The following is a 57,671-nucleotide window of genomic DNA, read 5'->3' as shown; positions in this document are numbered from 1 at the left end:
GCCCACTTGATAGCCGTGATAGTCTTCGCCGTCGTAGAGAACCCCGTGGAACGACGCCTGTGATCCGATGGCCTCGAACTTTCCGGAGGCCAGACGGGAACTCGCTTTCTCCTCCTGGTTTGCCTCCTCGATCAGGTGGTCGTCGAGGCCTTCGTCGGCGGCGATGATTTGTTCTTCGTCCGGAGTATCCTTCAGGTCCAGCGCGTGGTCCCTTTCCGCCTCCATCTCTTGGGCCAGGTACATCAGGACCGGGACCGACGGCAAGAAGACGGACGCGGTCTCGCCACGTTTGCGGGCACGCACAAAACGTCCGATCGCCTGCGCAAAAAAGAGCGGGGTCGAGGTCGACGTCGCGTACACGCCCACGGCCAGACGAGGCACGTCCACTCCCTCCGAGACCATGCGCACGGCGACCATCCATCGATCCTCGGATTCCGAGAATCGATCGATCTGGTCCGAGGCGGTCTTGTCGTCCGAGAGCACCACAGTTGGTCTGGACCCGGTGATCTTCTCGAGTCTCGAGGCGTATGCGCGTGCGTCTTCGTGATTGGACGCTATGACCAGGCCCCCGGCGTCGGGAACGGTTCGGCGGACTTCGGTCAATCGGCTGTCCGCTGCCGCCAGGACTGAAGGAATCCATTCGCCTCGGGGGTCCAGCGCAGTGCGCCAGGCCTGAGCCGTGATGTCCTTGGTGAAGCCTTCGCCCAGATCGGCAGCCATTTCCTCACCCGAACTGGTCCGCCAATGCATCTTGCCGGAATAGGCCATGAAGATCACGGGCCTGACCACGTGGTCCGCCAAGGCCGGGCCGTATCCGTAGGAATAGTCCGATTGCGAGCGCAGCAGCCCGTCCTGGTCTCTCTCGTACGTGACGAACGGGATCTGGGACGAATCCGAACGGAACGGGGTACCGGTCAGCGCGAGCCGACGGTGCGCGGGGTCGAAGGCTTCTTTTAATCCATCACCCCAGGACAAGGAGTCACCGGCGTGGTGGATTTCGTCCAGGATGACCAAGGTCCGCGCGTTCTCGGTGCGCGCCCTGTGGAGAAGCGGTTTGTTGGCCACCTGAGCATATGTCAACGCAACACCCAAATAGCCTTGGGCGTGGTGCCCGTCGGAGTTCTTGAAGTTGGGGTCGATCGCGATACCGACTCGGGCCGCGGCATCGGCCCACTGGGACTTCAGATGGTCGGTGGGGGCGACGACGGTGATCCTCGAAATCGTCCCTCGGTCGAGAAGTTGTTTGGCCACGCGCAACGCAAAAGTGGTCTTGCCCGCACCGGGAGTCGCGACGGTCATGAAATCGCGCGGCTCGGTTTCAAAGTATTTTTCCAGCGCCTCGGCCTGCCACGCACGCAGTTTCGGAGCCGTGCCCCAGGCGGCGCGATCAGGATAAGCCGGGGGAAGGTCGGCGGCTGCACCACCGAACAATGAAGGCTGGGAGAGGTCTTCGGGCACTGGTGTCTGGTCACTCCTGAAGATGATCGAGGAACTCTGGCCGTGATGTTCGCACCACGGCAAAGACGCCGCGCACTGCGACGGCGTCTTGCTCATGTTGCCGCTCCGCGCGGCCCGGGGAACGGTCAGAGAAGCGGCTGCCGCTTCTTCTGCCCCTATTCGTCGTTGTTTTTGTCGTCGTCCTTGCCGCCGCGCATGGATTCATAGATCTCTTTGCACTCAGGGCACACGGGGAATTTCTCGGGGTCGCGTCCGGGTGTCCAGACTTTACCGCACAAGGCGATGACCGGGTCGCCCGAAAGAGCTGACTCCATGATCTTTTCTTTGCGTACGTAGTGGGCAAAGCGCTCGTGATCTCCGGGCTCGGCGAACTGCCGAGTTTCTTCACGCTCGATGGTCGCGGTGCCGCCACCAGGGGTGGTGCCGTAACCGGTGTCATCGAGAGGTTCGGACGAGTCGAATACGTCGAGTGGTCGGTCAAACATCATGGGGACATTCTACGCCTGTGCCGCAGACGTTCTGAATCGATGAGGTCGTTCATCACGTCCGGGGCACTTTAGCGTCAACCGCGCTGGGCTATTGGAAACGCACCAGGTCCTGGTACAGCTCGGGAGCGCGACGCTCATACCAGCGTCCACCGATTCCGACGCCCAGCCAGAGCACCAAGGATCCGTAGATCGGTCCGACGATAAGGATGATCCAGTCAATGACTGCGTTTCCGGTAACGACCGAGACAATCAGGAGGATCCACACCGGCAGAGCCATCGCCACGATCAAGAGGCTTCCGACCATCTGAACCAGGGCGTTGGCAAGGCCCGCATTGTTCTTCCGAGACTTCCAGGGGCTCTCCCCCGGTGCTGCGACCGGGAGCGCATACCGTACCGATACGCATGCGCCCACGCCGAGACCGGCCAGAAGCAGACACAACCCCAAACCGAGGTTGGCCGGGATCCCTCCCGGATTGCCTTGGAGCAGCATGGCGATGACCGAGACCAGGACCACGACCGGCACGAAGATGACGGACATTCCGATGGATCGGCCCCACCGATCTTGAAAGCCGGTGATCGGTGACGTGAGGTGGAGAGCAAATGCGGTGTTGTCGTACGAGACCGAATAGGTGCTCTGCCACGCCAGCATCCAGCCGACCAAAGGGGCGACGATAGTCAACGAGGCGCCACCGTTGGACATCCCCGTAAACCAGAACACCACCAGAAAACCGGGTGCAACCAGCAGGTTCAGATTGAGGCGCGGGTCCTTGAGGTAATACGTGGCCGTTCTCGCGGCGATCCCACCCGCCTGCGTCGTGGGGAATCGCGAGAAGAGCCCCAGCCATTGGCCGGCTTTGGTTTTCCCGCCGGATGCGCCCGATGCGTTGCCCACGTGGCTGGTTTGGTAGGCGATGACCTTGTGCCAAAGCAACAATCCGCCGGCCGTATAGACAGCCGTGACCACCAATCGCAGGACCAGAACCAACCAGGCGCGCTGGGCGACGTCGCCCGGAATCGCCCACGCTGCACCGAAGGGCGTCCACCCGACGACCGAGGAGACAGCGCTGATCCAGGTGGGTGAGAACAGTCCTTCGGTCAGCGTTCCGACCAAGGGTCCGGCGCACAAGAGCGCCAGGAAGAAGACGGCACCGATCCCTTCGGCCAGGAAACGTTTCTGGCGTATGGCCATCCCGAGCGCGCTCATGAGCCGTGAGCAGATCATGAGGAGCATAAAACCAATGGCACCCGAGACGAGGGCCGCTGCCACCGTAAGCGGTGACGTCCAGCTGACCGCAGGAAAGAATGCCCCCACCAGCGTCATCATTCCGAAGATGCTGATGAATGAACCGAGTAGTTGCCCACCCAATATCTCTTGCGGTTTGAGCGGATAGGGCGCCAAGAGATCAGGGTCGAGCGTCGAGTCCTGGCCGGTGGCGACGACGGGCACGATGCACCACAGCAATGTCACCACGGTGCCGAGGATCACCGCGCTACCTTGAGCGGTCGAGGCCTCGCCACCACGTTGGACCATGAAGATCGCGAAGACCATGAAGAGTCCGAACAGCGCGTAAATGCCGCCGATGACTGTTCCCGCGAGCGCCCAGCCACTTCGTTTCAGGGACGCAACGAAGTAGGCCCATTTGAGGCTTAGGAGGTTCCCAACCATGAGATCCCCTCCGATTCGACGCGGCCGCCGACCAACTCGACGAACTTGTCTTCCAGGCTCGAGCTTCCACGGACCTCGTCGACCGTGCCTGAGGCGAGAATATGGCCTTCGTCCATGATCGCCACGTGATCGCACATGCGTTGGACGAGGTCCATGACGTGACTCGAGACAACGACCGTACCGCCGTGACGCACGAATCCGGCGAGTATGTCTCGAATATTCGACGCGGACACCGGGTCCACGGATTCGAAAGGTTCGTCGAGCACCAGGACCTCGGGCGCGTGAACCATTGCCGAAGCGAGGGCGACCTTCTTGCGCATGCCCGCGGAATAGTCGGTCACCGTCTTGTTGGAGGCGTCGGTCAGATCCATCGCGCGCAGCAGGTCGTCCGTCCGTTCGAGGACGGTCTCCTTGTCGAGTCCGTGCAGGAGACCCGCATAGGTGATGAGTTGGCGGCCGGTCAGGCGGTCGAAGAGGTGAACCCCGTCCGGCAGAACGCCCACGAGCTTCTTCGCATCACGAGGCCTTTCCCAAACGTCCACCCCACGGATGGACACGGCACCCCCTGTGGGCCGCAGCAGACCCGTCGCCATGGACAGCGTGGTCGTCTTCCCTGCACCGTTGCGGCCGACGAGTCCGTACATCGTGCCGGAAGGAATGTCCAGGTCGATACCGTGGACGACTTCCCGGTTCCCGAACACCCTGGTCAAGTTCCCGATCGATATCGCTTGTCGGACGGTGCCAGGCTGGGCCTGCGCGATACCGGGATCGGTATTGGTCGGGACCTGCCGGTCTTGGGCTGAGGGAGCATCGTCTCCGAAACGAGGAGGTTCGCCCGGTCCGGCGGAAGACCCTGGTTGAGGGTTTTCTGGGTAGTTCTCATCGCTTTTCATAGCTAAATCACATCACACTCCCATGGCGGCGTCATCAACCCTGGGGCGGACTCCGTTCGAGGAGGGCACCGAGCCGGCAATGCCCGGAGGGCCATCAGCCAGGTGCTGGTGGCCCTCCGGGCGTGGCGGAGAGAATCCGGAGTGGCATTTGCCTAGAACAAGGCCCTCATGAGGGCCCCACGAGCCTTGACCACGCGCTCGTCCTCGGCCCCGACCACCTCGAAAAGGTCAAGCAGACGCTCCCGCACGGTGTCCTTCGTCTGTGCATCGGAACGCTGGATCAGCCGAATCAAACGGTTGAAAGCATCCTCGACATGACCGCCCGTGACGTCGAGATCCGCAACGGTCAGTTGCGCTTCGATGTCCTCCGGGTTGGAGGCCGCGGCTTCCCGGGCCTGTGCCAGATCCTGGTTTTCGACGCGTGCGAGGAGCTCGACGCGCGCCAATCCGATTTTTGCGTCGTGATCCGCAGGCTTGTCGCGAAGCGCTTCCCGGTATGCGTCGGCTGCGGTCGCGTAGTCCCCCTGCTCCATCGCGTCCTGGGCCTTCTGATGAAGTGGAGGAAGAGGAGCAGGCTCGGTGCTCTCAGGCACAGCGGCCACCGGCTCGAAGGTACCGGTGAGCTGGGCCTGTTGGGCCAGTTGAAGAACCTGACCCAAAAGCGCCTGAACCTGGTCGGCGGGAACCGGCGAATCGTACATCGGTGCCGGACGCCCGCCCAGCATGGCGACGACGGTCAGCGAACTCTGGGCTTGGAAAGCCTGCGCGATTTCGGGAGCCTGATCGATGTCGACCGCAGCCAGCAGGAGACGGCCACCGGCCTGGTTGATGAATTGTTCGAGTTGACGAACGGAATCCACCGCCTGCTGGTCCGCACCGCGATAGAGGGCGAAGATGACCGGTCCCTGACCGGAGAGTTGGGCTACTTCCTGGAACTGCTCCGTCGTGGTGACGTCTCGGCGGTAGGTCTGGGCCCCGCCCGCGGTGGGCTGACCGGTCGCCCGCTGCGTATCCGCGCCGCTCATCTGCGACAGATCCGGTGCGGAACGGACCGATGCCGGAATGTTTTCTTCGGGCTGCGGCTCTTGAGGTTCGGCGTTACCGAATGTTCCTGAGGTCATGGCGTCATTCCTTTCCCGCTCGGGGGTCCCGAGGTGAAGCAACTTATTTCCTTTATCATCTCAAACACGCGGGAAGGGCCCCAACCGCGTCCGCCCTCCGGGTAATCTCGACTGGGGAGGACCTTCATCGCAGAGAGGAAACGCATGCCAGGTAACAAGCGCCGGGTGAGGACCCCGGTTGATCGTGCCGTGGGCCGTTTGCGTTCCTTGATCGGCAAGAAAGGGTCGTCTACTCCCTTCCCCGGAGCCAAACCGCGTCCGAAGTTCGAATTGCCCGACGTCGTAGATCTTCCGGAAGACGGCCTTCAAGGGGACTCCTGCAAGCTCTCTCCGGCTGTGAGCGAAGTGAACCAGAGCGGCCTCGGGCCGTCGGGATCGGCGGTTGCCAACGGCGATTCCCGGCCATCACCCGGCGAGTATTCATCTGCCGATGCAGATACCTCACCCAACCGGCTCGATCCGCGCCCTGACTACGCATCGGCCGCACGGACTCCGGTTCAGTTCGGGTTCCTGGTGACCGTGGGGGTCGGACTCGCCCTGCTGGTCTATTACCTGGCTGTCAATGTCGGCGCCCTCGGAGGATGGATCACCGGGGCGATGTTCATCGCCCTCGGCCTCGACCCGATTGTGCGCTGGTTCGAGTCGAAGGGTCTGCCGCGCATCCTTGGCGTGGCCATAGTACTCTTGGCCTTCGCAGGGATCATCGTGCTGATGGCGACCGTGGTCATTCCGAGCATCGCCCGCCAGGCCCTGGGATTCATCAATGGGTTTCCGCAGACTTTCGACGACTTCCTGTCATCGCGATTCATGGAAGAACTCGACGAACAATTCGGGATTCGCGACAAGGTCGAGAACGAGGCGGGCCACTTTTTCCAAACGGCCTTCAGCGACTCGAGCCTCGTCGGCAACTTCCTCAATAATCTGATTAATGCAGGGTCGACGATTGCCCAGGTGGTCACTGGCACGCTGATCGTGATGTTCTTGGCCCTCTACTTCGTGACGTCCCTGCCCTCGATCAAGGCTTGGGGCATTCGCCTTGCACCGCGTTCAAAGCGTGCACGAGTGGCCGAATTGACCGAGAAAGTCACTCAATCCGTGGGCAACTACGTCATGGGACAGGCCGTGGTCGCACTTCTCAATGCCATCTTCGCGCTGATCCTCATGTCACTCGTCGGGGTCCCGTTCCCGTTGTTGTGCGCCTTCGTCGTACTGCTCTTGGCGTTTATACCGTTAGTCGGGGGCGTGGCCGCCGGGATCCTGGTTACCTTCATAGCTCTTCTTCAAGGATGGCAATCCGCGGCCGTGTATGCGATCTGCTATTTCGCGTACTTGCAGATCGAGGCGTATTTCATCTCTCCGCGCATCATGAAGAAAGCCGTTGCGGTTCCCGGGTCCGTGGCCGTGATCGCCGTTGCAGGCGGTGGCGCGCTCTGGGGCGTCCTGGGAGCCATCATTGCCATCCCGGTCGCCGCGTCGGCGCTCCTGCTGGTCAGAGAGATTTTCATTCCGCGCCAAGACCGGCGGTGACTCGCTCGTCGATCACTTTTGGGGTTCGGTACCGATGGCGCCTTCCCATACGGTTTTGAGATGCACTCGTTGCCCCGCGATCTTCGAAACGATCTCGTCGTGGGCCCGACGCACGTACTTTTCCCCTACCCACAGGTGCTTGGCCCCGTCGATACCGATCACGTCGGCCTGCGGAATGACGGAAAATCTTTCCCGTGCCTCCGCTGGTTGCAGATAGTCGTCCTTTTCTGGGACCAACACGGTCAGCGGAAGACCGCTCCGGGCCCAGGACCTCAGGTCTTCTACCGTTGCGCGGTGCAGTGGAGGCGACAACAGGATCGCCCCGCTCACGGAGGAACTCACGGGCTCGTGGGAACCGTATTTGAGGGCGAGTTCGGTTCCGAAGGACCAGCCGATGATCCAAACATTCGGCAGTCCACGGTCTTTGAGGAAATTGAGGGCCGCAAGCACGTCGGCTTTCTCGCCCACCCCTTCCTCGAATTCGCCGTCACTGGTGCCGCGAGGCGAGGAAGTCCCCCGTGTGTTGAATCGTAGGACTCCCATATGGGCCAGGGCGGGAAGCCGATAGGAGGCTTTTTTGTACACGTGAGAATCCATGTATCCGCCGTGGGTGGGCAGTGGGTGCAGACACAGCAGTGTCGCAGCCGGGTCGGCCCCCTCGGGCAGTGCCAGCTCCCCTACCAGCGTTTTTCCGTCCTCGGTTCTGATTTCGATGTTCTCCCGGCGCGCGGGAAGAACCGTTGCCGAGCCGATCTCGGTGGGGCCATTGGTCGTAGAATCCGTTTGCGCAGGTTGTGAAGTCGCCATGGCCACAATTCTAGGGGCGAGTACTCTTCGGGGGCGCCTTCGCGGCCCCCGAAGGAGGTATTCGGGCCTTCATGTATTCAGTGGATGTCCCAGCATCTGCTGTGCCAGTGCCGACGCTCCTCGATGGCCCGTTGCTCACCGAAGATATGGTCGTTTCTCCACACCACGTAATGAGCCGAACCCACCGCGATACGTCGGCCACACCCCGGGCACGTGTACGTCTTCCTCGCTCCCGACGCCGGGACGTAGCGCACGTACCATTCCCCTCCGGAGTCCCGTTCGATACGAGGCTGGGGCTCAAGGGCTCGCGATATATCTCCTCCGGTCAGGTCCGAGAACTTCTGCCACTTGCTGGGACCCGCTTTGCCGTGGCCCGATTGGGCCCTTCGTGGTGTTCGCCGAGATCCTGCCATGCCATTTATTCTGGCACAGGCGCGACTGCGCCTCACGCGTATGCCCGGTAGAGTGATGCGAGTGCGTCTAGTGATAGCTGATTGTTCCGTAGATTATGAAGGCCGACTCAAGGCTCATCTTCCGCTGGCTACCCGCCTGCTCATGGTCAAGGCCGACGGTTCCGTTCTCGTTCATTCGGACGGAGGGTCGTACAAGCCGTTGAACTGGATGTCTCCCCCAGCAACCATTCGTATCGAATCCGCCGAGGACCACGGATTCGAGGACGACGCCATCGAGAGGTGGATCGTCCAGGCGGCCAAATCCGATGATCGCCTCATCGTTCGCATCTTCGCGAAGCACCACGAGTCGGATCACCAGTTGGGCGTGGACCCCGGTCTCATCAAGGACGGGGTCGAGGCGGATCTGCAGCGCCTGCTCGCGGAACAGATCGAAACGCTCGGCGAGGGATACAGCCTAATCCGCCGTGAGTTCCCGACGGCCATCGGGCCGGTTGATATTTTGGCCCGGGACGCGACGGGGCACACTGTAGCGATTGAGCTCAAGCGTCGAGGCGACATCGACGGCGTCGAGCAGTTGACGCGGTACCTCGAGCAGCTCAATCGCGACCCGGTTCTCGCCCCCGTCCGTGGTATCTTCGCCGCACAGTTGATCAAGCCGCAGGCCAAGACCCTCGCGGCCGATCGCGGAATCTCGTGCGTGACCCTGGACTACGATGCCATGCGCGGCGTCGACGACGCGGACGGCCGCCTCTTCTAGAACCCGGATTTTCCCGCACCACGGTGAGGCGCTGTCCTTTTCCGAGAAGAGACAGCGGCCCATGCCCGAGTCGGAAGTCCGTGGGGTATTTCTCGACGGCCGCCGTCCGAAGGGACGGAAGAGTGCCCTATCCATCCCACATTGGGAAGGCCCGGCACTGAATCAGTGCCGGGCCTTCCCTTCGATCGCTGAGGATCGATCGTTCACACGATGTTAGAACTCAGAGCTACTCGTGGCCGCTATCACGACGGTGTCGTTGGATACCGTGAGGAATCCTTCTTGCAACCGAGCCGTTTTGCGCTCTCCGTCCACCGGGTCGATGACCAATTCCCCGTCATCCGCGAGGAGGGCGAGGGTGGGCGCGTGGCCGGCCAGCACACCGATATCACCGGCGGCCGTCCGGGCGCGCACGTACTTGGCCTCGCCCTGCCACACGACGGCTTCGCGAGAAACCACTTCTACCTTCAGGACGGATGCCATGATCAGTTACCGCCCTGTTCCTTCAGCTCGGCCCACTTGCGCTCGACGTCGTCCAGGCCGCCAACGTTGTAGAAGGCCTGCTCGGGCACGTGGTCCAGATCGCCGTCGCAAATCGCGGTGAAGCCCTCGATCGTTTCCTTGATGTTGACGGTCGAACCCTCGACACCGGTGAACTGCTTCGCGGTGTAGGTGTTCTGGGAAAGGAATTGCTCGATACGGCGGGCACGCGAGACAACGACCTTCTGTTCCTCGGAGAGCTCGTCGACGCCGAGGATCGCGATGATGTCCTGAAGCTCCTTGTTCTCCTGGAGAATCGACTTCACGCGAATCGCGGTGTCGTAATGAGCCTGGCCGATGTACTGCGGATCCAGGATTCGCGACGTCGAGGACAGCGGATCCACGGCCGGGTACAGACCGCGCGAAGCGATATCGCGGGAAAGCTCGGTCGTAGCGTCCAAGTGAGCGAACGTGGTGGCAGGGGCCGGGTCGGTGTAGTCGTCGGCGGGCACGTAAATGGCCTGCATGGACGTAATCGAGTGACCACGGGTCGAGGTAATGCGCTCCTGCAGAACACCCATCTCGTCGGCCAAGGTGGGCTGGTAGCCCACGGCCGAGGGCATACGGCCCAGCAGGGTCGAAACCTCGGAACCAGCCTGCGTGAAGCGGAAGATGTTGTCGATGAACAGCAGAACGTCTTGGTTCTGGACGTCACGGAAGTACTCGGCCATGGTCAGGCCGGACAGCGCGACGCGCAGACGCGTTCCCGGGGGCTCATCCATCTGGCCGAACACGAGTGCGGTGTCTTTGAGAACCCCGGCTTCTTCCATCTCGACCCAGAGGTCATTACCCTCACGAGTACGCTCGCCGACACCCGCGAACACCGAGGTGCCGCCGAAGTTGCGGGCGACACGGGTGATCATTTCCTGGATCAGAACGGTCTTGCCGACGCCGGCGCCACCGAACAGACCGATCTTGCCGCCCCGAATGTAAGGGGTCAGAAGATCGATGACCTTGATGCCGGTCTCCAGCATCTGGGTCGAACCTTCGAGCTGCGCGAAATTCGGAGCTTTGCGGTGGATGGGCCAGTATTCGCTGGCCTCGATCTGGTCGTCGTCGACGTCGAGGGAGTTACCCAAAACGTTGAAGATGTGGCCTTTGACGCCGTCGCCCACGGGGACCGAGATGGCATCGCCGGTGTCCTGGACCGGCGTGCCGCGGACGAGTCCATCGGTCTGCTGCAGGGAGATGGCACGGACCAAGCTGTCGCCCAGATGCTGAGCAACCTCGAAGGTGATCTTCTTGGTCTGTCCGCCGATGGTCAGTTCGGTGGTCAGAGCGTTGTAAATATCCGGGATCTGGTTGGCCGGGAACTCGACGTCGACCACAGGGCCGATCACGCGAGCTACGCGTCCAACGCCGCCCTGGACCGACGCGGAGGTCGATTCGTTCATGGTGGCAGTCATTCTTTCACTTACCTCTTCGCAGAGAATCTCTGTACGTAGTGTCTGTACGTGGGGGTGGTTAGGAGGCGGCGAGGGAATCGGCGCCAGCGACGATCTCGCTGAGCTCCTGGGTGATCTCGGCCTGGCGTGCGTTGTTCATCAAGCGGGTGTACTTCTTGACAAGGTCGTCAGCGTTGTCGCCGGCGGACTTCATCGCCCGTTGGCGCGCGGCCAGTTCGCTCGCTGCCGCCTGGAGGAGGCAGGAGAAGATACGTGTCTCGATGTACCGCGGCAACAATTCATCGAGCACCTCTTCGGCGCTCGGCTCGAATTCGAAGGATGCGGCATTGTCGAACTCGTCATCCCGGAACTCCTCACCGGGCAGAATTTCCTCGCCCAATTCCTTGGAGTCCACCACGGTCAGTGGCAACAGCCTTAGGATCTTGGCCTCCTGAGAGACCATCGATTGGAATTCGGTGTACACGATGTGAAGGTCGTCGACCCCGCCCTCTTCGAACGCCGTGGAGTAACGATCGAGCAGAACCTCACCGATTTCGCGTGCGGTCTCGACATCGGGGTTGTCGGTATTGCCCGACCACACCTTTTCGAAGGACCGTTCACGAAAATCGAAGTACTGCTTGGCCTTGCGACCCACGAGGTACAGCTCGACTTCGCGGCCGTCGCGGCGCAACCGTTCGATCAGACTCTCGGCCTTCTTCAGCACATTCGCCGAATACGACCCGGCGAGTCCTCGGTCGCTCGTCAAGATCAACACGGCGGAGCGTCGGGATTCCGATCCGTCACTGATGAGCGGATGCGAGATCGACGTCTGCGTGGCCACCGCACTCACGGCCCTGGTCAGGGCGTTCGCGTAGGGACCCGTTTCATTGGAGCGCTTGCGGGCACGATTGATTCGGGAGGTCGCGATCATCTCCATCGCCTTGAAGATCTTCTTCATGGACGACGTCGAAGCAATCTTCTGGCGGTAAACCCTAATTTGGGCTCCCATAGAGCTTCCTTTCAGCCCGGACGATGCACGGCCCTCGCGAGCCGCGCATCCTCAGGTCTTATCGCTTGACGATCTGTTCCTGATCGACTTCCGAATCGTTCACGGGGGTGTGCTCCTCGTGACCGGCGCGGACCGCACCGGCACCATCGTTCTGACCGGCCATGAAGTCGCGCTTGACGTTGTCGATCGCGGTCTTCAGCTCGGCCAGGGTATCGTCCTCGAGCTTGCCGCTGTCGCGGATCGCCCCCAGGACGTTGGTCTGGCGACGAAGATGGTCGATGAAACGCTTCTCGAACTCGAGCACGTCGGAGACCTCGACCTCGTCCATGTAGCCATTGGTACCGGCCCAGATCGAAACGACCTGCTCTTCGACCGGATACGGGGTGTACTGCGGCTGACGGAGCAATTCCATGAGTCGCGCACCGCGCACCAGCTGGCGACGAGAAGTCTCGTCCAGGTCGGAGGCGAACATTGCGAAGGCCTGCATCGAGCGGTACTGAGCAAGGTCCAGCTTGAGTGTGCCGGAAACCTTCTTCATGGCCTTGATCTGTGCCGAACCGCCCACACGCGAAACCGAAACACCGACGTCGACAGCCGGGCGCTGGTTGGAGTTGAAGAGATCCGACTGCAGGAAGATCTGGCCGTCCGTAATCGAGATGACGTTGGTCGGAATGAACGCAGAGACGTCATTCGCCTTGGTCTCGATGATCGGCAACCCGGTCATCGAGCCTGCACCGAGCTCGTCGGAGAGCTTGGCACAACGCTCCAACAGACGGGAGTGCAGGTAGAAGACGTCACCCGGGTAGGCTTCGCGTCCCGGCGGGCGGCGCAGCAAGAGCGACACCGCACGGTAAGCCTCGGCCTGCTTGGACAGGTCATCAAAGACGATGAGGACGTGCTTGCCCCCGTACATCCAGTGCTGGCCGATTGCGGAGCCCGCGTAGGGGGCCAGGTACTTGAAGCCGGCAGCATCCGATGCGGGCGAGGCCACGATGGTCGTGTACTCGAGGGCACCGTTCTCTTCGAGCGTCTGGCGGACCGAGGCGATGGTCGAGGCCTTCTGCCCCACGGCAACGTAGATGCAGCGAACCTGCTTGTTGACGTCGCCCGACTCCCAGTTGTCCTTCTGGTTCAGGATCGCGTCGACACCGATCGCGGTCTTGCCGGTCTGGCGGTCGCCGATGATGAGCTGACGCTGCCCACGGCCGATCGGGATCATGGCGTCGATCGCCTTGAGACCGGTCTGGAGAGGCTCGTGGACCGACTTGCGCTGAGTCACGCCCGGGGCCTGAAGCTCCAGAGCGCGGCGTCCCTCGGACTCAACCGGTCCGAGATCGTCGATCGGCTGGCCCAAGGGGTCGACCACGCGACCCAAGAAAGCGTCGCCCACGGGCACGGAAAGTACTTCCCCGGTCCGGTGAACTTCTTGTCCTTCTTCAATGCCGGCGAATTCGCCCAGTACGATCGCGCCGATGTCACGGGTGTCAAGGCTCTGGGCCAGGCCCAGAGTGCCATCTTCGAAACGAAGAAGTTCGTTCGCCATGACCGAGGGCAGACCCTCGATACGAGCGATACCGTCACCTGCACTGCTGACGCGTCCGACTTCGACACGCTGTGCGTCGCCGGGTTCGTACGATGCCGCGAACTCGTCGAGCGCGCTGCGGACATCATCGGCATTGATGGTCAAATCGGCCATCTTGTGTCCCTGCTCTCCTAGATTGGTGGTCCCATTGCTTCTGGAACCGAGTGTACGTGTATGGGTGGGTCGCACCGTGAATTCTTCGATCCCTCACGGGCGACCCAGCTGTGTATCAGACTGAATCGCCGTGGAAGGCCCTCACGAGGAAGACACCGAGCGGTCGAGATTCGAGATCCGGGACGAGACGGTTCCGTCGATGACTTCGTCGCCGACCTGAACCTTGAGACCGCCCATCACCTCGGGATCGACCGTGACGTCGAGTGTCATGTCCCGTTCGTAGACCGCGGAAATGGCTTTCTCGAGCCGCGCGAGCCGTTGCTCGTCCAACGGGGCGCTCGTCGTGACTTTGGCGATGAAACGCTGCGAGAGCGCAACCAGGGTCTCGGCGAACTTCTCGGCCAAATCGGCGGGCTGAACACCGCGGGGATGCTCCACGACCTGGTTGATCAGGAGGCGGCCTTCCTCCGTCCGCGCTGCACTGATTCGAGCTGCAAGTTGCTTCTTCGCGGCGTTGTCAGCCCGTTGATCAGTCAACGCAGTCTGGACCTTGGGGTCAGCCTGCACCGTCTTCGAAAATCTCAACAAGTCCTCGATGACGGTCGACAAGGTGTCCTGGCCGGCGCGATTTTCCGCCGCAAATGCGGCAGCCAGTACCCCGAGGTGCTCAAGAGCATCTGCGAGATCCCGTTCTGCCGACCAGCGAGAGGCCGCCGCACGAGCCACGGTTTCGCGTACGGCCGGGTAAACCTTGCCTTCCAATACGCTCGAAGCCACCTTGCCGCGCTGTTCGGGTTCGCGGGAAGGATCCGTCAGGCCACGGCGCAGAGCACCGTTGTGATCGATCAATTCCGCAACCGAAAACAGCTCTTCGCTCATCGAGGCGTTGGCCTCGCTGGAAAAGCGCTGTTCGAACAGCTGGCTCAGCTTCTTGAGTGATTCAGTCGATACTCCTGCCATTACTTGGTTGCACCTGCACTTCGCTGCTGGGATGCTTCAAGGTCGGCGAGGAAGCGGTCCACCACGCGGTTGGAGCGATCGTCGTCATTCAGCGACTCCCCAACGATCTTGCTGGCGAGCTCGGTGGCCAGAGTGCCCACCTCGGTACGCAAGGAAACCAGTGCGGCCGAACGCTCGGCCTGAATGGTTTTCTGTGCATTCTCGGTGATCCTGGCAGCCTCGGCTGCGGCACGCTCTTTGTGCTCGGCGACGATTTGTTCGCCTTCCACGCGAGCGTCCTCGCGGATCTTCTGCGCTTCGAGTCGAGCAGACTCCAGCTGCTGGTTGTACTCTTCACGAGCAGCAGCAGCCTCGGCCTGAGCCTTTTCGGCTTTGGCCAATCCGCCCTCGATAGCCTCCTTGCGATCCTGGTAGATCTTCTCGAAGGTCGGGGCGATGAACTTGACGACGATGTACAGAAGGATCAGGAACCCGAGGCCGGTGATGAGGACTTCCCACCAGTCAGGGCGAAGGGGGCTTGCACCCTCTTCCGCTGCCATCAAAAGTGACATAAAGGAGATTCCTGTTCTCTAGTTCTGTCTAGGGGTTGAGCAGCCTGCGGGGCTACTGGATGAATGCCAGAACCAGACCCAGAATCGCGAGAGCCTCAACCACGGCGAAGCCCAGGAACAGCATGGGCTGCAGAACGCGCTGGGACTCGGGCTGACGGGCAACGGAGGTCATGTAAGCCGCGAAGATGAGGCCGACGCCGATGCCGCCGCCGATGGCTGCGAGACCGTAACCGATGGCGCTGAGCGAACCTGTAATTTCCATTGGCTATTTCCTTTCGTGATGCCCGAGTTCGGGCTTAATGTGCCGCGAGGGCATGTCTATGGCGGTGGATTCGACCGATGGGCAGGTCAAACCCCGATCCAGGTTTCCCCGGAATTCTAGTGTGCTTCCGCCACGGCGCCCTGAAGGTAGACCGCGAAGAGAAGCGTGAAAACGTATGCCTGGATGGCCTGAATCAACAGTTCCAGGAAGAAGAGGAAGATTCCGAAAACGCCGGAGAAGAGCGAAGCCACGATTCCGAGCCCTCCGACCTGGGTAATCAGGAATGCGGTCAGACTTGCCGCAACCATGATGGCCATGTGGCCGGCGAACATGGTTGCGAACAAACGCAGGGAGTGCGTGATCGGACGAATAATCAGGTTCGACAAGAACTCGATCGGAATCAGGATGATGTAGAAAACCGGAGGAACACCGGAAGGCATGGTCATGGCTTTGAAGAAGCCGCCAACGCCCTTGTTCTTGATCCCCGCGCCGACCCAGCACAGATACGCGAAACCGGCCATGAAGTAGGCGCTGCCGGCGTGTGAGAAGGTCGGAAGCTGGAAGAAAGGGATCGAACCCCAGAGGTTGTTGACCAGGATGAAGAAGAAGGAAGTGAACAACAGAGGCACGAACGGCTTGAAGTGGTGAACGCCGATGATGTCCTTGGCCAGAGAATTTCGGACGAATCCGTAACCCATTTCGCCCGCGAACTGGAGTTTTCCAGGAACCATGGCGCGACGACGGCCGGCGACCATGAAGAATACGGCCACAACGGCGACCGCCAGCAGCATCAGGAGCATCTGCTTGCCGAAGCCGAAGCTACCGACGTTGAACAGATCAGGCAGATGCATGTCCTCGATCGTGGGGGCCTGATATGCCGCGACGACGTGCCCGGTTTCCAGCAAGGCGTGTCCTTTCTCAGGAAGGTTTGCGTCCTCGAAGCCAGAGATTGCTCAAGGCCTCGATCAAGTATTCGGTCAGTTGCTTGAGGAGGTCTGAAGCGACTAGTCGTCGCCGTCCCGCGGCCGCATATGGAGGTACACCAAGTAGAAACCGGCGAAGGCCCCTATGCCAGCGCCGAGCCACACGATCCATCGTGTCCCCAGCAAGCGATCCAGCCCAAAGCCTACCAAACTCCAGAAGGCCGTACCGATCACTACGTAGAGAAGGACCATGATCGACCCGGACAGTCCGCCCTGGTTAACGAGGTCCCCGGCGTTGCGAAGGTCTTGCTTTTCCGGTTGATCCCGGAACGCTCTGGACCTGGGATTGCCTCCCTGGCGATCCGAAGTCATGAGTCTTTTCCGCCCTCACAGTGGTTGGTCTTCCCCGAGTGCCGAGTTGGCACCGAATCGGCTGATGAGAAATATGGTATCCGGAGGCGCCCGATTACCCATAGTTGAGTTCCCAGGATCGTCACCACTGCCCAGATTGCCGCGGCAAGCGCCCATGCGGCGGACCACGACTGCGGGAACGGCACCACGAGCAGCAAAGCGGCGCCGACCATGATCTTGATGACGTAACCGACGAGCAGGAACAGCGCAGGGTCCTGCCCCAGGCGGGTCACGAGTAACGTCACGAGCCACGTTGCAAGCGTGGAAATCACAATGATTCCCAACCCGAAGACGGCGGCGGGGGCAGCGTGCCTCACGTCATAAATTGCCGCGATGATGACGAAAATCACAAAGGACACGCCAAGGTTGCCCAAGGAAGCCTCGCTCATAAAAAGCGCGGGTCGGTCGGTTTGCCGGTCTCGTCTCAGCCACGGAGGCAGCTTCATGATGCGCCGCTCCGCATTTTCCCAAGGATTGTCGGCAGTGCCAGATAGAGAATCACGATGCAGACCACGAGGAGGCCCATCCACATCAGCCCGTCCACCTCAAAGGGCAGGGCTACTACGGTAATGACTGTGACCGCGACGGTCGCGAAAGTCACCACGAGCGACGAAGCCACGTGGCTGAACCCCAGGTCGGTCAGTTGCTGATAGACGTGCTGACGATGCGGTTGATACCAGGCTTCGCCCCGGTAGATCCTCTTGACGAGGGTGAAGCCCGTGTCCGCGAGATAAATGACCAGCGGGGAAAGAATGTACTCGACGTAAATATTCGAAAGAAATGCGGCCACCGCGCAGCAGGCGATGGCCCCGCCGAGAAAATACGAGCCCGTATCGCCGAGGAATACACGTTTTCCGGCCAGATTCCAGGGTAGGAACGCCAAGAAGGCACCGGCGATCGCGGCACCACAGACCACAAGCCATGTCAGGTGAGTGGCCCATCCCGCATAGGCATAAGCCGCTCCCACGACCAGACCCTGCAAGCCCGAAATCCCGTTGAGCCCGTCCATGAAATTGGCAACGTTGATATATCCGGCGATGGCGAGCATGCCCACGGGGATCCACCACGCCGGGGTGCCCAGAATGTAAGTGAGCGCCGAAGTCACCGCCAAGCCGATCAGGAGTTGAAAGCCGGCCCGCCATCTGACGGGAAGTCCCCGGTAATCTTCGGCCCAACCGAGAGCGGCCGAAGCGATCATTCCAACGACAACCGCTACCATGACCGACCGGTCGACGTCGACGAGCGCCATCAGAGTGCTCATCCCCAACGCGAGCAACGCCGCGATAGCCGTTGCCAGGCCCATTCCCCGGACGGTAGGAACCGTATGGGAGGACCGGTGGCCCGGGATGTCCACGATTCCCAGCCACCTCAGGAAGGGCAGAACCGCGAAGGGCAGGACCAAGCCCAGCACCAGGGCTGTCAAGGCCGGGATCAGAAATTGCGAGGGTCCGGGAGAGGCTGTCTCTATCATGCTGACTCTTCACGGCCGTCGTCGTCGGCGCTCGAGGCAGTTCCGTCGGTGGACGCACGCTCCGCCCAGGTGGTCGACGACTGACCGATCACGGGCATCTCTTGCGTCGTCGGGATGTTTCCCCTAACTTTCCATTCGTGGCGATCCAACCGGGCGGGATCAAGCTGGGTCGATTGCGTGTGAGAGATCTGCGGATGGCCACGATGGGTCCCCAGCTCCCCTGCTCCGACCAGGTCCTCGTGCAGTTTCTCACCCTGCCGCAGGCCCGTGAAAACGATCTCGATGTCGTTGCGACCGCTCATCTGGATGAGATGACGCGCGACGTCGTAAATGCGGACCGGTTGTCCCATGTCCAGAATGAGCACCTCGCCCGGAGCGCCGATGGCACCGGCTTGAATGACCAGCTGACAGGCTTCCGGAATCGTCATGAAGTAGCGAGTGGCCTCTTTGTCCGTCACCGTGATCGGGCCGCCGCGACGAATCTGCTCCGTGAAAAGAGGCAACATCGATCCCCTGGACCCGAAGACATTGCCGAAACGCACCGAGGCGTAACGCCCGTTCGTGTGATGTCCCATCCAAGCGGTCATTTTCTCGGCCATCCGTTTCGAGTGGCCGAGCACCGTGGTCGGGTCAGCAGCTTTGTCGGTCGAAACATTGACGAAGACCTCGACGTCGACGGAGGCTGAGGCCTGAAGGACGTTGCGGGAGCCTTCGACGTTGGTCTGCCAGGCTTCGTTGGGGTACTGCTCCAACAAGGAAACATGTTTGAGGGCCGCAGCATGGAAGACGACCTGCGGACGGCGCATGGCGAAGATGGAGTTGAGCGCTTCCCGATCCCGAATGTCCGCGAGTACGGTGTCCTGCCCGTCGAGAAGGCCACGCCCCGTCATCGAAATCTGGGTGGCCTGGAGAGCCGATTCGTCACGGTCCAGCATGATGAGCTCGGAAGGCGAGAAATGACCGATCTGTCGACACAGTTCTGAACCTATGGAGCCCCCAGCGCCGGTGACCAGGACACGCTTGCCCGTCAGATACTTGGCGATGCCCTCCACGTTGATGTCCACGGCCCGCTGCCCCACGATGTCCTCGAGGCGGATGTCTCGCAGATCCAAGGTGTTTCCCGCCGTATTGCCGAACATGTCTCGCAGCGGAGGGGCCGTCAGAATCCGAACGTCCATGCCTTCGAGCTCTTCGTTGATCTGCGTCATGAGCGACGATTTGACGTTGGCCATCGCGATGATCAGGACACGGGCATTCGCGCGCCTCATGACCTGACGCAAATGCGTGATATTGCCGGAGACCGGAACCGAATTGATGCGCAGGTGCTTTTTGGCCGGGTCGTCGTCGATCAACGCAACGGGCAGATACGGCGAATCCTTGTCCTGCACCATTTGGGTGATCAGGGTGTTGGCCAAGAAACCTGCGCCATAGACGACCGCGTGCGGAGCATGGGCACTGGGTTTCGATTTCGATTCCACGTACATGCGCTTGAGATAGCGCACCGCGGCCATGAACAGCAGGGCGAAGGGGAAAGCGATCAGGGGAATGGACCGCGGCATGTGCAACGAGACTCCGAAGAACAGGAGCACGATCTGCACCAGGGCGGTCACGATGACCGTGACCAACATCAGGGCCTTGGCCTCATCAAAGCTGCCAAAACTGTATCTGCCGCGGTACAACGCGAACACGCTGCCGACGACGAGCTGCGCGACGACGGCCAGTACGCAAACGAGTACAAGACCAGGGGTGTGCACGAGCTTGTAGTCCATCTCGTAGCGCAGGAAGAGGCTCAGAAGAACCGCCACGACCCAGGCGACAGAATCCAAGAAGACCTGGGTCCACAGCCAAAGACGCGGTCGTTCGTATCCGGTACTCGACCGCTCGCCGGATAGTGCGGAGCCGCTCATAGGGGCTGGTTTCCTTCCTGTGACGCCTCATTATGTCTCATGCCGGATCGCACCGCCGGGGTTCGTCCGTCCTGAACACGAGAAGCGCTCGATCCTCGTCTACCGATCAACGCACGGTAGGTTCCGACCCTCCACTGCCGCGGTATGAGCCGGTATCCACCGCGCAACACCACATTACGCGCCCACCGGACGGGGCCGATGAACCCGGAGGCCCGGAGGTGTCGTTGCAGGTCCAACTCCCGAATCGCGGCAGGGACTCCACCGCGCCGGTCCCACGATGCCGCCCCCGCGCGGTATTTCACGAGCGGTTCGGCAAAATTTCCCAAAGCATACCCGGCGTCGAGCATTCGGGCCCAGAGACCGTAGTCCTCTGCGCCAGGAATCGTCTCGTAACCGCCCACGTCACGAACCGCCCGGGCGTCCAGGACTACCGTCGGATGACACAGGGGGTTGCGCATGGTCGCGACCCGTCGAATCGCGCGCTCATCGGTTTCAACTTTACGTATAGATTGAACTTGGCCAAATTCTTCGTCCATCTCATACATGGCGGACCCGACGGCCTGGTGGCGGCCTTCGAGCACGGACGGAATCATCAGCTCGAATCGTTCCGGAACGGACTCGTCGTCGGCATCGGCGCGGGCGACGACGCGGAAGCTGCACGCGGCCAGTCCGACGTTCAAGGCATTGGCCAGGCCGCCGTTGCGCAGAAGCCTTTTCACCTGGACCGGTATTCCGTGGTTTTCGACTTCTCGAACCGATCTCAAGATTTCTTCGTCGAGTTCGGAGCCGACCGGACCATCGACCACCACCACAACTTCATGCGGAGCCACGGTCTGTTCCCAGACATTCGATGCAAAAGCTCGGCGCAACGCCCCCGGCGTATCACGGTGATACACGGGCATCAGGAGAGAGAACCCCTCTTCCTCAGGTTCATGTTGAATCTTTGGGGCCGATTCTTGCTCCGGAGTCGAATGGGAATCGAGGTCATATACCCCAGAGAGAGCCTGGCGGTTGCTCCTGGGGGCACGCACTGCGTCCCAGAAGCCGCGCGCCAAATACTTGGCCAAAGCCTGGCGGTTCGAGCTGTTTCGGAAAGTCCTGATCCACAGCCGACCCGTCGCACCCCCGTAGAGAATCTTCTCCCACGGGGCCAGGGACTGACTTCGGCTGAAAACCCAGAGTTTGTTGCGCACGTCGTTGTAGAACCGCGGGCCCGGGTCCACGTCCGTTGTGCCAAAAGTCTTGGTGTGGTGAGCTACGACTGAGGACGGCAGGGATATGGCATCCCGGAACCGCGCGAGGCGAGTCGAATATTCGAAATCGTCGTTCCAAATGAAGTAATCGACAATCGGAAGACCCACTCTCCTCATGGCCGCGGCATCCATGAGAAGGGACACGAACGATCCGGAACGGATCGTTTTGCCTCCGACTTTGTTCGCTCGTTCTTTCTGCTCTCGTGTCGCCCCGATGCGCTCGATCATCGAATTCATGGGATGTTCCCTGCCATCGGTCCACACGACATTACTGGCGATGAATGCCGGACGCTCCTCGGGGGCATCGGAATAGTCGACCCAGGCTTCCACGGATTCCGCGAGTGTCTCGGCCAGCGGTTCGGTGTCATCGTCCATGACCCAGACCAGGTCAGCGTCGTGAACGGCCAGTGCACGATCGATGCCGACCGCAAAGCCCCCGGCGCCACCGAGGTTCCGGTTGAGGCGGACCCTGTCGATCGGCAAACCGTAGTCGAGGTTCTCCAGGAATTGAGGGGTCTCATCCGTGGACGCATTGTCCACGAGGACCACGTGATCCGGGACACGACGTCCGTTGGCTACGCCCGAGAGAGTCTTGCGGAGGAGGTTAAGGCGGTTGAAAGTCACGATGACGGCCACCACCCGCGGGTTCGGGGTCTCCCCTCGCCCTGCGACGGATTTCGGCTGCACTCTGTCCTTTCCCCTCGCACACGTCGGCCCGACGGTACGAGCTGATCTTTTCTCCGAGGGGCGGTTCGTGCCCGCATGGTGAAGTTAGCGCGATTTGGTCAGTAAAGTGGTCTCAAGAAGGTGCGATGATCGCACCGATGAACGGCAACTGACAGTTTACCGCGGCATGTAGCTCAAATCGGGGCTATCAACGCGATCAGTTGCGTCGACGAAAGCGAGGAAGTATGAGTCAGAGTACCTGGCGAGTTCTCGGGGCCACAGGTTTCGCGGGGTCGGCCATCATGACCAGACTCCAGCAGGAGGGGATCAGCGCCTCCCCCGTATCCGCGCCGCGGCTGGCGACGTCGTCAGAGTCAGCCGGCCAAGTGATTTCCGAGGCCAGGCGACTTGAATCCGTGATCGACTACTTGGCGGACTCTTTCGCGGGCGCGGACGTTGTGGTCAACGCCGCCGGCTTGTCAGCCCCGGATCAGAATGACTTGCCATCTCTGGTCGGAGCCAACGCACTGTTACCGACCGTGGTCGTGGTTGCCGCGCAACGCACCGGCGTGCGGCGCGTGATCCATTTGAGTTCGGCGGCAGTACAGGGAGCGCGTCCCGTACTGGACGCGTCCGAAGCCACTGCCCCATTCTCCGCGTATTCCTTTTCCAAAGCCTTGGGGGAGGACTGCGTCCTCAGACTTCGCGATTTCATCAATGCCACGGCCCATGCCGGCGCCGCTCCCGGCTCGGCCGCCTCGGACTTTCCTCCTGCTCCCAGCAACTCTCCGGCCCAGGTGGGGCCGAACCATGCGGCGGAATTGTGCATCCTCCGCGCCACTTCCGTGCAAGGTTCCGGGCGCAAAACTACGTCGAATCTCGCGCGTGTCGCCTCCTCTCCGCTGGCTGTCGTCGCCGGAAACGGCGACCGAGCCACACCCGTTACGTCGGTCCATGCCCTGGCCGAATACGTCGTAGCGGTCGGCAAGTTCGAGGGAGAACTGCCGTCGATTGTTCTCCAGCCTTGGGAAGGCGCCACCACGGCGTCCGTCATCCGAGATGCCGGACGACGCAATCCCCGTAGGGTTCCGGCCTTCATTCTGCGTCTTGGCGTCAAATTTGGCCATGTTCTCTCCTCGGCGATGAACGAGCGGCTCCAAGGCGCCGTCCGACGGGCCGAGCTGATGTGGTTCGGCCAGGGTCAGGACGATACCTGGGCTACCGAGAACGATCTCCTCCCGGAGCGGCGCATCGGCGCGGTCCTGAGAGAAGCGCATACCGCGACCGGCTCCAAGCGCTAGTCGCCGACTTCGCCTGCGCCAGCCGAGGAAGGGGGCCCGTTGATCGTTGTCGATCGGCGGGCCCCCTTCCTCGGCTTGGGGTGACTCGGCCTACTCCTGCTCGTCCTGATTCTGTGGAAAAAGAAGGGCTCGAGCTTCGTCCACGCCGAGTGGCCGAGCGTCCTTGACGCGTTCCGTCCTCGTCGATGAGCGGCCATCTGTGACTTTGCTCCGCAACTGGTCGACGGGCTGGTCGCCGGCGGCCCGGCTCGATGCGGCATCCGCCGTGAGCAATCCCGCCTCGATCGAGCCTTCGGGCGCCGACGCGGCCCGGGGCCCGTCTCCAGGACCGCGCACAGCTTCGTCGCTCGCACCGGAGGTCCCTTCATCGGCCGACGACTCCTGGTAATTCTCAGCCTTCGCAGAAGATACGGAACTCTTCTCTTGCTCCAGCTGTTCCAAGGTGATCGCGGTACGAGCCACGCTCTTGATCTGCTCCAGGCTGATCGCCCCCAGGCGGACCACAACGGGTCGCTCTCCCGTGACATCGACGATCGTCGAGGGTGCAACGTCCGCGCTGGACGTCTCCGGATCGCGACCGACCGGACGGACTCCGGCGTCAACGATGGCTTCAACTCTCTCTCCGAGTTGCTCGAACGCCTCTTCCCCGTTGGTTGCAGCGGTCAGCCCCGTGCGGTTGGCGCTCGAAACGGCCAACGGGCCGGTGCGCCTGAGGATCTCCCGGGTGAGTTCGTCATCGGGAACGCGCAGGGCAACGGTTCCCTCGGTCTCGCCGAGATCCCAGTTGAGTGAAGGCTGCGAAAAAACAATAAGCGTCATTGCCCCTGGCCAAAAAGCTTCGGCGAGCGCCTGTGCGTCCGAGCTGAGTTCGTCTGCGAGCCCAGGAAGCACGCTCGAGTCGGCAATCAGCACGGGTGGCGGCATTCGGCGCGATCTGCCCTTGGCGTTGAGAAGCTGTTGCACCCCTCCGCGAGAAAAAGCATCCGCGGCGATTCCGTACACCGTGTCCGTGGGAATCACTGCGGTGCGGCCATCCAGCATGGCTTTTTCAATGGCGGAAAGCGCGGACTCGCGCTCTTCCTCGGTGGTGACGGGGTATACGGTTGCGGTCACGATCGATGCGTCTTTCGTTGCTTCGGTTGATGGTCCCGTAATCCACGGGATATCTCAGACACCAGAGTAACCCTTGGTTGCCCGTGGGCGTCCGGTCAAGTCTGTAATGGTCTCAATAGTGTGGAACCCCATAGCCGAAAAGATTTCGGCGGCACCTTCGGCCTGGACCTCCGCGTGCTCCATAATGAGCATTCCACCCGGCAGAAGCAGCTGCGCCGCACGCCGGACTATCCCGCGCGGGATCGCGAATCCGTCCTCAGATCCACCGTACAAGGCCATGTCCGGGTCGTGCTCGGCGACCTCAGGGTCCTTGGGGATTGCGGCGCTGGGTATGTACGGAGGATTGCTGACCACGGCGGTCACGCTCGATTCCCAACCGACGAGCGCATGCGCAGCGTCATCGACGATGATCTCCACCGGCAGTCCCGTGGAGACGACGTTTCGCCGCGCCCACGCGGCTGCGCTCGGCGACAGCTCGACGCCGTAAACCTCACATTCTGGGTTCTCCTGCGCCGCCGCCAGCGCGAGGGCACCGGATCCCGTGGCCAGGTCGACCACCACCGGCCGCTCTCCCTGAGAGGATTGCTGCAAGAAAGTATTCAACTCTTCGATCAGCACTTCGGTCTCCGGACGAGGAATGAACACCCCGGGTCCGACGTCGAGGCACAGATGACGAAAATATGCGCGGCCGGTCAGGTGCTGAAGCGGGATGCGCGAGGAGCGGGCCATGACGAGTTCGTCGAATCCCGCGGGGGTTCCGACGTTTCCTGCCACCGCCCACGCAACGACTTGTCCCCGCGAAACTTCTTCTCCTTGCTCGGCTCGGAGCAGGTGCGCAGCCAACAACTCGACATCGGCGCGAGGGGATTCGATGCCTGCCCTACGCAGTCGGTTCTCCGCCTCGCGGAGGGCAAGCCCCAGAGGCATCTCCTCGAGCGCTCGGCCAGGATCGGAGCTGGGAAATCCGCCTGCGGACATCTGAGGCGACACTTGCTACTCGGAGTCCTGACCAAGCGCCGCGAGGCGGTGTTCCTCATCCATCTGGATCGCGGATTGCACCACCGGTTCGAGGTCTCCACCCATCACGGTGTCAAGGTTATAGGCCTTGTACCCGGTCCGGTGGTCCGCAATTCTGTTCTCCGGGAAGTTATAGGTACGGATACGTTCGGAACGGTCCATCGTCTTGACCTGTGACTTCCGGTGCTCAGCCGCCTCGGCGTCGAGCTGCTCCTGCTGATGGGCCAGCAAACGAGCACGGAGAACGCGCATCGCGGCCTCACGGTTCTGCAACTGTGATTTCTCGTTCTGCATTGCCACCACGATTCCGGTAGGCAAGTGAGTAATACGCACCGCGGAGTCCGTCGTGTTGACTGACTGTCCGCCAGGGCCCGAAGACCGATAGACATCGATTTTGAGATCGTTCTGGCTGATATCGATCTCTTCCGGCTCATCGACTTCGGGGAAAACCAGTACGCCGGCGGCGGATGTATGGATTCTGCCCTGCGATTCCGTGACCGGAACGCGCTGCACGCGGTGCACACCGCCCTCGTACTTGAGGTGAGCCCAGACGCCTTCAGCAGGGTCGGTCGAAGTGGACTTGACGGCCATTTGGACGTCCTTGTAACCGCCCAAATCCGATTCGGTCGAGGAAAGGATCTCAGTTTTCCATCCCTTGCGCTCGGCATACCGAGCATACATGCGCAGAAGATCACCCGCGAAGAGAGCAGATTCGTCACCGCCCTCGCCGGCCTTGACCTCGAGAATGGCGTTACGGCCGTCGTCCGGGTCGCGGGGAATCAACAGTCGGTGCAACCGTGCCTGGGCCTCGCTGAGGGACTCTTCCAGGGAGGGCACTTCCGCAGCGAATTCTGGATCTTCTCCGGCCATCTCACGCGCCGCTTCGAGGTCGCCTTCAAGCATTTCGACCTTCCGGTACGCCTCGACGATGCCGTTGAGCTCGGAATACCGGCGTCCTAGCTTGCGGGCCTTGCCTTGGTCGGCGTGCACGGCGGGGTCGGCCAGCTGCTGTTGCAGTTCCTGGTGCTCATCGAAGAGGGATTGGATGGAATCGAGCATAGGGTCCTCGGTAATTGAGATTGTGGTGTGGCCTCCATTATCTCACTCGCTCCCGTGGCCACAGGCGGGGAACGCGAAAAAAACCGACGCCCGGCCCCACGTAGAGTGGATCCGGGCGTCGGTTCAGGAACGCTAGTCGTCGGACTTGGAGCCCAACGTGGTCTTCTGCACCTGAAGAAGGAACTGCACGTTCGTCGGGGTGTCACGCAGTTTGCTGGTGAGGACCTCGAGCGCCTGCTGTTGGTCCAATCCGGCCAGCACACGACGCAACCGCCACATGATCTTGATCTCGTCCGGCGACAAGAGGTTCTCCTCGCGGCGAGTTCCGGATTCGTTGACGTCCACGGCCGGGAAGATGCGCTTGTCAGCAAGCTGACGCGAGAGGCGCAATTCCATGTTGCCGGTGCCCTTGAATTCCTCGAAGATTACCTCGTCCATCTTGGACCCGGTCTCGACCAGAGCGGTTGCCAGGATCGTCAGCGAGCCGCCTTCCTCGATGTTGCGTGCGGCGCCGAAGAAACGCTTGGGCGGGTACAGCGCCGCGGAGTCCACGCCGCCACTCAGGATACGGCCGGAAGCCGGCGCGGCGAGGTTGTAGGCGCGTCCAAGGCGAGTCATCGAATCGAGGAGGACGACGACGTCGTGCCCCATCTCCACGAGCCGCTTGGCACGCTCGATGGCCAGTTCCGCAACCGTCGTGTGGTCGTCGGCAGGTCGGTCGAAGGTCGAGGCAATGACTTCACCCTTGACCGTGCGCTGCATGTCCGTGACTTCCTCAGGACGTTCGTCAACCAGCACCATCATGAGGTGGACCTCGGGATTATTGGTGGTGATCGCGTTCGCAATCGACTGCAGCATGAGCGTCTTGCCCGCCTTGGGCGGCGAGACGATCAGGCCGCGCTGGCCTTTGCCGATCGGGGCAACGAGGTCGACCACGCGCGGGCCGATCTTCTTCTGCTCGGTCTCGAGGCGAAGACGCTCGTTGGGGTACAACGGGGTCAGTTTGTTGAATTCCACACGCTCGCTGAGTTCTTCCGGCTTCTTGCCGTTGACGCTGGTCAGCTGAACCAAAGCGTTGAACTTCTGGCGGGAATTATTCTGGTTTTCACCCTCACGCGGTGCGCGGATCGCACCGACAACGGCGTCGCCCTTGCGCAAGTGGTTCTTCTTGACCTGGGCGAGCGAGACATAGACGTCGTTGGGACCGGGCAGGTAACCGGAGGTGCGGACAAAAGCGTAATTGTCCAGTACGTCGAGGATACCGGCGACGGGCAGCAAGACGTCGTCCTCAGTCACCTCGGTGTCGTCGACCTCGGGGCCGTTGTTCCGACCACGTCGGCGGTCACGACGGTCGTTGCGATTCCGGTTGCGGCGGTTCCGACCCTTGCGGTCGTCGTCCTCGGGGCCGTTGTTATTGCCCTTGTTCCGGTTGTTCCGACGGTCGTTGTTGTTCTTGCCGTCGTTCCGGTTGTTGTCCTCGGAGTTGTTCTCCTTGGGGCCATTGTCCCTGGAGCCGTTGTCCTTCGGCCCGTTGTCCCTGGAATTGTCCTTGGATTTGTTGTTGTTCTTGTTGCGACGATTCCGGTCGTTATTGCCCTTGTCGTCATTCTTCGAATCCGAACGGCGCTCGTTCTGCCCGTCCTGATCCTGCGAGCCGCCCTGGTTGTTGCCGCGCTGATCATTGCGCTTGGTGCGCTCCTGATCCTGCTCACGGCCGTTGTGGCGTTCCGCGCTACGATCCTCGCCGCGTTCGCGCTGGGAAGACTCGGCTGGGCGCTCCTGGGAGCCCTCGTTCTTCTGCCCCTCCTCGTCGGACTGCGGGACGTCATTCTTGACATTCCCACCCGACGTGGCCCGACGTGAGCGACCTCGCTGGGGACGCTCGGACTGGCCTTGAGCTGCGGGCTTTTGGCTTTCCTCGGAACCGTTCTGATCGGATCCTTCGGATTGCCCCTGATTCTGATCCGAGCCCTTGTCGGCCTTGGACTTGTTCTGAGTAGCCTTCTCGTCGCGGTCAGCGACGGCCGAGCCGCGCTGGTGGGCCGAAATGGCCTCGACCAGTGCAGACTTCCGCATGCGGCGAGCGCCGACGATGCCGAGTTGGGACGCCAGCGACTGTAACTGCGCCAATTTCAAGGCGCTCAATCCGCCACTGCTTTTTCCCTGCTCTGCGGCCTGGGACGCGGCTGTGTTTTGCGTGTTTTGAGATTCTGGAGACTCGTTGTTCTGGCGAGTCTGTTCAGCCGAACCGTTGGTTGGCTGTTCCGCACCCGATAGGTCGGTCGATACGGTCACGAAGGATCCTTCCCCCTCGACATGGCCCTCGTATATTGAAACGAGGCCCGAATATATTAATGGTCAGCACGCACCACCAGAAAAAACGCGATACGCACGAAATCCCCGCACCAGATAGTGCAGAGATCAATGACGCGCTCCTTGCCCTCGCCGCTTCGAAGAATGTCGATTCGACGACGCGCAGGGATTTTCTTGAAATGACTTGAGCGTACTCGACCCGTGGGCCGGGTAAACCCTCATCCCCAGAAAACCAAAGCTCAGGGACGATCAGCTGACGCGTCGATCCACCAGATTGGTGAACCATCATGATCCGGTCCCACTCAAACGCCAATCATTCCAATTGACCGTGCGACCGGCGAGAACCGAAAGCCTATAGAAGCTTATCGGACTCGACGTGTTCAACTATAACACCGTTGCGATCAATGGTCAGCCTTTCGACATCCCAATTTACGCGGCGATCTCCGAAGTAATTGGACGGCGCCTGCGCAAATTCCTCGATGAACCCCGCCGCGCGGTCCGCCGAGTCGGCATTCTCCGCCAGGATGAGAACCGTCGGCCCCGCGCCGGAAACGATGGCGGCAAGACCTCTCCCCCGCAGATGCGATACCAATCCAGCGGTCGGTCCCATGGCACTCGCGCGGTACTGCTGGTGCAGAAAGTCCTCCGTGGCCGCGAAGAGCTCGGAAGGATCGTCTTTCATCGCGTGAACCAGCAAAGCAGCGCGTCCCGAATTGTATGCGGCCTCGCGGTGCGGAACAGACTCGGGAATCAGACCACGGGCGATCCGCGTGGGTACTTCGTAGTCCGGGATCGCAACGACCGGGACGACGTCGCTATGAACCTGGGCCGGCACCGAATGGAAGCCGTCCGGGCCGGAATAAGAGATGACCAGCCCGCCGAACAGGGACGGCGCGACGTTGTCCGGGTGCCCTTCCATCTGGGAGCAGATCTGCAGAATAGCGTTCGATGTCAATCGCACGTCCTCAGGCACCATGGCATTGGCCGCGACCACGCCGGCCACGATCGCCGACGCCGAAGATCCCATACCTCTCGAGTGAGGAATGTTGTTCCGGGCCGTGATCCGCAGCCCTGGCAACTCGTGTATTCCGATCGCCCGCCATGCGGTGCGCATGGCACGCACGACCAAGTGGTCTTCTGTCTGAGGAACGGTCTGGCTGCCCTCGCCGCTCACGTCGAAAGCGAGGCGACCGGAAATTCTCTCCACAGTCACCTCGTCGTAACGCCCCAGAGCCAGTCCGAGGGAATCGTAGCCGGGACCCACGTTCCCCGTCGACCCGGGAACCGTGACGCGCACCCTGGTGCCCACCGGGATGATGTCTGGCCCGAAGGACGCCGCAGATTCGCCGTCGACAAGGGATGTCGGCCTGGTGTCCATGCCCATGGTTGTTACTCCAAGCCCAAGGCATCGGCGACCGAGACGACGTCGAAGTCCACCGTAGTGGGCTCTACGTCGTCGCCGTCCGCTCCCCGCAGGGCCCACTGGGGATCCTTCAGACCATGCCCGGTCACCGTGATAACGATCGTCGCCCCCCTCGGGGCTTCCCCGGCCCGATGCTTCTTCAAAAGTCCCGCAACGCCCGCGGCCGAGGCCGGTTCGACGAAAACGCCTTCCCGAGAGGACAGCCAACGGTGGGCTTCGAGGATCTCGTCATCGGTCACCGAGTCGATGAGGCCCTCGGACTCGTCCCGAGCCATTTCGGCTTTGTCCCAGGAAGCAGGATTGCCAATCCGAATCGCAGTTGCGATAGTCTCCGGCTCGCTGATCGGGTGTCCCAGAACTATAGGTGCGGCACCTGCCGCTTGGAACCCCCACATCTTGGGTCGCTTCGACGCGACGGGCTCAATGGTTTCTCCCGCGTCGTTGACGTAGGGCTGCGAATACTCTTTGTATCCCTTCCAGTACGCGGTGATGTTTCCGGCGTTTCCGACCGGGAGCAAATGATAATCAGGGGCATCTCCCAAGACGTCGACCACCTCGAAGGATGCTGTCTTCTGGCCCTCGATGCGTGCGGGATTGACCGAGTTGACGAGGAACACCGGGTAGTTCTCGGCGAGTTTCCGAGCGACCTCAAGGCAATTGTCGAAGTTGCCGTTGACCTGCAGCAGTTCGGCCCCGTGTGCGATCGCTTGCGAGAGCTTGCCCATTGCGATCTTTCCGTCCGGAACCAGCACTGCGCACTTCAGGCCCGCCTGCGTCGCGTAGGCCGCAGCCGAGGCTGACGTATTACCCGTCGAAGCACACACCACGGCTTCCGCTCCCTGTTCCTTGGCCGCCGTGATGGCCATGGTCATCCCGCGGTCTTTGAACGACCCGGTCGGGTTCATGCCCTCGAACTTGATGTACACCTCGTTGCCGGTGTGTTCGGAGAGCTTGGGGGCACGGATCAGAGGAGTCCCGCCCTCGCCGAGGGTGACGACTTCGGTCTTTTCGGTGACCGGAAGGCGGTCGCGGTACTCGTTGATGACTCCTCGCCAAACGTGTGCCATGGGGTTCCTTACGTTAGTTATCTCTGGCCCGGGTCGTTCCCGGTCGGACGGATGAGGAATGAGAGGTGACGCTAGCCCTCGACCTGTATCACGGAAGCTACGCTGTACACCGTGGACAGCGATGACAATTCGTCGATCGTGGACTGCAGATTCTCGTCACTGGTCTTGTGAGTCACGATGCGAATCGTGGCGTGGTTGCCTTCGATGTCCTCGTGATCACGATGTTTGGTCTGGTGCATAGTCTGGATCGAAACACCGTGCTCGGCGAAGACGTTGGCGATCGCGGCAAGGACCCCGAGCTGATCCCGAACGCGCAGACCGACCGTGTAGCGCGAGACCACGTTGGACAACGATGTGGCTTGGAGCTTCGCATACGCGTAATCCGGGACCCCCGGCCCCCCGAGCATGCTGCGACGGGCCAGAGACACGAAGTCGCCCAAGACGGCCGACGCCGTCGGCGCCCCGCCCGCGCCGGGACCGTAGAACATGAGTTCTCCGGCGTCCCGGGATTCGACGAAGACAGCGTTATAGGCGTCCCGCACGCTCGCAAGCGGATGAGAGCGAGGAATCAGGGTCGGATTCACACGAATGTTCACGCCATCCCCGTCGAGCTCGCAGACGGACAAGAGCTTGATCACGTATCCGTCACTCGCCGCGGCGGCGACGTCGTCGGCGGTAATGTCGGTGATGCCTTGGCAGTGAACATCGTCGATCGTGAATTCGGAATGAAACGCCAACGAGGCGACGATTGCGGCTTTCGCTGCGGCGTCCTGCCCCTCAATGTCCGCGGTCGGGTCGGCCTCCGCGTAGCCCAATTGTTGGGCTTCGGCCAGGGCATCGTCGAACTGCGCCCCTGTCGAATCCATCGCGTCCAGGATGAAGTTGGTCGTTCCGTTCATGATGCCCAGTACTCGGGTGACGTGGTCGCCCGCGAGGGAATCGCGCAATGGACGCAGAATCGGGATAGCACCTGCGACAGCTGCTTCATAGGAGAGCTGCGCGCTATTCTCACGAGCCGCGCGCTGAAGTTCCGCTCCGTGGGCGGCCAGAAGAGCCTTATTTCCCGAGACCACGTGCTTACCCGCATTCAGCGCCCTGAGGATCCGTGACCGCGCAGGTTCCATGCCGCCGGTCAGCTCGATCACGACGTCGGCTTGGTCGATCAGGCTCTCCGCGTCCGTGGTGTAGAGAGACGCGTCGGCTGGGTAATCGCGATCGGCGTCGAGGCTGCGCACGGCGATCCCGACCAGCTGAGGAGTCGCGCCAATACGTTGCGCCAACTCCGCAGAATCTTCCGTGAGTACCCGTGCGACCTGCGATCCCACGGTTCCGGCGCCGAGGAGCGCCACCTTGATCGTCGGTTCGGTCATAGTTTCTCCTAGCAAGTCGGTATGTCGGCTCAGAGGCCGGCGTCCCTGGCGAAAAGGTCTTCCTCGGTTTCACCGCGCACGATCACGCGCGGGGGACGTGCCGAGGAAGTCGCGACCACGCCGGGTCGCGGAAGGTAGTTGTAGTTGCTCGAGAGTGCCCAGCAGTACGCCCCTGTGGCCGCTACGGCAAGAACGTCGCCACTCGTGAGGTCGGCGGGCAAGTAACAATAACGAACCACGACATCGCCGGATTCGCAGTGTTTGCCCACCACACGGGAAAGAACTTGTTCTCCGCTGGGAGCCCGGTTGGCCACAACAACGGAGTAATCTGCGTCGTACAGAACCGGACGCGCGTTATCCGACATGCCACCGTCTACCGAGACGTAGCGGCGCACCTGAGTCCGGCCGGATCCGGAATCGATCGCAACGTCCTTGATGGTTCCCACGGTGTACAGAGTGGTGCCCGCGGGGCCGGTCAATGCGCGGCCTGGCTCGATCGAAATGTGCGGTATGTCCAGCCCCAATGACGAGCAGGTATCCGCGACGCTGCGTGCAAGTTCGCGGGCTATGACGTCGGCGCTTCGAGGAGTATCCCCCTCGATGTAGCCGATACCGTAGCCGCCGCCCAGGTCAAGCTCGGGGATGTTCGTGTCAATTCGGTTCGATACGTCTGAAATGAATGTCAGCAGCCGCTCGGCCGCGAGGCCGAAGCCATGGGCCTCGAAGATCTGGGAACCGATGTGGCAGTGGAATCCGCGCAGGTCGGTACCGTCCAACGCGTCCGCGGTCAGGGCAGCGAGCATCGCCACAGAGTCCGATGAGGCAACGGCCGTTTCGGACCACAGAGATGCCTCGACGTCGGATTCGGCCAACGCAGCCGTCCCCTCGGCCAGGGACAACCCGAACTTCTGGTCCTCGTGGGCCGTGGCGATGAAATCATGCGTCTCGGCATGCACACCGGGCGTGATGCGAATCATGACTGGGGCCGTGACACCCATGTTGCGTGCGATGCGGTCGATCATGAAAAGTTCGGGAACGGAATCGGCTACGATCCGTCCGAGACCGTTCTCGAGTGCCCTGCGAATCTCGTTTTCCGATTTGTTGTTGCCGTGCAGGGCAATTCGCTCCCCCGGCATGCCGGCGGCAAGCCCCAGGGCGAGTTCTCCCCCAGACGCCGTATCCAAGTTGAGCCCTTCTTCCCGGGCCCACCGGACGATGGCCGAGCAGAGGAACGCTTTTCCGGCGTAATAGACCGAGACCTCGGCGCCGTATTCGCCAAAGGCCTTTTCGAATGCGATGCGGTACTCGCGAGCGCGGCTGCGGAATGTGTCTTCGGAATAGACGTATTGAGGTGTTCCGAACTGCTCGACAAGGCTGGAGGCCGTCTGCCCGTCGATGGTCAGCTCGCCCGAGCCGTCACGACCGTAAGAGGGGGTCCAGATGTGCCGATCCAGCTCCGCCGGGTCGGAGGGAAGGCTGAGCCATTCCGGGACCACGGTCGACTGTGCCTGGCCCATTTACATCCTCTCCGGTGCGGTGACGCCCAAGAGGTGCAAACCATTGGCCAGCACCTGGGTCGTGGCATCGTTCAAGGCCAGGCGAGTCCGATGGATATCGGTGATTTCTTCGTCGCCCTTGGGAGTTACGCGGCACGCGTCGTACCAACGATGATATGCACCCGCCAGACGCTCCAGATAGCGAGCCACACGATGCGGTTCGCGGAACTCCGCGGCTTCGACGAGCACACCGGGGAACTGCCCCAAGGCGGCGAGAAGTTCCTCATCCGACGGAGTGCTTAACAGCGAGGCGTCGAAGCTCTCCACCGAACGCACCACTCCGGCATCGGCCGCGTTACGGGCTACCGCGCACGTGCGAGCGTGGGCGTACTGGACGTAGAACACGGGGTTCTCGTTGGACCGCCTGGTGAGCAGGTCCAGGTCGATGTCGATGTTGGAATCGACCGAGTATCTGGTCAGCGAATAGCGCGCGGCATCGGTTCCCACGGCGTCGACCAGATCTTCCATGGTCACGACGGTGCCGGCCCGCTTGGACATCCGGACGGCCTTGCCGTCACGAACCAGATTGACCATCTGGCCGATCATGACTTCGACGGCGTCCGGATCGTCGCCGATCGCCGCTGCGGCGGCCTTCAGCCTGGCAATGTAACCGTGATGATCGGCACCCAGCATGTAGATCGCCAGGTTCGCACCCCGAGCCCGCTTGTCGGCGATGTAAGCAATGTCGCCGGCGATGTATGCAGCGTTTCCGTCGGATTTGATGACGACACGGTCCTTGTCGTCGCCGTAGTCGGTCGATCGCAGCCACCACGCGCCGTCTGCGAAGTAGAGCTTGTCGCTGCCCTTGAGCTGTTCGAGGACACGGTCGACCTCGCCGGATTCGAAGAGCGAGTTCTCATGGAAATAGACGTCGAAGTCCACCCCGAAATCGTGCAATGACTGCTTGATGTCCTCGAACATCATCGCCACGCCGTATTTGCGGAATACCTCCTGCGGATCATTTGATTCCAAGGCGTCGGGCACTTCGCGGAGCACACGCTGTGCGATGTCGTCGATGTACTGACCGCCGTAGCCGTTCTCCGGGGCAGCCTCGCGGCGAGCTTTGGCCAGCAACGAACCGGAGAATCGATCAATCTGCGTCCCGTGGTCATTGAAGTAGTACTCGCGGGTGACCTGGGCGCCGTTGGCCGTCAGGATGCGTGCCAGTGAGTCGCCCACCGCAGCCCAACGCGTGCCACCGAGGTGAATCGGCCCAGTGGGGTTGGCTGAGACGAATTCCAAGTTGATGTGCATGCCGTCAAGCTTGGTGGACCGACCGTACGCTGACCCGGCGTCGAGGATGTTCTGCGCCAGAACACCGGCTGCGGCCGCATCGAGAACAATGTTGAGGAATCCCGGACCGGCTATGTCCACGGCGGACACGCCGTCGATCACGATGATCCGCTCCGAGAGTGCCTGGGCGACCTCACGAGGGTTTTTGCCCACACGCTTGGCGAGCTGCAGAGCAATGTTGGTGCTCCAGTCACCGTGCTGGCGATTCTTGGGACGCTCGATCTTCACTTCTGGCAGGGCTTGTCCCTCGACCAGCTCGAGCTGCCCAGAGTCGATGGCCTGGTGGAGGCACGCGGATATTGCATCGGAGAGTTCTTCGGGAGTCACTCGTCCAGTCTACAAGGATTGTCTTTCACTCCACCTTCGTGACGGCGCGAGGAAAGATTCGGGCCTTCCGAAACTTCACCACGACCATGACGAGCCACATCGAGAGGAGGAAGGGCCAGGTGAACACGGGGCCTCCCGCGAACGCCAACACGTGGTTGAAAGCCAAGGTTAGCCCGACGCCGGCGACGACGGCGCCGGCGCGCACAACCCATGGCCTCTCCGGTAGCACGACGACGCCCAAAGCAATCGCTGCCAGCACCGCCGAATAGCCGGTCAACCCTGCACTTATTTGTGCCGTCGGAGAGTGAACGGCAATGCCGAGTCCAATAGCCAACGCGCTGCCTGCGAGGGAAGCCACACCGATCTTCCAGGATCCGAGAAACAACGAGAGGACGATCACGAGGCCGGTCGCGAGACCCGCCGAGAGGACGACCTCCGAGAAATCCTGGAACAGTCCCAGCTCATAGCCCGAAAAGGAGTTCACCGGGGTCGCGCTCGACTCGGTTCTGAGCAGGGGCACTATCGCCCCGTGCTCGAGTCCCGCAATGATGCAGAAGGGCGCGGTGGAGACGGGCAGGTCGAACCGCCGGAGCCACGGCAAGGACCACAGCCACCGGATCATTTCATGGACGGGAATGCACGCGAAGCTGCCTACGACCGTCACAAGAACCGCGGGCCACGTGCCGCCCAGCTCCCACGCCGCGGCCGCACCGACCAATGCTCCGTTATAGCCCATGAGTCCGTCATCGATCTCTGACCGGCGACGCTGGAGGAAATAGGCACCGTGAGTCTGAACGACGCTTCCCAGCACGACGAGTCCGGCAATGCTCCACGAGGAGAACGAAAGCCCTATGACGATTCCCAGACCGGTCAGCGCGCTCCGGACAAAGAAAATTTGGCCGAGGCCCCGAGCCACGGCGGAAGCAGTTGAGATGAGGCGAGCATGCATGTGAACGTTCAGGCCTCGATCCGTTCATTCGTCGCCGGGCCGGATTCGGCTGATGTGCGTCGCCGACGTTCCGCCAGGGCAAATCCCGCCCAGACCACAACGAAACAACCGACGAGGACCAACCCTGCGTCACCCAAGTCGATCTCGGCCAACCACGTGGTCACAGGATCCCTCAGGCCCAAGAGTTCGTGGAAGAAACCACCCAGCGAAAGGATCGAGATCAGGAGCGCGGCCAGCGATGAGACGGCGGTGACGGTCGCGTTGAATCGTATTCGGGACCTGTTGTCTGCCAGAGCAGAGGAGTACAAACGCATCATTCCGAGGCCGTTCAAGGTGTCGCACAGCGTCATCGCCGCGGTGAAGGCAAAGGGAAGGCCGAGCAATGCGACAGCAGGCACCCCTGCCAATGACGCACTGGCCGTCAGCAGCAGCAGTCCGATCGTCGTCGCTGTGTCGAATCCGAGGCCGAACAGGAAACCGATGACGAAGATGTCACGAGGGCTGCGCACTCTGGACAGGGGCCCTCTGAGCAAACGGGATACCAAGCCCCAGTTTTCGCCGAGATCGTGTCGATGTCCCGGAGGCAATCTGTGGCCCGTCCGCGCCCTGCGGATCAGTCGAACCGCGATTCCGCTGTTGTACAGACCAAGGACCAACAGATAGAAACCCGATACACCGGCTCCGATCAGCCCGAGCACGAGATTCGCCGTGCTCCCCTCCTCGAACGCGCCGTGGACGAAGTGCACGCCTGCTATAACCATGATTCCGGCGAGAGTTACGACCATGGAGTGGCCCAAACTGAATGCAAACCCTACGCTCGCCGGGTTCCTTCCGTCGGCGACGAATTTGCGCGTCGAGTTGTCGATCGCGGCTACGTGGTCCCAGTCGTAACTGTGTTTCATTCCGGCCACATAGGCCGTCAGTACGACGCCGAGCGCCAAGGGCTGCGATCCAGGAACGAATGCGGTCAGCAAGAGGCCGAGGGCGATGAGATGAAGCAAACCTACGGCGCCCAGGGTGAATCCGACTCGGGTCCTGAGAGGCAGGCCTTCCCTGCGCGTGACGTAGCGGCTGTAGAGCGCCGAGGCAGACACATCCGTCATCGACTCTCCCCTTTCTAATAGGCGTGATTCAAGGGCAATCAGTACTTACGGAGGTTCATCTGTCCCTGGTTGCGCAGTCGCGACCTGACTTCGTTCGCGACGGCAAGGTGCAGGTTGTGGATATCAGCAGTGCTGTGGGCAAGGCTTCTCATGGCCCAGCACGCGAGGCCGTCTTGTCGCCGCGCTCCGACTCGGCTCATGCCGGACACGGTGTTCGAGGCGTCCATGATCTCCGCGAGGGACTCGTAGAGTCGCTCGTCCAGGCGCCGATCCGCGACGAGAAGCTGGCCCGTATGGCTGTGCCCCTCCATGAATCCCACGCCGGAGACTGCCGTTCCCTCGCCCGGTTTGATCCGAAGTTGGTCTACAGCCACCCGACGGTGGCCTCTTTCCGTCCGGACCCGGATCTCAGTGCGCATGCGCAACTCCTTGTAGGCGAAGCTCGCTCCGGTGGGCGCCCATCCGGGTGTGATGATTTCGCAGGACAGCAACGAGGACTGGGGGTGCATGTCGATCACGGTGTCTTGGAGGTATTTTCCCTCCCTGTAGACGATCAGCTGGTCAGGGACGGATTCCAGGGTTGCTCCGCGGCCGAGCGAAATGCGCATGCGTTGGCGCGCTGGCCCTTGCGGAGTCTTGTAGACCTTCGTTGCTGACTGAGTCGTGAGAAGAAGGGAAGCATCATCCTTGACCTCAATGTCTATCTCGTAGACGTCCGATCCGAAGTAGGCACCACCGGGGTTGACCATGGTGTAGACGACTTGTCCCGACGAATCCAGGTACAAGGGCTTGAGGACCCGCAGGGCGTTCTCGTGGTACTGGTCCGCCGCGAACGACCGACCGTTGCGGACATCGATCCCGAGACGCAACCGTCCTGCCGGGTCGCCGCACGACGTCGGGCCGCCCGAACCGCTGTCGTGAACTGTCTCCCGATCTTTCACTTAGGCGAGGTCCATCATGAGGACGTCGGTCCGTATCCATCCGAGAACGACTTCGAGTCCTTCATCGGTCACCAGGTTGGTCATGGCAAAAGGCTTGTCCTGCCGGAACACCCGCGAATCGGCTTCCATGACGGACAGGTCGGCGCCGACATACGGGGCCAGATCGGTTTTGTTGATAATGAACAAGTCGGATTTGATCATGCCTTGACCAGCTTTCCTCGGGATCTTCTCCCCCTGGGCGACGTCGATGACGTAGATCGAGAAGTCCACGAGCTCTGGGCTGAAGGTCGCCGAAAGATTGTCTCCGCCGGATTCGACGAAAATGATCTGTAGATCCTTGTGCCGTTTCCTCATTTCCACGATGGCGGCTTCGTTCATGGACGTGTCTTCGCGGACGGCCGTGTGGGGGCAGCCACCCGTTTCCAGCCCGATGATTCGGTCCTCCGGCAGGACTGAGTTGCGGGCGAGAATCTTGGCATCCTCGATCGTGTAGATGTCGTTCGTGATCGCGGCCATGGGTATCTCCTGGCTCATGGCGCGAGAGACGCGCTCGATCAACTGTGTTTTTCCGGCCCCAACAGGCCCGCCGATCCCTATAATCACAGGTTCCATTGTTCTTCTCCTTCAATTCGTGTTTTCAGCTCATGAAGAGGCGCGCTCGCTGACGCTCATGTGCCATTTGGGCGATCTCGAGTCCAGGCGATATTGCCCCGAGGTCTTCGGCCCTCAGCCCCCTGGACGCTTCTACGGCGCGCAGGACTTCTGGTTGAAGCGCTGCGACGATTCGCTGTCCTGCGTTCTGCCCGAGCGGGATCCCCCGTACGGCGTTCTGTGTCAGCGAGATCACCGAGGCGTAAACATGGGAGGCAACGGCCTCGTCTTCGGGAACCCCCAGGTCACGGGCGAGCACTGCCATGGCGATGGCCTGATGGCCGTGGCTTCTTCCGTCATCGACCGAGCGGGCGTAGGCCTCGGTCCAGCGTCCCGAGTAGCTCGCCGCGCCGATGGACAGAAGCCGACGCCCCATGGTGATCCCCCCGTCACGTATCTGCCGTGGCAGGGCTTGGGCGATAATCAGCTCGTCCAGGTCCACGATTTCTTCTTCACAGGACGCACGGTAGGCAATACGGATGGCTGCTGCGTCGGTGTACGTAAGTTGTTGCTCCACGAACATGCGCAGCCAATCGGCGAAGGTTTCCTCGTCGTCCAGTTCCCCTCGACTCATGTACGTTTCGAATCCGAGCGAATGACTGAAGGCTCCGGTCGGTATCGCGGAATCCGTCAGTTGCATCAGCCCCATCAAACGAGTCAGTGCCGTGGTGCCCTCCGGTTCAGTGGGTGTGTTCTGCATGGCGGAACGGCACGGGCATCACACGTTCTTGACGTGCGTAGTCAACGTTTTCTTCGTGAAGGAATCTCTCGACGGTGTGGTCGTACTGAACGACCATGACCTCGGCTTCGTACTCGCTGTTCCCGTCGAAGAACTGCGCCTGCAAATGCCGGTTGCCCAAGCTGTGCGCGATGCGACCCATGTGGAAGATCGACTTCGGCCGGATGACCAGTACGTCCGATGGCAAGACGCGCACGACAACTGCGGAATCGCTGTCTTCTCCGGGGACGGCCAAGACGTCCCCGTCCTTGAGGTCCGGGGACCGGGGCGGAAGGCGGAGTCCCAATTCGTGTCCGTGGTCCGTAGTCATTCGCTGGATCCGTTTGACCAGGTCTTGGCTGGGAAGCACGACGTTCTCGACGTGATGGTCCGCGACGAGAAGCTGGCCTTCGGGTTCGTGCACGTTAGCGAGCACGCGGGTGACGATCATGAGCTGTCTCCTCGGCTGGATGGTTCGGTTCAGAAGAGGAAGTATCGCTGGGTCAGAGGCAGTTCCTCGGCCGGCTCGCACGTGATCGGCTCGCCGTCGACCCTGACTTCGTAGGTTTCCGGGTCGACCGACAACTTCGGTGTCTCCCCGTTGAATCGGAGATCAGCCTTGGTCAGGTTGCGTATACCGTGGCACGTTCGGATGACCTTGTTGAGCCCCAACAGACGAGGTACTTGGGCCTGGACGGCGACTTCGGACAGGAACGTGATCGAAGACGACGCCGTCGCCTGTCCGAAGGCCCCGAATGCCTTGCGGTAATTCCGGGGCTGCGGAGTCGGGATCGATCCATTCGGATCTCCCATGGGACCGTGGACCATTTGTCCGCCCTTGATAATCAGGTCTGGCTTGGCCCCGAAGAACTTCGGTTCCCAGAGGACCAGATCCGCGAATTTCCCCTCTTCAATCGAACCCACCGAGTCCGAAACGCCGTGTGCGATGGCCGGATTGATGGTGTACTTGGAGATGAATCGCTTGATGCGGAAATTGTCTCCCGCGGTTCCTTCGTCCTCGGCGAGCTTGCCTCGTTGTTTTTTCATCGAGTGGGCCACCTGCCAGGTTCTCAGGATTACCTCACCGACGCGGCCCATCGCCTGGGAGTCAGAAGAGGTCATCGAGAAGATCCCCATGTCGTGAAGGACGTCCTCCGCGGCGATCGTCTCTTTGCGAATCCGCGAGTCCGCGAAGGCGACGTCTTCGGGGATGTCGGCTCGAAGGTGATGACAGACCATGAGCATGTCGAGATGTTCCTCGATCGTGTTGCGGGTATAAGGCAACGTGGGGTTCGTCGAGGCGGGCAGAATATTGGGCTCCGCGGCCAGTTCGATGATGTCCGGCGCGTGCCCGCCGCCTGCCCCTTCTGTATGGAAGGTGTGGATGACCCTCCCATCGATGGCCGCTTTGGTGTCCTCGACGAAGCCGGCTTCATTGAGAGTGTCGGTATGGATGGCGATTTGGACGTCGTACTGGTCTGCTACCTGCAATGAGGTATTGATCGATGACGGCGTCGCACCCCAGTCTTCGTGAACCTTCAGGCCAATCGCGCCCGCCCGGATCTGCTCGCTCAGAGGCGAGACCGACGAACCGTGCCCTTTGCCGAGAATCCCGAAATTCATCGGGAACGCTTCGAACGACCGGAGCATATTGTGAATGTTCCACTCACCGGGAGTGATCGTCGTGGCCTTCGACGATTCGCTGGGTCCTGTTCCTCCGCCGATCATGGTGGTGATCCCTGAGACCAAGGCGGTTTCGATCTGGTCGGGGCTGATGAAGTGGATGTGAGAATCGATACCGCCAGCCGTCAGAATTTTTCCTTCGCCGGCGATAACGTCCGTCGCAACGCCGATGACGATGTCGACCCCGTCCATGGTGTGAGGGTTTCCGGATTTGCCGATCTTCATGATGTGCCCGTCCCGAACGGCGACATCGGCCTTGTAGATTCCGGTCCAATCGATGACGATGACGTTGGTGATCACCAGGTCGGGAACGCCGACGTCCCTCACCAATTGACCGTTCTGGCCCATGCCGTCACGAATCACTTTCCCACCGCCGAACACGGCCTCTTCGCCCGGGGTCGTGAGATCCTGTTCGATTTCGGCGAACAATTCGGTGTCCGCCAAGCGCACGGCGTCTCCGGTCGTGGGGCCGTACAGGTTCGCGTATTGGTCGCGGCTCAGTTCAAAGCTCAAGGGTTTCTCGGTTCTTTCCAGGCGCTCAGCGCGTCTGATTCGAATAGTCGTCGTCGTCCCGGCTGGGCAGCGGATCCGGTGCGTCCCCGGCCGCCGACTCGTGACGAGCGGGCGTGGAATCGTCTCTCAGTCCCGTCGACTGGGCGGCGTCGAGCGGCCCGTCCACGAGGTCACGGAATCCGTAAACGGTCCGGTCGCCGCCCAGGGCCACCAAATTCACGGTCTTTCGGTCGCCGGGTTCGAAGCGGACCGCGGTCCCTGCCGGAATGTCGAGCCGGAAACCACGTGCAGTGTGCCGGTCAAAGGCCAACGCGCGGTTGACTTCGGCGAAGTGAAAATGCGAGCCGACCTGGACGGGCCGGTCCCCTCGGTTCAGGACGTCGAGGGTTGTGGTCTCTCGACCAGAATTGCATTCGATAGGCGACTCTGCGAGTCGGTATTCTCCGGGTTTCACGATGAAAGTCCTTTCCTAGCGAATGGGTTGGTGAACCGTGACGAGCTTGGTTCCGTCAGGGAACGTGGCTTCGACCTGGACGTCGGGGATCATCTCGGCGACGCCTTCTTGAACGTCGTCCTCGGAAAGAATCGTGGCGCCCCAGCTCATGAGGTCGGAAACACTCCGGCCGTCCCTGGCTCCTTCGAGCAACTCGTAGGTGATGATCGCTATGGCTTCCGGGTAATTGAGTTTGAGCCCCCGCGACTGACGTCTCCTGGCGAGATCGGCTGCCACAACGGTCAGCAGTTTTTCTTGTTCGCGGGGTTGCAGGTGCACGTCGATTGCTCCTCGGACGAAGGAAACCGGCGGATTGGTCGCACCAAACGCCAGACTATTTAGGGAAACTATGTTTCTCGCCTCTAGTATTTACTCCCCGGTTCTGGAAGATTCCTGGAAGACCTTCGAGGAAATGCGGAGCGTCGGGTTGTCCTCGCCGACCGCATTTCCTGGTATGCTGGTACGCGTTGCCCTCGTAGCTCAGTGGATAGAGCGCTTGCCTCCGGAGCAAGAAGTCGTAGGTTCGAATCCTATCGAGGGCACCATGTGACCCCGTCCCGTTCGCCCGGCGGCGGGGTCAATTCGTATCGATTCGGGTCCGTACGGAGGAAATGACATGCTCGGCGGTTTTTACGCAGAGCCCGAAGATGTCGATCGCTCTTTCGACTTCTACCCGCCTGCCGATCCGATCTCCGGACCCGCGCCACTTCTGATTCACCTTCACGGAGGCGCTTGGCGGTTCGGAGACAAGTCTAGCCTCCTGTATTCCGATAATGGCCAGCATCATTGGCGCGAGCGGCTTCAGGCCTCTGGCTTCGCGGTGGTTTCCATCAACTACCGGTTATCGCATCGTTCACGCTTCCCTGCACAGCTCAATGATGCCAAGGCCGCGGTGCGCTTTTTCCGTTCGCGAGCCAATGAGTTCGACATCGATCCCGCCAGAATCGCCATATCCGGGACCTCCGCGGGAGGCCACCTCGCCCAGCTGCTCGCCGCAACGCCGGATTCCGGTATCCCCTACCTCGAGGGACCGGGGGGCTCCTCGGAATCCACCGACGTTGTCTGCGCCGTGAGCTTCTACGGCGTCAGCGACCTCCGGTCGATTTTCGACGACCGCACGGCGTGCGGTTTCCCGGCAGATCACCCCGACGACGACGGGGCAGAACGGCGGCTGCTCGGCTCGTCGTATCCCGCACGTCCAGGTTCTCCGGCCGAGGCCGCATGGGCACGCGCGCATCCCCTTGACTACGCTCGTTCGGACGACCTCTGTCCGAACCATCGCCCCGTGTTCTATGTTCACGGAGATTCGGACTCCTGTGTGCCGTGGACGCAATCCGGCGACGCCCATCGGGCGCTGCGGGCACGAGGTATTTCGACCGCTCTGGAAATCGTGCCGAAGGCCGAGCACTCGGACGCACTCATCTTCCGGGACGAGGCACGAATAGAGCGCATCATCGCGTGGATCCGGACCCACTGGATGCTCGCGCGGGACTGACGGTCCTCGTCGGTGCGGACGGCCGGTAAACTGGGAGGCGATATGTCTGATCAGTCCGTAACGTCCGCTTCCGTCCCTCTCCACATCACCTATCCGGAGTCTTTGCCCGTCTCTGCCCGCAGGGAAGACATCATGGAAGCCATCCGGGATAACCAGGTGGTCGTGATCGCCGGCGAAACGGGTTCCGGCAAGACCACGCAGATCCCCAAAATGTGCCTCGAGCTCGGGTTGAACGAGTCCGGCACCATCGGCCACACGCAGCCGCGCCGATTGGCCGCCAGATCCGTTGCCGAGCGCATCGCCGAGGAATTGGGGCAGAAGATCGGCCAAACGGTCGGCTATCAGGTCCGGTTCACCTCGGAGGTCAGTGATCGGACCGCGATCAAACTCATGACGGACGGGATCCTTCTCGCAGAGATCCCGCATGATCCGTTGCTCAAGAAGTATTCCGCAATCATCATCGACGAGGCCCACGAACGGTCCTTGAATATCGATTTCATCTTGGGCTACCTCAAGAGAATCCTCCCCCAGCGCCCTGATCTGAAGCTCATCATTACGTCTGCGACCATCGATCCGGACCGTTTTGCCCGGCATTTTGCCCCGAGTTTCGACCCGGTCGAGGAACGTTCCGAGGACGATCCACTGCCCGATGACGCGGCGCCGGTGATCGAGGTATCCGGCCGTACGTACCCCGTCGAGATTCGTTATCGTCCCTTGAGCGGTTCTCCGGAGGCAACGGATGAGGAAACCGACGACGGACTCGAGATCGACGACCGGGACCCCTTGGATGCGGTATGCGATGCCGTCTTGGAGCTCAAGAAAGAGGATCCGGGCGACATTCTCGTCTTCTTCTCGGGAGAGCGGGAAATCCGCGACGCCGCGGACGCGCTCGAGGATCTGTCCAAACGCGAGCGGTCCCTGGCCGGAACCGAGATCCTCCCCCTCTTCGCGAGACTGTCGATGGCAGAACAGCATCGGGTATTTCGGCCGTCCGGCAAGCCCCGTATCGTTCTGGCGACCAACGTTGCCGAGACCTCGCTGACTGTGCCTGGCATCAAGTACGTGATCGATCCGGGTACCGCCAGGATTTCTCGGTATTCCGTCCGGACCAAAGTTCAGCGTCTGCCGATCGAACGAATTTCCCAGGCCAGTGCGAACCAGCGTTCCGGACGTTGCGGACGCGTTTCGGACGGTATAGCAATTCGTCTCTATTCCGAAGAGGATTTCGAGTCCCGCCCCGAGTTCACCGATCCCGAAATACTGCGCACCAATCTCGCCTCGGTGATTCTCCACACGATGTCGATCGGCGTCGTACGCTCTCCAGGGGACATGGAAAAATTCCCGTTCGTACAGCCGCCCGCCAAGCGTTCGATCTCCGACGGCGTAAATGTGCTCCGCGAGCTGGGAGCCCTCCAGGATGCGCCGGTCCATGCAATTCCGGAAAAACTCGATTCACAGCCACGACGCGGACGCGGCAAACGAAAGTCTAGGCCTTCGCCGTTGACCTCCGTCGGCCGTCAGCTGGCCGCTTTTCCGGTGGATCCGCGGCTCGGACGCATGATTGTCGCTGCCCAAGAGCACGACGTCGCCAAGGAAGTCATGGTTTTGGCCGCGGCCCTGACGATCCAGGATCCCCGTGAGAGACCTACGGAGAAGAGGGCTCAAGCGGATGAGTTCCATGCGCGGTTCAAAGACGATACCTCGGACTTCTCGAGTTATCTCCTGCTCTGGCAGTACCTCCAGGAGAAACAGGAAGAATTGTCGTCTTCCCAGTTCCGGAAGATGTGTCAACGCGAGTTCATCAACTTCCTGCGAGTTCGGGAGTGGCAGGACCTTTACGAGCAACTGCGGCAGCTTGGTTCGCGAGCGGACATTAAGGTCTCCCGCGGACGCCGAATTCGCGTCGGGGGAAGCGAGGAAGCCGTCCATCGGTCCCTTCTGACCGGCCTGTTGAGCCATATCGGCCTCAAGGACGAGCGCAGACACGAATACCAAGGGGCGCGGGGCACCCGGTTCTCCATCTTCCCGGGATCCGGTTTGTTCAAGAAGAACCCGGACTGGATCGTCTCGGCGGAACTCGTGGAAACCTCCAAGTTGTGGGCGCGAGTGAATGCCTCGGTGGATCCTCAATGGATCGAAGACGCGGCCGGGTCGCTGCTCAAGCGGACCTATTCCGAACCCCACTGGTCGGCCAAGCGCGGTTCCGTGATGGCTTACGAAAAAGCGACCCTGTTCGGGGTGCCGGTCGTCACCGATCGCCCCGTGAACTACTGGCGCATCGACCCGGTGCTCGCCCGCGAATTGTTCATTCGGAAGGCCCTCGTGGAAGGCGACTGGCGCACGCGTCATCGTTTCTTCCAACGGAACCGTAAACGCCTCGCAGAGATCGACCAGCTCGAAGCAAGGCTTCGGCGTCGCGATCTGCGCGTCGACGACGATGTGATCTTCGATTTCTACGACGCCCGAATCCCGGCGGACGTCGTCTCGGAACGTCATTTCGATCGGTGGTGGAAGAAGACCCGTCCGCAGAACGAGCATCTTCTGGACCTCAACCCGGAGAACCTCATCGACGAAGAGGCCCGAGACTACGACGAATCCCAATTTCCTCGCACGTGGGTCCTGCCTACCTCGGACTCGGAGCTCAGGCTGGATCTCTCCTACGAGTTCGCGCCAGCGGCGCCGGGTGCGAGCCCGGAAGCCGACGGCGTATTCGTCCAGGTGCCGATTGTCTTTCTGAATCAGATACCTCAGGAGCCTTTCGAGTGGTTGATTCCTGGACTGCGACACGAATTGATCACCGCCCTCATCAAGTCCCTTCCCAAGGCATCGCGCAAGAATTTTGTTCCTGCACCGGATGTCGCTCGACACGCGGTCGAGGCGCTCGAGACAGATTTCGATCCTGCACGCGACCAGCTGCTCCCCTCACTCGAGCTGGTGCTCCGGCGGCTCAAGGGACAAGTTATTCCCCCTGGGTCGTGGAACTGGGCCGCCGTTCCGGAACACTTGCGGATGACCTTCCAGGTCCGGGATGCGAAGAACAAACTCCTCGGGGAAGGCAAGGACCTCGCAGCGTTGCAGGAGCAATTACGACCTCAGATACGGTCGGCACTGGCCGCTTCGTTGGGGGCCTCTCCGGAAGCCCTCGCTCGTCTGACGGAACAGGGCCGTGCCCCCGAGCCGGCGCCGACGACACGAAACAAGCTGCAGGAGCAAGACAGTGAACCGAGTTCTGGTCACGTCCCGACGCGGCGCACCGCGGGAGCGGGTGTCGTCGAGGTTTCCGGCCTCAGGGATTGGCCGGAAACGGACGTTCCGCCCAAGATCACACGAACCATTTCTGGGCAACGGGTCGAGGGATATCCAGCGCTGGTCGACGAAGGCGAGACCGTGGCCGTGCGTGTTCTGGCTTCCGAGTCGGAACGGAATCGAGCACAGCGAAAGGCAACGATTCGATTGCTGTCCTTACGAGTTCCTTCACCGCACAAATACGTGTCGGAACATCTGAAGAACCAGGAAAAGATCGTTTTCACGCAGAACCCTCACGGTTCGGTCGACTCGTTGATCGCCGACTGCACCGTTGCTGCACTGGACAAACTCACCCCGGAGACCGCACCCGTGTCCCGGCAGGAATTCGAAAGCCTGTTCCACGAGGTCCGAGCCGAACTCATCGATACCGTGTTCACGGTGACAAGTTTGGTTGCCGAGATCCTCAAGCTGGCCAACCAGGTGCGCAAACAACTCAAGTCTTCAGCGTCTTTGGCTATTATCAACAACTTCAACGACATGAAAGCCCAACTCGAGCACCTGGTGTACCCCGGTTTCGTGGCTTCCACCGGTTACGAACGTCTGGTCCACCTCCCGAGATACCTTGAAGGCATGAGTCGACGCATCGCGAAGGTCGGCGAGCGCGTCGGCAAGGACACGACGCTGATGCTTGAGGTCCAGGAGCTGGAGGACGGATACGATTCCGCTGCCGAGAAGTACTCGGTAGACGGGGAGGTACCCGCTCCGCTCGCGGACGTCGGCTGGATGATCGAAGAACTCCGCGTGAGCTACTTCGCCCAGGAGCTGGGAACCTCACGGCCCGTCTCCGCCCAACGGATCAGAAAGTCGCAGAAGCAGGCTATCGACATGTTGAATCAGTCGCGACGTGCATAACGGCTCCGACGATTCGAAGACTGGCCGGCGTGGCGCAATTCGACGGTTGAGATACCGCAGGACTGCGGTCAATCTCCCGTGGAGATCGTCGGATTCCGCCAGTCGGTGCTTCGCGAAAATTCTTTGCGAATGTTTCTCGGCTCCTCCCTCGGCGATGACGAACCGCTCCGCTATCCCGGAGTTGGTATGCCCCTCAGCCATGAGTTGGAGCACTTCGGTTTCCTCGTGAGGTCGGGTTGCCCTGACTCCCCCGATCCGAAAATCCTTCGTCTCAGGATACTTCGGCCTCGAAATGCCCGGATCTGGTCAGCACGTCGCGAATAGCGGCAGCTGCCTCGTCCATGCTGTCCTGGTCCGGATCATTGTCCACTTGGTCGAAGCTGAATTCCTCGATGGAATTGGTGGGCCACACGTGCAGGTGCGCATGGGGAACCTCGAACCCTTGAATCATCAGGCCTACACGAACGGGGTCGTAAACTTCGTCGATGGCCTGCCCGATGGTCTGGCAAACCTTCATGAGGTGCACGGAAAGGTCCTGAGGCAGGTCAACCCAATGGTCGACCTCTTCCCGAGGAACAACCAGGACATGGCCCATGGACAACGGCGCAATCGAGAGGAACCCGACGGCGCGCTCGTCCTTCCACACGAAGCGGGCAGGCAACTCGCCTTCGATGATCTTGGTAAATACCGTGCTCACATTGTCTCCTCGATAGTGATGGATTCCCCGGGTTCCAGGCGGTGGTACTCGCTACCGTACTTGCCCCCGAAGTTGGTCAGGTGATTCGTCAACATGGCTTTGCCGTTTTCGGCCAGAAGCCCGTCGTGAAGGGGGTATGCGTGATGAGGCCGAACCGACGTCAAGAAGTCCACGACCTCGTGCAATTTGTTCCACGGTGCATGAATCGGAACCAAGAGGTTCCGAACCTGGATCCTGTGCGGAACGATCAGGCTGTCGCCGGGATGGTACACGTTGTCGTCCACCAGAAATCCGATATTTTCCACCACGGGCACGAGCGGATGGATCAAAGCATGCTGGCCGCCAAAGGTCCGTATGGCGTATGGTCCGAGGTCAAAGGACTCCTCCCCGTGGACCTCATGGATCCTCTCCGGCTTCTGGACCGACTCGTTCATCTCCCGAGCAACGGAACCAGGTGCGTAAACCTGGACGTCCGGCCGTGTATCGAGGTAACCATTGACCGTGTCGCGGTCGTAATGATCAGGGTGCTCGTGTGTGATGACCACATAATCGACTCCTTCGAGAGCCGTTCCGATCTCCGCCGCATCGGAGAAGTTGCCCGGATCGAAGACGAGAACGGATCCGTCCTTTTCCAGTCGGACGCATGAGTGCGTGAACTTGGTGAGTCGCATAACACCCAGAATATCGTCCTGAGCTGTTCGGGGTAAGGGCAGTGCCGGGCCGTTACGCCCTGGGCGATGCCTAGGATCCATCGCACCTAGAATGGGGACAATATGGTGCGGAAGAGCAACCGCACCTGGGCGGGCATCGGACCGCCTTCAGACATCGGCAAGAAAGAGGATTGAGGCCGTGGCCGCGCAACAACCCGCGCACGAAGGATCCGAGGGGTCCGCAGGAGCGCGAACGACCCAGGAATTCCGCAATACTCGGCAGCGCAGAACGGTCGTCGAGGCGCTGGATACTCTGGAAGAATTTCACTCGGCCCAGGACTTCCACCGCATCGTCTCGGACCGCGGCGGCAGGGTTTCGTTGGCCACCGTCTACCGCATCCTCCAATCTCTTGAGGACACGGGCGAAGTGGACGTGGTCCAGTCAGACGACGGCCAGGCCCTGTACAGGAAGTGCCTGGCCGATGACCATCACCATCATCTTCTGTGCCGTCGCTGTGGGGCCGCGGAGGATATCGAAGCCGACGTCGTCGAGCAATGGGCCGAACAGGTTGGCTCCAGGTTCGGTTTCACCGAAATCGCGCATACGATCGAGCTGACCGGATTGTGCGCTCAGTGCACTCGCGAGGTTGCGCGCTCCTCCTCATGAGGTGAGGCGGCAACCGGCATTTTTCTTCCGGACCCCGTCACTCGCCGACGCACCGTTCCCACGATCCGGCAGATGATGTAGATCAAGAAGGAAATGGTTGTGACGTAAGGGCTGATGGGCAGAGAGCCCGCCAGCGCGAGCATGATTCCGCCCACGGTGGCTATTTCGGCGAAGACGACAGAAAGAACCACGGCCTTGACCGGCGACGCCGTCAGTTGGATCGCCGCCGCCGCTGGGGTGATCAGGAGCGCCAGAACCAGAAGCGAGCCGACCACTTGCACGGACAGAGCAACCGAGATGCCGAGCAACAGCATGAAGACCATTGCAAGGCCTCGCATCGGTACACCCTTGGCGATTGCAACGTCCGGATCGAGACTTGCAAAAGTCAGGGGGCGCCACACGATGAGCAAACCGCCGATCACGACGAGGGCGCCGATGGCCATCTCGGATACCTGAGCAGCGTCGACGGACACGATCTGCCCCGTCAGGAGTGAAAACTTATTTGCTGATCTGCCTTGGTACAACGAGAGGAACAGGATTCCGAGCCCGAGGCCGAAAGGCATCAGCACACCGATGAATGTGCTGTTGTGGCTGGCCCTGGCCCCCAGGATCCCGATGATCGCCGCTGCCGCGATCGACCCCAGCAAAGACCCGGTGATCACGTCCAAACCGAGGAGCAGGAAGAATGCGGCGCCCGCAAAGGAAAGTTCGGCTATTCCGTGAACGGCGAAAGAGCCGTCACGCATCATCACGAAGGTCCCGATGAAGCCCCCGATGAGAGCCAGAATGGCTCCCGCAACGACGGACTGACTGAGAAGAACAAATAATTGACCGTAGTCTTCGAAAACAAAAATTCGGCTCCAGAAATCACTGGCGGCTATCAGCGACGGGGCTAGTGCATCAATGAGCATCAGGCTTCCCCTCCGATATCGTGTGCGTGGCAGTCCGAGCCAGAGACCTCGGAAGCAGATCCGGCTCCCACGACGATATAGCGACCGTCGACCTGGATCACGTTCACCGGTGCATCGTAGACACGCGTGAGAGTTTTTGTGGTCATGACCTCCTCGACGCTGCCCACCGTGAATCGACCGTTGGCCAGATACAGCACACGGTCGACGTCGTCGATGATCGGGTTGATCTCGTGAGTCACAAAAACCACTGTGGCACCCGACTCTTCTCTGTAGTCTTCGATCAGTCGGCTCACCGCGCTCTGATGGCGCAGGTCCAAGGAAAGGAGCGCCTCGTCGCACAGCAACAGCCTGGGCCGGGACGCCAGGGCTTGGGCGACACGCAGCCGTTGTTGTTCTCCACCGGACAACAGCCCCACGGGAACGGCCGCGTACTCCTTGGCACCGACGCGTTCCAACGACTCGTCGACACGGGCTCTGCGCTTCCGGGACAGCAGTCCCGGCCCCCAGCGATGGCCGTCCAGGCCCATTCCCACCAGGTCTCGTGCCCTCAATGGGGTATCCGGCGAAAACGGACGCTGTTGGGGCACGTAACCGATCTGTGGATTACCGCGCCGCACCGTCTCCCCTAGCACTCGGACTGAACCGTCCGAAAGAGGCAAAAGCCCGAGCAATGTCTTGAGGAAGGTCGATTTCCCCGATCCGTTCGGACCCAGAACAGCGAAATACTCGCCCTGGGGGATATCCAGTGTCAGCTCGGTCCAGAGGGTGCGCTCCCCAAAGGACAGCGCAGCACGGTCCAGAGCGACGCTCGGAGGCTGCAGTGGGGACACGATAAAACTCCTTGACGAGGCGATATGAAGTAACGAATACGGTGACGCCGGCTTGGAGCCGGCGTCACCGTTCGGGAAGTCAGGTCAGTTTACGACTGACTGTCCAAGGCGGAGGAAATATTGTCCAGGTTCTTGTTCATCCAGCCGACGTAATCCTGGTCATCGGGAAGGGTCTCGGTGAAGGAAACCGTCGAAACGTTGTGATCCTCGGCGTATTTCTTGATGTCCTGGGTCTGCGAAGACTCGGTCTGCGAGTTGAACCCCAGTAACGCGATGTTACCGGAGGCCAACTCGTCCTTCAGAGACTTGATCACGGAAGCAGGTGCGTCGGTGTCGCCCTCAATCGCTTCGTAGAAGCCATGAGGAGTCGCGTCCGTGAAGCCAGCAGCCTGCAGTAAATATCCGGGGACCGGTTCGGTCGCCAGGTACTGTCGGCCATCACCCTTCAGGGAGGAGGCTCGCTCCTGCAGCTTTCCGAGCTTGTCCCCGAGTTCCTGTTCCCGTTTGGAATAGTCGTCCTTGTGATCCGAGTCGAGACTTCCGAGTTCGTCGGAGATCTTCTTGCTCACGGTCTCCATCACTTTCGGGTTGTACCAGACGTGCTCGTTGAAGGAGCCGTGATCGTGGTCGTGCTCATGGCCCGAGGCTGAATCGTGATCGTGGTCATGACCGTCCGCTTCATCCGCACCGGGCAGCCCGGAGAGCTGGACGGCGTCGATCTTCTTTGCATCGGAGCCTTCGCTGATGTCTTCCATGAAGGCGTCGTATCCGCCGCCGTTCTCAACGATGAGATCGGCGTCCTTGGCCTTGAGCCGGTCCTGCGCGGTCGCCTCGTAGGAGTGCGGGTCCTGGCTGGTGGAATTGATGAGGGGTTCGACCTTGACGTTATCCCCTGCAATGGATTTCACGATGTCGGAATAGACGTTCGTGGAGGTCACCACGGTGATTTTGTCGTCCTCCGAACTACCGGAGGAACCCGGATCCGAATTCGAGCAACCCGTCAGAGCGACCCCACCGACTGCGGCGATGGCCACAGCCCTGACCCAGCCCTTACCACGCATGTTTTCTCCTTTTACGCACCATTCAATGAAAAAGCGAACGAATCGCATCTGCAAGAAGTCTACTCAGATGCGAATCGTTCACAATTTAGCGATGGCTTATGCTTCCTTCGTAGGGCGCTTCGCGGTGGCCGCCGTCGCGCCACGGCCCGACGTTTTGGGGAACATGGAACGCGAGCTTTCCTCACGGTAGGAAATTCCGGTGCGTCGGTAATCCATGGCCTGCGTCGAGTCCTTGACCTCACCGATCAGCTCTTCCAGCACGTCCTCAAGGAACAGAACGCCGATCGTCTCGCCACTCTGCGCGAGGACGCGGGCGACGTGGCCGTGGGTACGTTGCATCGTACTCAGGGCGTCCTCGACGGTGGTGTCCGGTCGAAGGTTGATCAGCGAACGGACCCTGGTCAACGGGGTCGGCTGGCGATAACGCTCGTCGGGAATCGACAAGACGTCCTTGACGTGAAGGTACCCCAGGTAGCTTCCATCGTCCGATTTCAGAACGAAACGGGAAAAGCCGGTTCGGCCCACGGCCTTTTCGAGGTCATGCGGAGAGCAATCTGAAGGCAGGGTGACCAACCGATCCACCGGGACCATGACTTCCCCGACGCTTTTTTCCGAGAATTCCAGTGCACCGGAGAGCATGCCGTCCGTGTCGGTGACCAACCCTTCTGCGGTCGACTCCTCGACGATCGTCTGCAATTCCTCGAGTGTGAACGTCGAAGAGACCTCGTCCTTGGGCTCGACCTTCATGATCTTCAGAGCCGAATTGGCGAGCCAGTTGAGGAAGACGATGATCGGCTTGACCGCATGGGAGATCATGACCAGAGGCGGGGCCAGTACCAGCGCCGCTTTGTCGGCAACCGAGACGGAGATGTTCTTGGGAACCATCTCACCGAAGATCACGTGCAGGAACGTGACCAACAGCAGGGCCAACAGGAACCCGGCGATGTTCGCCGCGGAGGAAGGAACGCCCAGGTTTGTCAGCGGGCCGGCCACAAGGTGGTGAACCGCGGGTTCGGCAACGTTCAGGATCAGAAGCGAGCAAACCGTGATGCCGAGCTGGCAACAAGCCAACATCAGGGACACATGTTCCATGGCACGCAGCGTGGTTTGCGCACGCTTGTTGCCGGACTCGGCGAGAGGTTCGATCTGGGAGCGACGTGCTGACATGATCGCGAATTCGCCGCCCACGAAGAATGCGTTCCCCGCGAGAAGGACCACCAGTAATGCGAGGGAAACCCAATCGTTCATCGAGTGCTCCCATTCTTTGCCGAGCTGGCGTCGATACTGCCGTCCATGGCCCTCACCGGGCCCAGGTCCTCAGAAAGGGTTTCGTCGGCTCCGTGCACCGAGGGGGTGAAAAGGATCCGTTCCACACGGCGATGGTCCATTCGCTCGACTTCGAGGATCCCCGTTTCGATCGGTACGGTGTCACCGATCTCGGGGATTCGTCCGAGCCGATCCATCATGAAACCGCCCATGGTCTCGAAAGCAGGATCGTCGTCGACGTCCAAGGGTGTGACTTTCTCCGTGACTTCATCCGGACGCAGAAGTCCGGGGAAATGCCACCGGCCGTCCGCGGTCTCGAGGACGCCAGGGACGGCGCGGTCGTGCTCATCCGCAACCTCGCCGACGATCTCTTCGACCAGGTCCTCCAGGGTTGTGATGCCCGCGGTTCCGCCGTATTCGTCAAGCACGACGGCGACCTGCAACGCGGCCTCGCGCAGTTCTTTCAGCAAGGCGTCGAGATGAATGGTCTCCGGAACCCGGAGCACCTCGTCCATCAACGCGCCGGCCTGGACGGTATCCCGCCGGTCAGGCGGCACACCGACGGCCCTCTTGATGTGGACCACGCCTTTCACGTCATCCTGATTCTCGCCGTACAACGGGAAGCGAGAGTGTCCGGTTTTCCGAGCCTCGGCAATGACCTCGTGGACGTTGGCGGTGGTCGGAAGCATGACGACCTGGCGACGGGCGGTCATCACGTCGGAGGCGGTGTGTTCGGAGAAATTCAAGGTCCGGGCCACGAAATTCGCGGTTCCGACGTCGAGGGTCCCAAGATCGGCGGAACGTCGAACCATGGAGGAAAGCTCCTCCGGCGAACGGGCGCCCGAGAGCTCTTCCTTCGCCTCGAGACCCATGAGGTGAAGGATCTTGTTCGCGCTGCCGTTCATGACGATCACGAAAGGTTTCATCAGTGCGGTGAAGGCAAGCTGATACCGGGCTAGCGCCTTGCCGATCCTGAAGGACTCCGCGATCGAGAGGTTCTTGGGTATCAGTTCACCCAAAGTCATCGACAGGAGCGTCGCAATGAGCATTGAGACGATCAGAGTCGACGCGGAAGCAACAGCCGGGGCAATGCCCCACCCGTCTATGGTTTCGGTCAACAGACCCTGGATCCCGACGTCGAGTGTGTAACCCGTCAGCAACGTGGTGATCGTGATGCCCAACTGGCAACTCGACAGCTGCGTGGACAATGATTTCAGGCATTTCAGAAGCGGTTCGGCCTGCCGATCGCCATCTTGTATATGGCGCACGACGGTGGGTTGGTCCAACGCCACGAGTGAGAACTCGACCGCGACGAAGAAACCGGTGCCGAGAATCAGGATGATACCGGCCAGAACGAGTAACCATTCCACGGGATCAATTCACCGTCCCGGAAGTGTGGCGGCGCGCGAGAGGCGGCCCAGGATGAGAGCAACTAAAAGGGTCGTCCATAAGGCTTTTAGTGTAGCGCGGGGTCTCCCCCAGCGGTATGCGAGGCTCAAGAAAACCGCGAGTTTTCGACCCGGGCGAACAAGAACGCCGTCGTCTCAACGGCGACGGCGTTCGGAAAACATGTCGGCTTGGGCTAGACGAGCCACGAGCGCGAACGCGCACGTCCCTCGTCGTACCCGGAAGCCGCCTGAATTCCCACGACAGCCCTTTCGTGGAAGGCCGCCAAGTCGTTGGAGCCCGCGTAGGTCAGCGACGAACGCAAGCCAGCGGTGATTTTGTCCAGGACGTCCTCGGCACTCGGGCTCTCCGCGTCCAGGTACATGGTCGAGTTGGAAATGCCTTCCTCGAACATTGCCTTGCGGGCCCGGGTGAAGGGGTCTTCTTGCCGCGTCCGGTGCTTGACCGCGCGCGTCGAGGCCATACCGAAACTCTCCTTGTACAGGCGTCCTTCGTCGTCGTGATGCAACTCCCCGGGTGATTCGTAGGTCCCGGCGAGCCACGAACCCACCATGACCTGACTTGCCCCGGCCGCGAGCGCCAAGGCGACGTCACGCGGGTACTTCACGCCGCCGTCGGCCCACACGTGCTTGCCGAGTTCCCGGGCAGCGGCCGCACATTCCAGGACCGCTGAGAACTGCGGCCGACCGACGGCCGTCATCATGCGCGTCGTGCACATCGCGCCCGGCCCCACACCCACCTTGATAATGTCAGCTCCCGCTTCGATGAGGTCTCGTGTGCCGTCTGCGGAAACCACGTTCCCGGCCACGATGGGCACCCGAGGGTTCAGGGACTTGACGGCGGCCAGAGCCTCGAACATTTTCTGCTGATGTCCGTGAGCGGTATCGACAACGAGCACGTCGGCACCGGCGTCGAGCAGCGCACGCGCCTTGCCGAGAACATCGCCGTTGATCCCGACCGCGGCACCGGCGATCAACGCGCCGGAATCGTCCAGGGCCGGTTGGTACGTGGTCCCGCGCACCGCACCGGAGTGTGAGAGGACACCCGCGTACCGTCCATCGCGAACGACCACGGCCAGTTCGATGCCGAGTTCTTCGCACTGGGCAAAGACCGAACGCATGGCGATGGTTCTCTCCTCACTTCGCCAGGGTGCTTCTGGAGCCAAGTCGGCCTCGTCGATCACCAGGGGAAGGGGATGCATGACTTTTTCGACCGGCGCAGCCGGGTCCTCGTGCTGACCTTCTTCACGCCGTACGACGCCGACTGGGCGGCCTTCCTCGTCGACGACCACTGCCTCGCCGAAGCGTCGGTCCCCCAAACGACGCAAGGCGTACTCGATCGACGTGTCCGGGGAAACGATCACCGCGGACTCGACAAGGGGACTCGCGCCTTTGACCTCTTCGATGATCCGCCGAGCCGCATCGAGGGGAACGTCCTGGGGAAGAATGGCCATGGCGCCGCGCCGCGCCAGAGTCTCC

General features: G+C 61.2%; 53 protein-coding genes and 1 tRNA gene (2 of these 54 running past the window's edge). 7 read left to right on the top strand and 47 right to left on the bottom strand.

The window, feature by feature from the left end:
• From EWV35_RS03110 to EWV35_RS03090, 5 genes are all read right to left on the bottom strand, one after another.
• Positions 1-1,554, bottom strand: partial view of a DEAD/DEAH box helicase gene (locus EWV35_RS03110; RefSeq protein ID WP_129658018.1) — the 5' portion only. Its footprint begins 327 nt before the window's first position; 1,554 of the gene's 1,881 nt are visible here — the first part of the coding sequence; its start codon is at positions 1,552-1,554; its stop codon lies off the left edge, out of view.
• Positions 1,555-1,613: 59 nt separating this feature from the next.
• A complete protein-coding gene (locus tag EWV35_RS03105) occupies positions 1,614-1,943 on the bottom strand; it encodes a DUF3039 domain-containing protein (RefSeq protein ID WP_129658284.1) in 330 nt (109 codons plus the stop codon).
• A gap of 91 nt (positions 1,944-2,034) precedes the next feature.
• Positions 2,035-3,612, bottom strand: a complete 1,578-nt coding sequence (locus EWV35_RS03100; protein WP_129658016.1) for a hypothetical protein — start codon at positions 3,610-3,612, stop codon at positions 2,035-2,037.
• The gene (locus tag EWV35_RS03095; RefSeq protein ID WP_129658014.1) at positions 3,594-4,505 is read right to left on the bottom strand and encodes an ABC transporter ATP-binding protein; all 912 of its coding nucleotides are present in this window, start codon (positions 4,503-4,505) and stop codon (positions 3,594-3,596) included. Before EWV35_RS03095 ends, EWV35_RS03100 begins: the two co-directional genes overlap by 19 nt.
• A gap of 152 nt (positions 4,506-4,657) precedes the next feature.
• Positions 4,658-5,626, bottom strand: coding sequence for a tetratricopeptide repeat protein (locus tag EWV35_RS03090; RefSeq protein ID WP_129658012.1), 969 nt, complete (start codon positions 5,624-5,626; stop codon positions 4,658-4,660).
• 144 nt (positions 5,627-5,770) lie between these two features.
• Here EWV35_RS03090 and EWV35_RS03085 point away from each other — a divergent pair, with 144 nt between their 5' ends.
• Complete coding sequence (locus tag EWV35_RS03085) at positions 5,771-7,153, top strand: AI-2E family transporter (protein ID WP_129658010.1); 1,383 nt, start codon at positions 5,771-5,773, stop codon at positions 7,151-7,153.
• 12 nt (positions 7,154-7,165) lie between these two features.
• Here EWV35_RS03085 and EWV35_RS03080 read toward each other — a convergent pair whose 3' ends face one another.
• A complete protein-coding gene (locus tag EWV35_RS03080; RefSeq protein WP_129658008.1) occupies positions 7,166-7,960 on the bottom strand; it encodes an alpha/beta hydrolase in 795 nt (264 codons plus the stop codon).
• A 77-nt stretch (positions 7,961-8,037) separates the two neighbouring features.
• Positions 8,038-8,373 (bottom strand): ATP/GTP-binding protein, encoded by a 336-nt coding sequence (locus tag EWV35_RS03075; protein WP_129658006.1) that lies wholly within the window; start codon positions 8,371-8,373, stop codon positions 8,038-8,040.
• A 61-nt stretch (positions 8,374-8,434) separates the two neighbouring features.
• Here EWV35_RS03075 and nucS point away from each other — a divergent pair, with 61 nt between their 5' ends.
• On the top strand, positions 8,435-9,130 hold the full coding sequence (gene nucS, locus EWV35_RS03070; protein WP_129658004.1) for an endonuclease NucS: 696 nt from the start codon (positions 8,435-8,437) through the stop codon (positions 9,128-9,130).
• 213 nt (positions 9,131-9,343) lie between these two features.
• Here the strand turns inward: nucS and EWV35_RS03065 are convergent, their stop codons facing one another.
• From EWV35_RS03065 to EWV35_RS13395, 13 genes are all read right to left on the bottom strand, one after another.
• The gene (locus EWV35_RS03065) at positions 9,344-9,610 is read right to left on the bottom strand and encodes a F0F1 ATP synthase subunit epsilon (RefSeq protein ID WP_129658002.1); all 267 of its coding nucleotides are present in this window, start codon (positions 9,608-9,610) and stop codon (positions 9,344-9,346) included.
• Positions 9,611-9,612: 2 nt separating this feature from the next.
• Complete coding sequence (gene atpD, locus EWV35_RS03060) at positions 9,613-11,073, bottom strand: F0F1 ATP synthase subunit beta (protein WP_129658000.1); 1,461 nt, start codon at positions 11,071-11,073, stop codon at positions 9,613-9,615.
• A 58-nt stretch (positions 11,074-11,131) separates the two neighbouring features.
• Positions 11,132-12,061, bottom strand: a complete 930-nt coding sequence (locus EWV35_RS03055) for a F0F1 ATP synthase subunit gamma (protein ID WP_129657998.1) — start codon at positions 12,059-12,061, stop codon at positions 11,132-11,134.
• Positions 12,062-12,119: 58 nt separating this feature from the next.
• The gene (atpA, locus tag EWV35_RS03050; RefSeq protein WP_129359895.1) at positions 12,120-13,757 is read right to left on the bottom strand and encodes a F0F1 ATP synthase subunit alpha; all 1,638 of its coding nucleotides are present in this window, start codon (positions 13,755-13,757) and stop codon (positions 12,120-12,122) included.
• Between the two features lie 141 nt (positions 13,758-13,898).
• Entirely contained in the window at positions 13,899-14,717 is an 819-nt protein-coding gene (locus tag EWV35_RS03045) for a F0F1 ATP synthase subunit delta (RefSeq protein ID WP_129657996.1), read from the bottom strand.
• A complete protein-coding gene (locus tag EWV35_RS03040; protein WP_238654071.1) occupies positions 14,717-15,268 on the bottom strand; it encodes a F0F1 ATP synthase subunit B in 552 nt (183 codons plus the stop codon). The genes EWV35_RS03045 and EWV35_RS03040 overlap by 1 nt, the downstream gene beginning before the upstream one ends.
• Positions 15,269-15,320: 52 nt before the next feature.
• Positions 15,321-15,530, bottom strand: a complete 210-nt coding sequence (gene atpE / locus EWV35_RS03035; protein WP_129359897.1) for an ATP synthase F0 subunit C — start codon at positions 15,528-15,530, stop codon at positions 15,321-15,323.
• A gap of 116 nt (positions 15,531-15,646) precedes the next feature.
• Entirely contained in the window at positions 15,647-16,381 is a 735-nt protein-coding gene (gene atpB, locus EWV35_RS03030) for a F0F1 ATP synthase subunit A (protein ID WP_129360163.1), read from the bottom strand.
• 153 nt (positions 16,382-16,534) lie between these two features.
• Positions 16,535-16,825, bottom strand: a complete 291-nt coding sequence (locus EWV35_RS03025; protein ID WP_238654070.1) for an AtpZ/AtpI family protein — start codon at positions 16,823-16,825, stop codon at positions 16,535-16,537.
• The gene (locus EWV35_RS03020) at positions 16,822-17,253 is read right to left on the bottom strand and encodes a hypothetical protein (RefSeq protein ID WP_129657994.1); all 432 of its coding nucleotides are present in this window, start codon (positions 17,251-17,253) and stop codon (positions 16,822-16,824) included. Before EWV35_RS03020 ends, EWV35_RS03025 begins: the two co-directional genes overlap by 4 nt.
• A gap of 53 nt (positions 17,254-17,306) precedes the next feature.
• Entirely contained in the window at positions 17,307-18,335 is a 1,029-nt protein-coding gene (locus tag EWV35_RS03015; protein WP_129657992.1) for an MraY family glycosyltransferase, read from the bottom strand.
• Positions 18,332-20,242: a nucleoside-diphosphate sugar epimerase/dehydratase gene (locus EWV35_RS03010; protein WP_129657990.1), complete on the bottom strand. Its 1,911-nt coding sequence runs from the start codon at positions 20,240-20,242 to the stop codon at positions 18,332-18,334. The genes EWV35_RS03015 and EWV35_RS03010 overlap by 4 nt, the downstream gene beginning before the upstream one ends.
• Positions 20,239-22,182 (bottom strand): glycosyltransferase, encoded by a 1,944-nt coding sequence (locus EWV35_RS13395; protein ID WP_129657988.1) that lies wholly within the window; start codon positions 22,180-22,182, stop codon positions 20,239-20,241. Before EWV35_RS13395 ends, EWV35_RS03010 begins: the two co-directional genes overlap by 4 nt.
• Before the next feature lie 224 nt (positions 22,183-22,406).
• Here EWV35_RS13395 and EWV35_RS03000 point away from each other — a divergent pair, with 224 nt between their 5' ends.
• A complete protein-coding gene (locus tag EWV35_RS03000; RefSeq protein ID WP_129657986.1) occupies positions 22,407-23,462 on the top strand; it encodes an NAD-dependent epimerase/dehydratase family protein in 1,056 nt (351 codons plus the stop codon).
• Positions 23,463-23,552: 90 nt separating this feature from the next.
• Here EWV35_RS03000 and EWV35_RS02995 read toward each other — a convergent pair whose 3' ends face one another.
• The 18 genes from EWV35_RS02995 to EWV35_RS02910 all read right to left on the bottom strand — a co-directional run bounded on the left by EWV35_RS02995 (position 23,553) and on the right by EWV35_RS02910 (position 43,330).
• On the bottom strand, positions 23,553-24,575 hold the full coding sequence (locus tag EWV35_RS02995) for an L-threonylcarbamoyladenylate synthase (protein ID WP_129657984.1): 1,023 nt from the start codon (positions 24,573-24,575) through the stop codon (positions 23,553-23,555).
• 54 nt (positions 24,576-24,629) lie between these two features.
• Positions 24,630-25,553, bottom strand: a complete 924-nt coding sequence (gene prmC, locus EWV35_RS02990; RefSeq protein ID WP_238654068.1) for a peptide chain release factor N(5)-glutamine methyltransferase — start codon at positions 25,551-25,553, stop codon at positions 24,630-24,632.
• A gap of 15 nt (positions 25,554-25,568) precedes the next feature.
• Entirely contained in the window at positions 25,569-26,651 is a 1,083-nt protein-coding gene (gene prfA / locus EWV35_RS02985) for a peptide chain release factor 1 (RefSeq protein ID WP_129657982.1), read from the bottom strand.
• A 132-nt stretch (positions 26,652-26,783) separates the two neighbouring features.
• Entirely contained in the window at positions 26,784-28,946 is a 2,163-nt protein-coding gene (gene rho / locus EWV35_RS02980) for a transcription termination factor Rho (RefSeq protein ID WP_129657980.1), read from the bottom strand.
• Positions 28,947-29,316: 370 nt separating this feature from the next.
• Entirely contained in the window at positions 29,317-30,342 is a 1,026-nt protein-coding gene (gene thrB / locus EWV35_RS02975; RefSeq protein ID WP_238654066.1) for a homoserine kinase, read from the bottom strand.
• 11 nt (positions 30,343-30,353) lie between these two features.
• Positions 30,354-31,454 carry a threonine synthase gene (thrC, locus tag EWV35_RS02970; RefSeq protein ID WP_129657976.1) on the bottom strand — a complete coding sequence of 367 codons (1,101 nt, stop codon included), beginning with the start codon at positions 31,452-31,454 and terminating at the stop codon, positions 30,354-30,356.
• A 71-nt stretch (positions 31,455-31,525) separates the two neighbouring features.
• Complete coding sequence (locus tag EWV35_RS02965; RefSeq protein ID WP_129657974.1) at positions 31,526-32,824, bottom strand: homoserine dehydrogenase; 1,299 nt, start codon at positions 32,822-32,824, stop codon at positions 31,526-31,528.
• A 29-nt stretch (positions 32,825-32,853) separates the two neighbouring features.
• A complete protein-coding gene (locus EWV35_RS02960; protein ID WP_129657972.1) occupies positions 32,854-34,341 on the bottom strand; it encodes a diaminopimelate decarboxylase family protein in 1,488 nt (495 codons plus the stop codon).
• A complete protein-coding gene (gene argS, locus EWV35_RS02955) occupies positions 34,342-36,000 on the bottom strand; it encodes an arginine--tRNA ligase (RefSeq protein ID WP_129657970.1) in 1,659 nt (552 codons plus the stop codon).
• 25 nt (positions 36,001-36,025) lie between these two features.
• The gene (locus EWV35_RS02950; protein WP_129657968.1) at positions 36,026-36,949 is read right to left on the bottom strand and encodes an urea transporter; all 924 of its coding nucleotides are present in this window, start codon (positions 36,947-36,949) and stop codon (positions 36,026-36,028) included.
• An 8-nt stretch (positions 36,950-36,957) separates the two neighbouring features.
• On the bottom strand, positions 36,958-38,052 hold the full coding sequence (locus EWV35_RS02945; protein WP_129657966.1) for a HoxN/HupN/NixA family nickel/cobalt transporter: 1,095 nt from the start codon (positions 38,050-38,052) through the stop codon (positions 36,958-36,960).
• 38 nt (positions 38,053-38,090) lie between these two features.
• Entirely contained in the window at positions 38,091-38,993 is a 903-nt protein-coding gene (locus EWV35_RS02940) for an urease accessory protein UreD (protein ID WP_129657964.1), read from the bottom strand.
• Positions 38,994-39,605: an urease accessory protein UreG gene (gene ureG, locus EWV35_RS02935; protein WP_129657962.1), complete on the bottom strand. Its 612-nt coding sequence runs from the start codon at positions 39,603-39,605 to the stop codon at positions 38,994-38,996.
• Between the two features lie 25 nt (positions 39,606-39,630).
• Positions 39,631-40,344, bottom strand: coding sequence for an urease accessory protein UreF (locus tag EWV35_RS02930; RefSeq protein ID WP_129657960.1), 714 nt, complete (start codon positions 40,342-40,344; stop codon positions 39,631-39,633).
• Entirely contained in the window at positions 40,325-40,813 is a 489-nt protein-coding gene (gene ureE, locus EWV35_RS02925; protein ID WP_129657958.1) for an urease accessory protein UreE, read from the bottom strand. Before ureE ends, EWV35_RS02930 begins: the two co-directional genes overlap by 20 nt.
• Before the next feature lie 29 nt (positions 40,814-40,842).
• Entirely contained in the window at positions 40,843-42,558 is a 1,716-nt protein-coding gene (ureC, locus tag EWV35_RS02920) for an urease subunit alpha (protein WP_129657956.1), read from the bottom strand.
• 25 nt (positions 42,559-42,583) lie between these two features.
• Entirely contained in the window at positions 42,584-43,012 is a 429-nt protein-coding gene (locus EWV35_RS02915; RefSeq protein WP_129657954.1) for an urease subunit beta, read from the bottom strand.
• A gap of 15 nt (positions 43,013-43,027) precedes the next feature.
• Positions 43,028-43,330 (bottom strand): urease subunit gamma, encoded by a 303-nt coding sequence (locus EWV35_RS02910; RefSeq protein WP_129657952.1) that lies wholly within the window; start codon positions 43,328-43,330, stop codon positions 43,028-43,030.
• Positions 43,331-43,520: 190 nt separating this feature from the next.
• Here EWV35_RS02910 and EWV35_RS02905 point away from each other — a divergent pair.
• The 3 genes from EWV35_RS02905 to hrpA all read left to right on the top strand — a co-directional run bounded on the left by EWV35_RS02905 (position 43,521) and on the right by hrpA (position 48,704).
• Positions 43,521-43,596, top strand: a tRNA-Arg gene (locus EWV35_RS02905).
• Between the two features lie 71 nt (positions 43,597-43,667).
• Positions 43,668-44,546 (top strand): alpha/beta hydrolase, encoded by an 879-nt coding sequence (locus EWV35_RS02900; RefSeq protein ID WP_129657950.1) that lies wholly within the window; start codon positions 43,668-43,670, stop codon positions 44,544-44,546.
• A 42-nt stretch (positions 44,547-44,588) separates the two neighbouring features.
• Entirely contained in the window at positions 44,589-48,704 is a 4,116-nt protein-coding gene (gene hrpA, locus EWV35_RS02895; RefSeq protein ID WP_129657949.1) for an ATP-dependent RNA helicase HrpA, read from the top strand.
• On the opposite strand, the gene EWV35_RS13600 is transcribed toward hrpA, so the two are convergent.
• From EWV35_RS13600 to EWV35_RS02880, 3 genes are read right to left on the bottom strand one after another with little or no spacing between them, the layout of a single operon-like run.
• Complete coding sequence (locus tag EWV35_RS13600; protein WP_366150671.1) at positions 48,624-48,917, bottom strand: helix-turn-helix domain-containing protein; 294 nt, start codon at positions 48,915-48,917, stop codon at positions 48,624-48,626. The two genes, hrpA and EWV35_RS13600, sit on opposite strands and share 81 nt — an antisense overlap.
• 58 nt (positions 48,918-48,975) lie before the next feature.
• Positions 48,976-49,401 (bottom strand): HIT family protein, encoded by a 426-nt coding sequence (locus EWV35_RS02885; RefSeq protein WP_129657947.1) that lies wholly within the window; start codon positions 49,399-49,401, stop codon positions 48,976-48,978.
• The gene (locus EWV35_RS02880) at positions 49,398-50,072 is read right to left on the bottom strand and encodes an MBL fold metallo-hydrolase (protein WP_129657945.1); all 675 of its coding nucleotides are present in this window, start codon (positions 50,070-50,072) and stop codon (positions 49,398-49,400) included. Before EWV35_RS02880 ends, EWV35_RS02885 begins: the two co-directional genes overlap by 4 nt.
• A gap of 178 nt (positions 50,073-50,250) precedes the next feature.
• On the opposite strand from EWV35_RS02880, the gene EWV35_RS02875 reads away from it, so the two are divergent.
• Entirely contained in the window at positions 50,251-50,718 is a 468-nt protein-coding gene (locus EWV35_RS02875; RefSeq protein ID WP_238654063.1) for a Fur family transcriptional regulator, read from the top strand.
• Here EWV35_RS02875 and EWV35_RS02870 read toward each other — a convergent pair.
• The 6 genes from EWV35_RS02870 to EWV35_RS02845 all read right to left on the bottom strand — a co-directional run.
• Positions 50,682-51,629 (bottom strand): metal ABC transporter permease, encoded by a 948-nt coding sequence (locus EWV35_RS02870; RefSeq protein ID WP_129657941.1) that lies wholly within the window; start codon positions 51,627-51,629, stop codon positions 50,682-50,684. The two genes, EWV35_RS02875 and EWV35_RS02870, sit on opposite strands and share 37 nt — an antisense overlap.
• Positions 51,629-52,462 (bottom strand): metal ABC transporter ATP-binding protein, encoded by an 834-nt coding sequence (locus tag EWV35_RS02865; protein ID WP_129657939.1) that lies wholly within the window; start codon positions 52,460-52,462, stop codon positions 51,629-51,631. Before EWV35_RS02865 ends, EWV35_RS02870 begins: the two co-directional genes overlap by 1 nt.
• An 86-nt stretch (positions 52,463-52,548) precedes the next feature.
• The gene (locus EWV35_RS02860) at positions 52,549-53,520 is read right to left on the bottom strand and encodes a metal ABC transporter solute-binding protein, Zn/Mn family (protein ID WP_165168302.1); all 972 of its coding nucleotides are present in this window, start codon (positions 53,518-53,520) and stop codon (positions 52,549-52,551) included.
• 96 nt (positions 53,521-53,616) lie between these two features.
• Entirely contained in the window at positions 53,617-54,768 is a 1,152-nt protein-coding gene (locus EWV35_RS02855; RefSeq protein WP_129657935.1) for a hemolysin family protein, read from the bottom strand.
• Positions 54,765-56,156, bottom strand: a complete 1,392-nt coding sequence (locus EWV35_RS02850) for a hemolysin family protein (protein WP_129657933.1) — start codon at positions 56,154-56,156, stop codon at positions 54,765-54,767. Before EWV35_RS02850 ends, EWV35_RS02855 begins: the two co-directional genes overlap by 4 nt.
• 212 nt (positions 56,157-56,368) lie before the next feature.
• Positions 56,369-57,671 carry the 3' portion of a GuaB1 family IMP dehydrogenase-related protein gene (locus EWV35_RS02845; RefSeq protein WP_129657930.1) on the bottom strand. Its footprint extends 176 nt past the window's final position, so the window shows 1,303 of its 1,479 coding nt (coding positions 177-1,479); its start codon lies beyond the right edge, outside the window; its stop codon occupies positions 56,369-56,371.

Source organism: Rothia uropygialis, assembly GCF_004137765.1.
In the GTDB taxonomy this organism is placed as follows: domain Bacteria; phylum Actinomycetota; class Actinomycetes; order Actinomycetales; family Micrococcaceae; genus Rothia.
This window is presented reverse-complemented; position numbering and strand designations above follow the sequence as displayed.

Coding starts and splice junctions, on each gene's coding strand:
- EWV35_RS03085 (WP_129658010.1), top strand. CDS start 5,771: ATGCCAGGTAACAAGCGCCGGGTGAGGACCCCGGTTGATCGTGCCGTG.
- prmC (WP_238654068.1), bottom strand. CDS start 25,553: ATGTCCGCAGGCGGATTTCCCAGCTCCGATCCTGGCCGAGCGCTCGAG.
- EWV35_RS03080 (WP_129658008.1), bottom strand. CDS start 7,960: ATGGCGACTTCACAACCTGCGCAAACGGATTCTACGACCAATGGCCCC.
- EWV35_RS03065 (WP_129658002.1), bottom strand. CDS start 9,610: ATGGCATCCGTCCTGAAGGTAGAAGTGGTTTCTCGCGAAGCCGTCGTG.
- EWV35_RS02950 (WP_129657968.1), bottom strand. CDS start 36,949: ATGCATGCTCGCCTCATCTCAACTGCTTCCGCCGTGGCTCGGGGCCTC.
- EWV35_RS03100 (WP_129658016.1), bottom strand. CDS start 3,612: ATGGTTGGGAACCTCCTAAGCCTCAAATGGGCCTACTTCGTTGCGTCC.
- EWV35_RS02965 (WP_129657974.1), bottom strand. CDS start 32,824: ATGACCGAACCGACGATCAAGGTGGCGCTCCTCGGCGCCGGAACCGTG.
- EWV35_RS02860 (WP_165168302.1), bottom strand. CDS start 53,520: ATGCGTGGTAAGGGCTGGGTCAGGGCTGTGGCCATCGCCGCAGTCGGT.
- EWV35_RS03105 (WP_129658284.1), bottom strand. CDS start 1,943: ATGTTTGACCGACCACTCGACGTATTCGACTCGTCCGAACCTCTCGAT.
- EWV35_RS03015 (WP_129657992.1), bottom strand. CDS start 18,335: ATGATAGAGACAGCCTCTCCCGGACCCTCGCAATTTCTGATCCCGGCC.
- EWV35_RS03055 (WP_129657998.1), bottom strand. CDS start 12,061: ATGGGAGCCCAAATTAGGGTTTACCGCCAGAAGATTGCTTCGACGTCG.
- atpD (WP_129658000.1), bottom strand. CDS start 11,073: ATGACTGCCACCATGAACGAATCGACCTCCGCGTCGGTCCAGGGCGGC.
- EWV35_RS03025 (WP_238654070.1), bottom strand. CDS start 16,825: ATGACTTCGGATCGCCAGGGAGGCAATCCCAGGTCCAGAGCGTTCCGG.
- prfA (WP_129657982.1), bottom strand. CDS start 26,651: ATGCTCGATTCCATCCAATCCCTCTTCGATGAGCACCAGGAACTGCAA.
- EWV35_RS02930 (WP_129657960.1), bottom strand. CDS start 40,344: ATGCAGAACACACCCACTGAACCGGAGGGCACCACGGCACTGACTCGT.
- EWV35_RS03095 (WP_129658014.1), bottom strand. CDS start 4,505: ATGAAAAGCGATGAGAACTACCCAGAAAACCCTCAACCAGGGTCTTCC.
- EWV35_RS03020 (WP_129657994.1), bottom strand. CDS start 17,253: ATGAGCGAGGCTTCCTTGGGCAACCTTGGCGTGTCCTTTGTGATTTTC.
- EWV35_RS02900 (WP_129657950.1), top strand. CDS start 43,668: ATGCTCGGCGGTTTTTACGCAGAGCCCGAAGATGTCGATCGCTCTTTC.
- thrC (WP_129657976.1), bottom strand. CDS start 31,454: ATGGCACACGTTTGGCGAGGAGTCATCAACGAGTACCGCGACCGCCTT.
- EWV35_RS03075 (WP_129658006.1), bottom strand. CDS start 8,373: ATGGCAGGATCTCGGCGAACACCACGAAGGGCCCAATCGGGCCACGGC.
- EWV35_RS02960 (WP_129657972.1), bottom strand. CDS start 34,341: ATGGGCCAGGCACAGTCGACCGTGGTCCCGGAATGGCTCAGCCTTCCC.
- atpE (WP_129359897.1), bottom strand. CDS start 15,530: ATGGAAATTACAGGTTCGCTCAGCGCCATCGGTTACGGTCTCGCAGCC.
- thrB (WP_238654066.1), bottom strand. CDS start 30,342: ATGGACACCAGGCCGACATCCCTTGTCGACGGCGAATCTGCGGCGTCC.
- EWV35_RS03000 (WP_129657986.1), top strand. CDS start 22,407: ATGAGTCAGAGTACCTGGCGAGTTCTCGGGGCCACAGGTTTCGCGGGG.
- EWV35_RS02880 (WP_129657945.1), bottom strand. CDS start 50,072: ATGCGACTCACCAAGTTCACGCACTCATGCGTCCGACTGGAAAAGGAC.
- EWV35_RS03045 (WP_129657996.1), bottom strand. CDS start 14,717: ATGGCAGGAGTATCGACTGAATCACTCAAGAAGCTGAGCCAGCTGTTC.
- EWV35_RS02945 (WP_129657966.1), bottom strand. CDS start 38,052: ATGACGGATGTGTCTGCCTCGGCGCTCTACAGCCGCTACGTCACGCGC.
- EWV35_RS03010 (WP_129657990.1), bottom strand. CDS start 20,242: ATGAGCGGCTCCGCACTATCCGGCGAGCGGTCGAGTACCGGATACGAA.
- EWV35_RS03090 (WP_129658012.1), bottom strand. CDS start 5,626: ATGACCTCAGGAACATTCGGTAACGCCGAACCTCAAGAGCCGCAGCCC.
- ureE (WP_129657958.1), bottom strand. CDS start 40,813: ATGATCGTCACCCGCGTGCTCGCTAACGTGCACGAACCCGAAGGCCAG.
- EWV35_RS03040 (WP_238654071.1), bottom strand. CDS start 15,268: ATGTCACTTTTGATGGCAGCGGAAGAGGGTGCAAGCCCCCTTCGCCCT.
- atpB (WP_129360163.1), bottom strand. CDS start 16,381: ATGCATCTGCCTGATCTGTTCAACGTCGGTAGCTTCGGCTTCGGCAAG.
- EWV35_RS02870 (WP_129657941.1), bottom strand. CDS start 51,629: ATGCTCATTGATGCACTAGCCCCGTCGCTGATAGCCGCCAGTGATTTC.
- ureG (WP_129657962.1), bottom strand. CDS start 39,605: ATGGAACCTGTGATTATAGGGATCGGCGGGCCTGTTGGGGCCGGAAAA.
- atpA (WP_129359895.1), bottom strand. CDS start 13,757: ATGGCCGATTTGACCATCAATGCCGATGATGTCCGCAGCGCGCTCGAC.
- EWV35_RS02855 (WP_129657935.1), bottom strand. CDS start 54,768: ATGAACGATTGGGTTTCCCTCGCATTACTGGTGGTCCTTCTCGCGGGG.
- hrpA (WP_129657949.1), top strand. CDS start 44,589: ATGTCTGATCAGTCCGTAACGTCCGCTTCCGTCCCTCTCCACATCACC.